This window comes from Paraburkholderia sp. GAS348, assembly GCF_050434205.1.
Classification (GTDB): domain Bacteria; phylum Pseudomonadota; class Gammaproteobacteria; order Burkholderiales; family Burkholderiaceae; genus Paraburkholderia.
Window position 1 is genome coordinate 115343 of the sequence record NZ_JBNPVT010000001.1, and the last position, 57027, is coordinate 172369.

Below are 57027 nucleotides of genomic sequence, written 5' to 3' on the forward strand. Positions count from 1 at the left end.
CGTGCCCAGACCGGAATAGTAGAAGGGATACCAGAACTGGTTGAGCATCTTTTGACGCCGTGTGTCGCGCATGTCGCGGTGTGCTTCCCACAGCCGGCAAATATTCGAATAGCGCGACGTCGACGGGTCGTCATGGTCACGATTGCGGCCAAACCCGTCGAAGAAGAAACCCATCTTGATGACTGCACCGCATGGAATACAGTCGTCCTTCTTGTACGGCTTGTGCGCTGCGAGTATTCCGTCGAGCACCTTCAAAGGTGTCCTGTCGGACGGATCGAGTTGCGTGGGATCACCCATGTTTAGCTCCGGTCGGGACGTGTTCGAATTTGTCGCTCTTTAATTCCGTGACTATTGCGGCCGGCAGTTTTTCCATCGCCGCGCCGAACGCGCCGGGTTTGTCCTTTGTTTCAGCCAATATCTTCTGAACAGCTGGATGTTCATCGAACCTGGAATTGACCACCATCGCGTAGTACACGTACCAGCGCAGATCCCGTTTATCGGTGAGGCGGTACTTCATCCATCCACCCGCTGCAATACGGGCGGTCTGTCTGAACACCACCGCGTCATCAAGCCCTTTCGGATTGATCTGTTTGCCATAGGTCCGGTCCAACCATCCCCAGATCTCGTCGTACTCAATTCGCGTACCACTCAGGTCACGCCGGAACTCGAACTCGATGTGATCGTCCGGGTAGAAGTGCAGGCCGAGGATGCGTTCACCGGCTCCACCGGCGACTTTGGTAGGAGGAAGATGAACCCGGGTGATTTTATGAATATCCTGAATGGGTTGTTGCGCGTGGATAGCCTTGATCGCAAGGTCAGCGTCGTAGACATACCAATCGACCGTGAAATCAGTTCCCTTCAGCTTGTAGCAGCAACTCAGGCGACCTTCACCCGACCCAGGCATCAAATCACCACCACCACCGGCCCTGTTACCGTACTTGTCGGTGATCACAAACCGGTCCAGGTTGTACGGCGTGTAGTTGAAGCCCTCGACGCTCAGCCCGCCATACGTCGGCTCGGACGAAAACGCATCGCACCCTCCGATGAGCGTCAACGAAAGTAATATCAGGCACAAAGCGTGTTTGTCTGTCTTCATTCTCGTTCTCATGTTCTGTAGCACGTCGACTGGGGCCGTCGGTCCTTCGCCGCCACTTCACGCCCGGCGGCGGCCATCTGACGTGGCGCCCCCCTTCCGAAAAATCAGCCATGGGTCGCTCCTGTCGGTGCGTGTTCGAATTTGTCGTTCTTTAATTCCATTACTATTGCCGCTGGCAGCGTCTCCATCGCAGCTCCGAACGCGCCAGGTCTATCCTTTGTTTCAGCCAATATTTTCTGAATGGCGGGATGTTTGTCGAAGTTCGGATTCACCAATAGCGTGTAGTAGACGTACTGTTCCAGATCCTGCGTATTCGTCAGGCGATAGCGAATCCAGCCCTCTGACGCTATTCGGGCCGTTCGGCGAAATGCAGCAGCGTCGTCCCCTGAATGCGGATCGGACGTCTTACCCTGTTTCTTGACCACCCAGTCATCAATCTCGGCGTAAAAAATGCGCGTGCCACTCAGGTCACGCCGGAACTCGAACTCGATGTGATCGTCCGGGTAGAAGTGCAGGCCGAGGATGCGTTCGCCGGCTCCGCCAGCGACTTTGGTAGGAGGAAGATGAACCTGGGTGATTTTATGAATATCCTGAATGGGTTGTTGCGCGTGGATAGCCTTGATCGCAAGGTCAGCGTCGTAGACATACCAATCGACCGTGAAATCAGTTCCCTTCAGCTTGTAGCAACAGCTCAGGCTTCCCTCACCTGATCCGGGCATCAGATCCCCCCCACCACCGGCCCTGTTGCCATATTTATCGGTGATCACAAACCGGTCCAGGTTGTACGGCGTGTAGTTGAAGCCCTCAATACTTAACCCGCCATACGTCGGCTCGGACGAAAACGCATCGCACCCTCCGATGAGCGTCAACGAAAGCAATATCAGGCACAAAGCGTGTTTGTCTGTCTTCATTCTCGTTCTCATGTTCTGTAGCACGTCGACTGGGGCCGTCTGTCCTTCGCCGTTACTTCACGCCCGGCGGCAGCCATCTGATGTGGCAAACCCGCTGCCGCATATTCATCCATGGGCCACTCCGGTCGGGACATGTTCGAATTTGTCGCTCTTTAATTCCGTGACTATTGCGGCTGGCAGTTTTTCCATCGCCGCGCCGAACGCGCCAGGGTTGTCCTTTGTTTCAGCCAATATCTTCTGAACAGCTGGATGTTCATCGAACCTGGAATTGACCACCATCGCGTAGTACACGTACCAGCGCAGATCCCGTTTATCGGTGAGGCGGTACTTCATCCATCCACCCGCTGCAATACGGGCGGTCTGTCTGAACACCACCGCGTCATCAAGCCCTTTCGGATTGATCTGTTTGCCATAGGTCCGGTCCAACCATCCCCAGATCTCGTCGTACTCAATTCGCGTACCACTCAGGTCACGCCGGAACTCGAACTCGATGTGATCGTCTGGGTAGAAGTGCAGGCCGAGGATGCGTTCGCCGGCTCCGCCTGGAACCTTCGTCGGAGGTAGATGAACTTCGGTAACCTTATGAATCATGTCGATAGGAGCGTAGGGATTTATCATCGCCTTGTCCTGGTCGTAGACATCCCATTTGACCGTAAAGTCAGTTCCCTTCAGCTTGTAGCAACAGCTCAGGCTGCCCTCACCGGACCCAGGCATCAGATCACCCCCACCACCGGCCCTGTTACCGTACTTGTCGGTGATCACAAACCGGTCCAGGTTATACGGCGTGTAGTTGAAGCCCTCGACGCTCAGGCCACCATACGTCGGCTCGGACGAAAACGCATCGCACCCAGCGATCAGCGTCAGCAACACCACGCAAAGCAATCCACGTTTCATAGTCACGTCGCCCGGCGCCCCGCATAGCCATCGCCAAGTGTCTCGTCGACCTGCGAAAGCACCTCCGCAAACGGAACCTCTCCGTACCTCGCGGACTCCAGCCCCTTCCTGATCAACGGATGTTCATCGAACCTCGGCGAGACAAAAAGCCCCTTTGCCACGTACTGAAGCATGTCCCCTTCATCGCGGACGCCGTAATGCGTTGCTCTTTCCACCTGCGTACGAACGGTCCGGTACAGGTCGTCCGGCGACAGGTGTTCGAGCAGACAGCCACAGAGTTCCGTGATCTGGATCACGACCTTATCGGCGTAGCCCAGAGAAAACAGCATCAGATGCTGCTCGTCAGTCAATGCGAATTCGGCGTTGCGCACTGGCTGTGACAGAACGTCGGCGCACCACGAACCATCCTCGCCCGAACGGTTGCGATACCAGATCTCGAACGCTACGGACGCAAAGCGCGTCCACTCCTCCGCCGTCCAGGTCAGGCGTAGGCGCTCGAGTATCCGGTTGTCGTAGAAATGCAGATAGAACGTACGCCGGTTCGCAAGCGTGTACTCGCAGTACGAGCGGAAATGTTCCGCGAGGTTGTCCAGTCCATGCGGCGACCAAATCCAGGTCAACATGAACTCGCGGTCCGAAAATTGCCAGAGGCGCTTGAGTAGTTGCTGGGGAACATCTGTGTCGGCGGCCCCGAGATCGACCTTGATCAACAGGGGCGCCACGTCCGCGAACGCCGCCAGGTCTGTCCTGTCCCAAAGGGCTTCAAACGCTATCGCATCAAGGCGTTGCAGCGCCACCCGCAAATCCGGCAGGCCGCGAGTATCGACGAGCGCATACAGGCAAGTCTGCAGATCGTTGAGTTCATGTTTGCGACGAGCGGCTTCGACACGAGACTGAAATTCGACCCACCTTGAATCCGCGTCCGGCGCGGCTGGCGGCTGTACGGTCGTGCTCATCATCAGGCCTTTTCAGTCATGGCTTCGACGCCGGTATGCGCAGTGAGCAGACACTGCCGGCAGACGCCCGCAGGCAGCGCAGGCAATGGCGGGGCCATGCTTGCGGGCCCCTGCCAATTGAAGTTGCCAGTCTTGAGCGTGATGCTGCCTGGGCACCCCAGTTCGATGTTGCCGCCGTCGAGCTTGATATAGGCACCCTGGCTGGACAGCGTCAACGCACCTGCCGAAACGGCATTGAGCTTGCCGTCGACGCTCGACAGAACCATGTCTTGCGAGGAGGCGAGTAGCATCTGGCCGGAGTGCGCTGCAGCGGAAAAGTCCGCTTTCGCAGCGACAAGCTTGATGCCCTGGTCCTGCGCGAAGATCGAGGCGCCTTGGCCTGCGGCGATCGTGACATGATTGCCGGCGCCGAGGTCCAGGTTCGAACGGGCCGTGGCTATCACATTGCCGTTTGCTGCAAGCTGGATACTTTCGGCAGTGGCAAGCGCGATGCCTGCCGGCGCGCTCAAAAGAATGACCGCCTGCTGCAATTTGAGAAGACGTTGTTCCATCAAGTCGCGCTGTCGCTCGACGTCTGCTAGCTGGACCCGCGCTGCGGCGGCGCATTCGTTCAAACGTTGCATCTGCGCCATTGCGTCGGAAAGAAGCCCTTTCGCCGGCTCCATATCCAGCTGCTGGCCGATCGCATTCGGCTGGTCGTCCGCGGAAATGAACAGCCCCTTGCCGCCCCGGATCGCACCGTACGCGGAGGTGCGCAGCTCGAAACCCTCACCGCGCTTCTTTCTCCTGCCGTCGACAATGTGCCCCAGCGTCAGCTGGCTCTTGCCTGAATGCTTGGTGGAAAGCTTGACGTGTTCCTCATTTTCCCAGTCCTCGAACTGGAGCTTGTTGTCGCCCTGCGTGTGCATCACGTTGCGCGAGAGCCAACGATCCTGACTCGTAACCAGATCCACCGCCTGGCTGTGATGGTGGAACGCCGCGATATACGGCTTGTCCGGATCACCGTCCCGGAATTCGATCACTGCCTCGGTGCCGTGCAGCGCGGGAAAGTGGAACCCCGTCTGCAGCGCGCCCGCAAAAGGTTTCGCGAGCCGCAGCGGCACACTTTCGCCGCCCGGATTCCACTCATCGAAGTCCAGGTCGAAGCGCACCGTGTAGTAGCCCTGCTGGGTCAGATACGCGTATTTGTAATGCCCGGGCGAAGTCACCCGCGCGCTCAGTGAGCCGGGAATCTTCGGCCATTGATCTTCTTCGAGCTTCAGGCGAAAGCGCCGGTCCGATGGAATCGCCTTGTATGCATTGCGATAGGCTTCGTCACGCGCCCCCCGATGCGTCACCTCGATGATCACCTGGCCATTCGGCGCGTCCTCTGCCCCAGGGGCATTTCCTTCAAGGTGCGGGACTTCCTGCGGGGCGTCCAGCGAATCCTCATCCATGCGCAGGATGCGCGCCGGCTGCAACGCCAGCACGTTGCTTTCGCCCTCATGGACGATCTGCCAGGCGATCGCCGCCTCGTGGCGCAGTTGCGCCTCCCACTGCGCGCCGTCCTGGTCCAGATGATGTGTACCGTAGACGTAAGGCTGGCCGTAGGTGGTCGTGTCTTTTCCGGCAACGTTCGCCTCGGCCCGGAATCGTTCCCACGCCCGGTCCGGGTTGTAGTCCGCTACGGCGAACGACTGCGGCACCGTCCGCGCATGGGTCTGCAGGGCGAACACCGCCTCGACGCCCGCCTCGAGCCCCGCCGTCTCCCGGCAGGGCACCGTCAGTTCCGGCTGATAGATGTAATGGTCGATGTCGTCGGCGAACACCACCACGTCGCCATGCTTGCCCTCGGTCACGTAGCTGTAGATGCCTTCTTTCTGCATCAACATCCGCACATAGGCGAGGTCTGCCGTCTGATACTGCATCCGGAACGCATGCTGCGGATACTGCCGGCGCAACCTGAAGGTGAACTGGTGCCCCTCGAAGCCATGCCGGCGCAGGATCGCTTCGATAATCTGCGGAGCGGTCTGGTGCTGGTAGATGCGGCTCGCACGCGTCATGTTCAGACGCGCGAGATGGGCCTCGACGACGATCTCATAGCGGCTGAAATCCTTTGTCTTCTTCGTTTTCGAAAAGCGCGTGATGCAACCGCAGAACTTGCGGAGCACAGCTTCATCGGGGGCAATCGAAAACACGGCGTCCTTGCCGAGATAGTCCGACCTCGAAAGACTGTCCGGATGCGTGAGGACGATCGTGATCCGGTACGGCTCGCCCATGCGCTCGGTCGCCTCAAACGACACGACCGACAAATCCTTCGCGTTCGCCGTGCCCGGCACGTCGAGGAAGTATGACTGCCTCCCTGTCATCGCCTTACGGCTATTTTCGTATTTTCCGACTCGCCTGTTCTGATCTGCCATCATCCCATCTCCAGTTTTATCACCATCGACACGTGTCGCATAGACATTGCCCATGTCGATTCGATGCTTTGCGTTTTGGGTCAGGACGGTAAACATAATTTGCACTCCTGTGAACCACTTGAAACGCTTTTTTCGACTTTTTACAAAAACCAGATTTCCCCTACATACACGCCCCTAAATCCCGTGCTATCAATTACGCATTATCTTTGTTGTACTGATGGTTACCTCAAAATTAGAAGGATTCGAAAAATGAGTAACAGCTTTCAGAATGAAGTGCCAAAGGCCCGCATCAACCTGAAGCTCGACCTGCATATCGGAAGGGCGAAAAAGAAAGTCGAACTTCCGCTCAAACTGCTGGTGATGGGCGATTACAGCAATGGTCATGACACGCGCGCACTGGCCGAGCGCAGCAAGGTCGACGTCAACAAGAACAATTTCAATTCGGTATTGGCTGACTACAACCCGAAGGCCAGAATTGCGGTCGAGAATACGCTTGCAGGTGACGGCTCCGAATTGCCAGTCGACCTCGACTTCAAATCCATGGACGATTTCAAGCCAGACGTAGTGGCGAGCAAAGTGCCCGAACTGCGCGCGCTGATGGCCGCGCGCAACCTGCTGCGCGATCTGAAATCCAACCTGCTCGATAACGCCACGTTCCGCCGCGAACTCGAAAAGATCCTCAAGGACCCGGCCTTGTCCGAGCGCCTGCGCGCCGATTTGCAGAGAATCGGTGCACCTGCTCCGGCCCACACCCAATCCGCCCAATAACAACCGTCCCGAGGAGTCTTGCACCATGGCAAAAAACGAAACGCACAGCCGTAAGCCGGCCGCATCGGACACCATCGTCCTCGAGGCCAGGAGCGTCTACGAGTCGCTTTGCGAAAAGATCAACCTGACGCCGGTCACCACCGCGCGTCCCGTCGAGTCGTTCCAGAGCGCCGACGGACTGGCGGAGTCGTCACTGGATGAGCGCGTTGCCCAGGCCATGAGCATCTTCCTGAAGATGATCAAGGATTCGTCGCAGCAGGTCGACCGTCTGGACAGAAGTCTGCTCGACTTTCATATCGAGCACCTGGACCGGCAGATCAGCCGTCAGCTCGACGCGATCATGCATGACGAGGTCTTCCAGCGGATCGAATCGGCATGGCGCGGGCTGAAGTTTCTGGTCGACCGTACCGATTTCCGCCAGAATGTGCGAATCGAGGTGCTCGACGTATCGAAGGACGCGTTGCGCCAGGACTTCGAGGACACGCCCGAAATCATCCAGAGCGGTCTGTATCTGCACACATATATTCAGGAATACGACACGCCGGGTGGTCAGCCGATCGGCTCGATCATCTCGAACTATGCGTTCGACCGCGGTCCGCAAGACATTGCCCTGCTACGCAATATCGCCAAGGTCTCGGCCGCCGCGCACATGCCGTTCATCGGCTCGGTGTCGCCGCAGTTCTTCGGCAAGGAGTCGATGGAAGAAGTCGCGAGTATCCGCGACATCGGCAACTATTTCGACCGTGCCGAATACCTGAAGTGGAAGACCTTCCGCGACTCGGACGACGCCCGCTACATCGGTCTCACGCTGCCGCGCTTCCTCGCGCGTCTGCCGTATGGCCCGGAGACGGTTCCGGTGCGCGCGTTCAATTACACGGAAGCAGTCAAGGGTCCGGACCATAGCCGTTATCTCTGGGCTAACGCGTCGTTCGCGTTCGGCGCGAACATGGTGAGGAGCTTCATCAAGAACGGCTGGTGCGTGCAGATCCGCGGCCCGCAGGCCGGCGGACTGGTGGAAGATCTGCCGATCCACCTGTACGACCTGGGCACGGGCAACCAGGCGAAGATTCCAAGCGAAGTGCTGATTCCGGAAACGCGCGAATTCGAATTCGCCAACCTCGGCTTCATCCCACTGTCGTACTACAAGAATCACGACTTCGCCTGCTTCTTCTCCGCGCATTCGGCGCAGAAGCCGGCACTGTACGACACGAAGGAAGCGACCGCGAACAGCCGCGTCAATGCGCGTCTGCCCTACATCTTCCTGCTCTCGCGCATCGCGCATTACCTCAAGCTGATCCAGCGCGAAAACATCGGTACAACCAAAGACCGCCGCCTGCTCGAGCTTGAGTTGAACACCTGGGTGAAAACGCTGGTGACCGAAATGACCGATCCGGGCGACGACCTGCAGGCCTCGCATCCGTTGCGCGAGGCGAAGGTGATCGTCGAGGACATCGAGGACAACCCCGGCTTCTTCCGCGTGAAACTGTTCATCGTGCCGCATTTCCAGATCGAAGGCATGGATATCAATCTGTCCCTCGTCTCGCAGATGCCGAAGGCAAAGAACTGACCCATCCCGATCGGGCGGAAACCTTGTAGCACTGCCTTACGGTGGCTTGAACGCTGCCGCACGGTTTGCATTCAATGCGGAGCCGATGATATTTCCTGCATCGCTCCGCGCACCAGCCAACAACAATGAAGATAACAAGACCGCTGTGGGCCCAGGGGATTTTCATGACGCCCCAGCATTTCCAGCAGCAGGCGCAGTGGGAGCGGTTTGCCGATGAACGCGTGGCGCGCATGGCTAGCCCCGAGCCTTGGGGAGTATGCCGGGTTGCCTTCGATACGCACACGCTGTCGATCAATCGCCTCCAGTTGACCGAACTCGACCTCCGGCTGCCTGACGGCACGTTCGTCGATAGCCGAACCGCCGACCGGCTGCCTGCCGCGCGCGATCTGAGCGACGTCCCGGCCCACGTGGAGGCCGTGGTCGTGCTGGCCGGCCTGCCGCTGATGGACACGCAGGGCGGTAACTGCATCGAGGCGGATCAGAAACCGGCCCGGCCGCGCCGCTTCGTGCGCGAGTATCTGCAGGTTGCCGATCTCAACGGGGAAGGCAAAGAAGAAATCAGCGTCGAACGTCACGCATTGGCGCTGCTGTTCGACTTTGAAGAATTCGCTGACTATGCAACGTGTCCAATCGGCCGGCTCGTGCGCAATACGCAGGGCCGTTTCGAGATCGATCCGGCGTTTGTACCGCCGTGTCTCTTTCTATCGGCAAGTGGTCAGTTGATCGCACGCATGAACCGGCTGGCGGAAATTCTCAGCGCGAAAAGCGCGAGCCTCGCCGTGCGCCGCCGCGAACGCTCGGATCAGATTGCGGACTATGCGGTCGCCGACGTATCGCTGTTCTGGCTGCTTCATAGCGTGAACAGCACGTGGCCGGATCTCGCCAGGTTATGCCAGGCGCCGGACCAGCACCCCGAGCGGCTGTACGGCGTACTCGCGCGGCTTGCCGGGTCGCTGCTCACATTCTCGACCACCGAAACACTGCAAGCGATCCCGCCGTACGACCATGACGCGCCGGAACCGGTTTTCGCGGAGCTGGAATCGCTAATCCGGACCCTGCTCGACGCGGTGATCCCGTCACGCGTCGTACCCATTGTGCTCGAGCGTGCAAGAGGAACGGTCTGGATCGGAAAGATCAACGACGATCGGCTCGTCGACGGCGCCGAGTACTACCTGTCGGTCCAGTCCGGCTTGCCGGCCCACGCGCTGCTCGAGCAGTTGCCGCGCCTGTGCAAGGCCGGGGCGCCGGATGAAGTCGAGCAGATCGTCAACTCCGCGTTGCATGGCATCCCGTTGCGCGCGATGTCGCGCCTGCCCGCTGCGATTCCGATCCGTATCGAAAACGAGTATTTCGCGCTCGACAGCATGCACCCCGCCTTCAGGCGGATGGTCGACGCACGCGCTTGCCAGTTCTACGTGCCGGCCTCGATTCCGGACGTGTCGCTCGAGCTCTACGCGGTGCTGCCGACATGATCGCTACCGCATCCACCTACACCACGCTCCTGCCGGTCGCATTGCGCGACACGGCGCTAACGGTCACAAGTTTGGGCAGCGACTTTGCGCCAGCAACGTCCTTTATCGATTTTCGCAAGAAATGCACGAGGCAGATCGACGAACTCCGTGCGGAACTGACAGCGGCGGGACATCCGCGTGAAGTCGTCGAAGATGCGGCCTACGCGCAATGCGCGCTGCTCGACGAAGCGGCGCTCAGCACGCTAAAGGGCAGCGATCGGGACGCGTGGGAACGCGAGCCACTGCAAGTGGTTGAATTCCAGAGCCACGATGCGGGCCACGAACTCGTCAGGCGCATCGAGCGGCGTCTCGCTGAACCGCAACCTATTTTGCTGCTTCTCGCCATCTTCGGCGCCGTACTCAGGCTGGGATTCACGGGCAAGTTCGCACTCGACGGCGAAGTCGCGCGCACCGCATTGATACGAACCATCGAGGAACGCCTGAGCCGCAGCAGCGGCCCTGTCGACACGAGAGGGTCTGTAATAGTCAGCCACACCGCCAGACGCCGCTGGTCCGGAAATCTGCCGGCCGCAGGCTGGGTCGTTATCGCCTGCGCCGCAGCGGCCATCATTTATTGCGCGCTCGACCAATGGCTGAAAACCGCGATCGCAGGGATGACGTACTGATGGGTCCAAGGCTGTCTGGGTATCCCTACCGAATACTGTTTGCCTGGGTCGCGACACTCGCTCTGATCTGGCTTGCGCTGTGTTCGCCCTGGTCGTCCGGGTGGAACTGGACCTGCGCGGCGGGCGTGATTGTCGTTCTGCTGGTCGCCATGGCGATCGCGACACGCCGTATCCGCGAGCGCCAGGCGTCAACGCGGCATGTGCTTGTCGCCATCGACGCCGCATTGGCTTCGCTGCCGGCTGACGTCAAGCGCAATATGCTGCTCGTCATTGCCGTCGGCGGCGCTTCGCTGGCTGAAACAGCGGCACGCAAAGAGCGCGCCGCCGAAAATCGCGAGGCAGGACCGGGGCACGCTGACGGCTCATTCGCCAATCTGTTCGGCGCCTACTCAGTGCGTATCACCGACACCGCCATCTGGGTGCGCACCGATGAACCGGCGCGGCTCGCGCATCTGGCGGATGCACTCACGCGATGGCGCGACGGACAGGGGCCGGACGCACTCGCGTATCTGATCGCCGCCGACAGGATGGCGACCGAATCAGGCCTTGCCGCCAGCCTGAAGCGCTGGCGCTCGGCCATTGCCGAGGCGGCCCGAGCCGTAGGCTATCGGATACCTGTCTGCGTTGCGGTCTATGCGGAGGAAGAAGCGAACCCGGCGGCTGGGGAGAGTCCCTGGTTCGGCGTCTGCGGCGCAAGCGCGCTGGAAATCGACACCTTACCGGCGCTGGTTGCCTCGCGTCTCGAACACTACGCGCGCGCGGCGATATCAGCTAACCCTGGCCCCCGCGCACGGCGTGCCGCGCGCCTCGACGCCCTCACGCGCTGGGCCTGCGACGCCGTGCTGCCTGCGCTCGTCGACGCGCAGCGCGGCAGTCAGCCGTTGCATATCACCGGATTCGGCGTCACCGCGGTCGAAGGGCGTCATGCTTCAGGCTCGGCGTACGGCCAGTTCGTTTCGTCCATCACAGGCCTCGCACTCTCAGCGGCCAACGGCACAGGACTCGCCTGTCCGCTGCCGGAGCCGCTGATTCGCGGCATCGCGCCTCAACCTGCACGACAGGCATGGCCGCGCGCATTGGCGCATGCCTTTATCTGGCTCGTAGCGTGTTTTTGCGCCGCCGCGGCGGCGTCGGCCTGGCAGAATCGCGCGCTGGTTGAACGTGTGGTGACTGACATGTCCCGCTACAAAGCGATCGCGCCTGCCCACGATGCGGCACGCGTCGACGCGCTGCAGGCGATCAAACGCGATCGCGACGAACTTGAGCGCTACGCCAGTGCCGGCGTGCCGCCCCGGCTTGGACTCGGCCTCTACAGCGGAGCGCCGCTGCTGCCGCTTGCGAACGCGCTGATTGCCACCTACCAGCCGCCGCTGCCCCCGCCCTCAACGATTGAACTGGACAGCCTGTCGCTGTTCCGCACCGGCAGCGCGGTTCTGAATCCAGGCTCCAACCGCATGCTGGTCAGTGCGCTCGAGTTGATCAAGGCGCATCCGGGCACGCGCGTCCTGGTGGCCGGGCACACCGATTCGATCGGCAACGCCGGCGCCAATCTGAGACTTTCGGCGTCACGCGCCGCCTCCGTGCGCGACTGGCTCGCGGATGCGTCCGGCATCCCACTGACGCACTTCGCGATCCAGGGTTATGGCGACACGCGCCCGAAATCCGCCAACGACACGGAGGCGGGGCGCGCAGCGAACCGCCGTGTCGAAATTACGCTCGTCCCCGATTGTCGTGACGATCGCAGCAGTGGTTTATCCCCCCAAGGCCATCCGGCCTGTTCATTCGAGTAGAAGGAGAAGCAAGCAATGGCAATTCCCGCATACATGTGGATCAAGGACGATGGCGGCGCCGACGTCAAGGGTTCCGTCACGGTACAAGGACGCGAAGGCAGCGTTGAGCTGGTCGCGCTCGATCATGGCGTGAGCATTCCGACCGATGCGAATACCGGCAAGCTGACCGGCACGCGCGTGCATAAGCCAATCACCTTCACAAAGGAAACCGACGCCTCCACGCCTTACCTCTATAAGGCCGTAACGAGCGGGCAAACGCTCAAGTCGGTCGAGATCAAGTGGTACAAGATCGACGATGCCGGCAAGGAGAAGGAGTACTTCAACACCAAGCTCGACAATGTGAAGGTCGTCGCGGTGAAGCCGAAGATGCTGGACATCAAGAATCCTTCCTTCGAGAAGCATAACCACCTCGAAGACGTCGAACTGCGCTACGAGAAAATCACGTGGGCGTACAAGGACGGCAACATCATCCACACCGATAGCTGGAACGAGCGCTCATAAGCGTCCGTGACCTTGCAGGGCCAGCGACATCCGTCACTCGGCCCCGTTGCTGTTTGTGACGTGCGGACCCTGCTCGACCGGCCCGCACGCTTTTCCGTGCTCCCCCCTGCCCCTCGCCACCATGACCGCTCGCAATCTGTCTCCGTTCCTGCGCCGCCTCAACGACCATTGCGCCCGCGCTCTCGCCGAAGCAGCGAGTCTGTGCGAAACGCGCGCCCATCGCGATATCGAAGTCGAACACTGGTTAATCAAACTGCTGGAGCTCGGGGAAGGCGACCTCGTCGCGATCGTGCGCCACTATGAGCTTGACGCGGACGCCATCTGGCAAGGCCTGCTCGGCGCGATCGATCGGTTGCCGCACGAGTTGCGTGGCAAACCCGGACTGTCTCACCGGCTCGGGGAGCTGCTGGAAGCGGCGTGGATTCATGCATCGCTCGAGGCCGGCACCCGCACGCCGGCGATACGCTCGACGCACCTGCTCGCGGCACTCGTCGACGCGCCGCAACTCCTGCGCGCCCCGCAAGCGTGGCCGCTGCTCTCCGTATCGGCCGCGCAGATCGAACGCCTGATGCCTCTGCTGAATGGGATGTCGATTGAAGCGTCGGCCCTGTCCATCCAGGACAGTGGCAACGACGATCCCGCGCATCACAGCGTGAGTAGAGCGTCAGACGGTGCCGCGGCCGGCTCGCAGAACGAAATCGCCGGCCATGTTGGCGCCAGCGGCCAACCGGCATCGCTGAACGGAACCGCCCGCCATGTTGGCGCTAGCGGCCAACTGGCATCGCCGGCCGCCGGCTCACGTGAACATCCGGCCCAGCGGCCGGGCGCTGATGCGCTGCAACGCTTCACCATCGACATCACGCAAAAAGCGCGTGACGGCAGAATCGATCCGGTTTTCGGCCGCGACATGGAAATCCGGCAGATGGTCGACATCCTCGCGCGACGCCGCAAGAACAATCCGATCCTCGTTGGCGAGCCGGGCGTCGGCAAGACCGCACTCGTCGAAGGGCTGGCGCTAAAGATCGCCGAAGGCGACGTGCCGCCGGCAATCCGCGAAGTGAGCGTGCTGACGCTCGACCTGGGATTATTGCAGGCGGGCGCGGGAGTCAAAGGCGAATTCGAGCAGCGTCTGAAGAATGTGATCGAAGCGGTACAACAATCGCCCACGCCGATCCTGTTATTCATCGACGAGGCGCACACGCTGATCGGCGCAGGCAACACAGCCGGTGGCGCCGACGCCGCCAATCTGCTCAAGCCGGCGCTCGCGCGTGGCGAACTGCGCACGATCGCCGCGACCACCTGGTCCGAGTACAAACAGTACTTCGAACGCGACGCGGCGCTGGAACGCCGCTTCCAGATGGTCAAGGTCGACGAGCCCGACGATCACAACGCGTGCCTGATGCTGCGCGGTCTGAAGGAGCGCTATGCGCAACACCACGGCGTCCATATCACGGACGCGGCGGTTGCCGCGGCCGTGCGTCTATCGCGCCGCTACCTGACCGGACGGCAACTGCCGGACAAGGCCGTCGATCTGCTGGACACCGCAGCGGCACGCGTGCGCTTGAGTGTCGAAGCGACACCGGTTCAGATTTCCGCCCTGCATGCTGAACGGGCAGCCCTCAAGGTCGAACGCGCGGCGCTGGTGCAGGATCACGTCGCCACTTCCGTGGACATCGACGAACGGCTGGTCGCAATCGACGCACGTCTCGCCATCCTCGAAACCGAGCTCGATACGCTCGAATCGTCGTTTGCCGAACAGGCACAAGCCGTCGCTGCACTGCAAACGCTACGGGCGACATGGCACGCCGCAACGGACGAAAGCGCGCGGCGCGATCTGCAGCAATCGATCCGCGCCGCCCACCAAACACGGCTCAGGCCCGGCGCCGAAGCGCTGATCCACGCGGAAGTGGACGAAGCGGCCATTGCGCGCGTTATCGCCGACTGGACCGGTGTGCCGGTCGGCAGTTTGCTGGAGGATGAACTTGCGACGCTGCTTGCGCTCGAGATGCGCCTCGGCCGCGTTGTCGTTGGCCAGGACGATGCGCTCAGCGCACTCGGCAAAAGCCTGCGTGCCGCCAAAGCCGGCCTCAAATGCGGCGAGGCGCCGCTAGGCGTATTCCTGCTGGTCGGACCTTCCGGCGTCGGCAAGACGGAAACGGCCCGCACACTCGCCGACCTGATGTTCGGCGGCGAGCGTGCCCTGATTACGATCAATTTGTCCGAGTACCAGGAGGCGCACACCGTCTCACAGCTCAAGGGATCTCCGCCGGGATATGTCGGGTACGGCCAGGGCGGCGTACTCACCGAGGCCGTGCGTCAGCGCCCGTATAGCGTGATCCTGCTCGACGAGGTGGAAAAGGCCCATCGCGACGTGCTCAATCTGTTTTACCAGGTGTTCGACCGCGGCTTCATGCGCGATGGCGAAGGCCGCGTGATCGACTTCCGCAATACCGTGATCCTGATGACGTCGAATCTCGGCAGCGAGCAGATCATGGCCACGATGGAGACAGGCGACGTGACTCAATCGATGCTGATGGAAACGATCCACCCGCTGCTGGTCGAACACTTCCAGGCGGCGCTGCTTGCGCGCTTCCAGACCATTGTGTATCGACCACTGTCGGCCGAAGCGCTGGCGTCGATCGTGCGCACGAAGCTTGACAAGGTGGCGCAGCGCATCGTGCACAAGTTCGGCGTACCGCTCCTGTGCGAAGACGCGCTGGTGTCCGAACTCGTGCGTGCGTGCCAGTTGCCTGACTCCGGCGCGCGTAATATCGACAGCCTGCTCGATCAGCAAATCCTGCCGGTGCTCGCGCGCGAGTTGCTGGTGCGTATCGCGGGGCACGCGGAGTCGCGGGCCACGTCACGCAGGAATGTCTCGCCGGCAATACGTCTGTCCTATTCCGAAGACGCGGGCATCGTCGTCGAATTCGATGCGGCGATCGAGGTGGCGACATGACTCGCGGCGGCCCCGGGCTCTTCGAGGTCGTAACCGGTCATTTCGCCAACGGCGCATCGATTGAGGACTTCGGCGCGGCCACTCAGTCTTTCTTGTCGGTACAAGACAACATCCAGCGCATTCTGAACAGCCGTCGCAACGGGCTCGCTCATCTGCCCGATTACGGACTCGATGATCTTTCGGAAATTTATCGCCACCTGCCGTCGTCAGCGCACAAGCTAAGACACATGATCGAGACCACGCTGCTCAAGTATGAGCCGCGTCTGAAATCGGTCGATATCACGATCGAAGATACCGAGCCGGGCATGCTGCTGAGCTTTACGATGAGCTGCCGCCTGCATCAGACTGGGCTGGTGCGCTTCGGTACGCACTTCACGCCAGATGGCCAGACCCGCCTCACCCTACTAAAGTCTGAGCACGATCGCGATTGAAGGCGCTTCCCGCGCGGCAGCGGTACTTCCGGGGTGCGCTTCGCTCTCTTTTTTGCTCCCGTAAGAGCTCACCGTTAGATTGTTTTCCTCTTTTTCACGCTCCCGAAAATGCTCACCTTAAACACCCACCGGTGCGTGCGGCATCGAGTGGCTGTGCGCTGAAAAACATTTCCTTCAACACATGAATCGGTAGGGCACCGCCGCGCTCTCAGGATGCCCTCACCCGCCGAACGAAGAGTCGCCGCGTGAGATCGAACGCCACCAGATTCCCCGCCACCACCAGCAGGAGCCCGACCACAGCCAACGCGGACCATTGGTAGCCTTCGAATACCGTCGACGCCGCGAGCGCCACAATCGGAAACAGCACGGTGCAGTAGGCGGCCCGCTCCGGTCCGATGCGCCCGACCAGCATGAGGTACGCGGTAAAGCCGATCACCGAGCCGAACACGGCCAGATACGCGAGCGCGCCGAGATAACGCGCGTCAGGCTCGATGGAGAAGGAAAAGCCGGCCAGCGCGCTGCCCACCGTCAGGATGCCGGCGCCGATCAGCATTGCCCAGCTATTGGTGGTGAACGGGTGCAAGCCCATCGATTGCATCCGGCTCGACAGCAGATTGCCGGCCGAAAAGCACAAGGTGCCGAGGAATGCGATAGCGAGTCCCAACCACACCGTGTGGTCGCCCAGGTGTCCTGCCATCTGCTGGACGAACAGGCACACGATGCCGACGAGCCCCAACGCCGCACCGGCAATCGCCGACGCTTGCAAAGGACGGCCCATGAAGAGCCGGCCGTTGATCGAATTCAGCAACGGCGCAGTGGAAAATACCACCGCGACGAGGCCGCTCGGCACCACCTGTTCGGCATAGTAAAAGCACAAAAAGTTGAGACAGAAGAGCGCCAACCCTTGCGCGGCGAGGAAGCGCCATGCGGCGCGCGGCGGCCAGATGGGCCGGCGCATGATGCGCAGCAGCGCGAACAGCACCAGCGCCGCGATCCAGAAACGCCACGCAATCGACACCGGCGGCGGCACCGCACCCAATTGCCATTTGATCGCGATCCAGGTGGTGCCCCAGATGAGCACGGTGACGGCGTAGAGCGAAAAGTTCATGACAGTGCCTGCAGCAGCAAAATGCGGAAACCCAACTATGCTGCAGCGCCGGCGGCCGCACTTGTCCAGGATTGCGCACATTTTCGGAGGCCTGAGCGGCCGGCAATCACTCGCCCTATACTGACGCTTACCCTGTCATCGAATGCATCCCGCTCGTTTCCGTGAACGCCAAACCGCCCGCCCCCGTGATCGAATCCACCGAAACGCCGTTCGGCCTTCAGTCGGTCTGTCACACGCTGCAGAGCGCCAACGCGAATCTCGAACGCTTCGCGTGGCTGGGCGACCGGCTCGCCATCGCCGTCTGGACTCGCGATATCGAGGAAGCCGAGACCATCTATGAGCGGCCCGGCCATCACACGCTGTCGTGCTATCTGGATGGCGGCTATCGCACCGAGCGTCAGAAGATGCCCGGGCGCTACGGCGCGCCGTCGCGGCTTTGCGCGTTGCCCGGCGAGCATGAATCGCGCTGGTGGGTGCGCGGCCACATGCACTTCATGCATCTTTACTTCCTGCCCGACCATTTCACGCAGCGCGCCGTGCAGGAACTCGATCGCGAGCCGCGCGAACTGACGCTGGCCGATCGCACCTATTTCGAAGACCCGCACATCGCGAGCCTGTGTCAAGCGCTCGCCAATGAAGACTGGCAGGACCCCGATGGCCTGCTGCGGACCAATGAAACCGCGCATCAGGTGTTGAGCCTGCTGCTGCGCGCGCAAGGCGTGCGCCGCACGGATGCGTCGCTCAAGGGTGGTCTGTCGGTCGCGACCCGGCGGCGCTTGCGCGACTACATCGAGAACCATCTCGCGCAAACGCTCACACTCGGCGAGCTTGCCGGTGTAGCGGCGCTGTCGGAATTTCATCTGGCGCGCATGTTCCGCACGTCGTTCGGACTACCGCCTGCGGCCTGGATCGCTCAGCAACGGCTCGAACGCGCACGCACGCTGCTGCGCACCACCAGACTGCCGCTCGCGCAAGTCGCCGAGCAATGCGGCTATGCGAACGCCAGCCATTTCAGCCATCGTTTCCGTGAAAGCGTCGGCGTGGCGCCAGCGGCGTATCGGCAGGTGGTCAGCGCGCAATCGTGACTGGTGCGCCGACCCTGGCTGCTCCGGCCTGGGCAGGCTGTCCGGCGCCAGCCTGAGCCCTGAGTCCTGAGCCCTGAGGCCGAGCTGCCCTGCCTTAAGCTTGACCGGCACGGGCCCAACCCGGCCGACCTCACTTCAAAGCCATCGCCAGCACGCGCGCCACATGGATCGCGTCGACGCCCGCGCCATCATGAATCTGATGCCGGCAACTTGTGCCGTCCGCGACCATCACCGTGTTGCCATCGATCTTCCGCACAGCGGGAAGCAGCGACAATTCCGCCATCGCCTGCGATGTCGCGTAATGCTCGGCTTCGTAGCCAAAGCTGCCCGCCATCCCACAGCACGACGAATCCACCGTCGACACCTCGAGATCAGGAATCCACTTCAGCACGGTCTGCACAGGCGTGAACGCGTCGAAGGCCTTTTGGTGGCAGTGGCCGTGTACGAGCGCCTGCTCCTTGGCCAACGGCTTCAACGCAAGCTGCAAGCGCCCGGCCTTTTCCTCGCGCACCAGAAACTCTTCGAACAGAAACGCCTGTTTCGAAAGCCGTTGCGCTTCCTCGCCGAAACCGTAGTGCAGAAACTCGTCGCGCAACGACAGCAAACACGAGGGCTCCAACCCGACGATCGGCACGCCACGCTCCACGAACGGTTTGAACAGATCGAGCATGCGCCGCGCTTCCTGCTTCGCTTCGTCGACCAAACCAGCCGCGAGGAAGGTGCGGCCGCAACACACCGGCCGCTCGCCCTGGCGCGTATTGAAGTGCACCGTGTAACCGGCCGCCTCCAGCACCTGTTGCGCGGCGCGCGCGTTTTCAGGCTCCATGTTGTTGTTGAACGTGTCGACGAATAACAGCACCTCTTTCAGCGCGCCGCCTTGAGGCGGTTTGGCCGCCGACGCGTTCGCCAAGAACGATTTCTTGAAACGCGGCAGCGGCCGTTCGGGCGCGAAACCCACCGAACGCTTGAACCACGCCGACAACACCGGCACGTTATCAGCCAGCGCCATCAAGCCCGGCATCCGGCTCGCCGTGGCGGCATAGCGCGGCATGAAGGCCACCAGCTTGTCACGCAGACTCAGCCCATGCTGTTTGACGCGCGCCGCCCGTGCCTCGATCTTGAACTTCGCCATGTCGACGCCCGTCGGGCAATCGCGCTTGCAGCCCTTGCACGAGACGCACAAATCGAGCGTGTCCTTGACGTCGTCGCTGGCGAGACCTGCTTCGCCGAGTTGCCCGGAGATGGCCAGACGCAACGTGTTCGCGCGTCCCCTCGTGACATGCTGCTCATCCTTCGTCACGCGATAACTCGGGCACATGGTGCCTGCATCGAACTTGCGGCAATGACCGTTGTTATTGCACATCTCAACGGCCTTCGCGAGACCGCCCGACAGATCGTTGCCGCTGCCCGGCGGTGTTTCCTGCCCCGTCAGCGGATCACGTTCGACGTTCCATGCGGACCAGTCGAGGGCGGTCTCGATCCGATGCGCTGCGTAGCCCGGCGCAAAACGGAAATTGCGCGCGTCGTCCATCTTCGGCGGCCGCACGATCTTGTCGGGATTGAAGCGGTTGTCCGGATCGAACAGCGCCTTGATCTCGGTAAAAGCCTGATTCAGACGCGGCCCGTATTGCCACGCGACCCATTCGCCACGGCACAGGCCGTCGCCGTGCTCGCCGGAATATGCGCCCTTGTATTCGCGCACCAAGGCCGCCGCCTCCTCGGCGATGGCGCGCATCTTCGCCGCGCCGTCACGCCGCATATCGAGAATCGGCCGCACGTGCAGCGTGCCGACACTTGCATGCGCATACCAGGTGCCTTCGGTGCCGTGCCGGTGGAACACCTCCGTCAGGCGGCTCGTGTAGTCCGCCAGATGTTCGAGCGGTACCGCGCAATCCTCGATGAAGGAGACCGGCTTGCCGTCGCCCTTCATGCTCATCATGATGTTCAGCCCAGCTTTGCGGACTTCCCACAGCGCCTTCTGCTCATTTGCGGCAGGCATCTCGACGACCGAATCGGGCAAGCCCAGGTCGGCCATCAACTCGGTGAGCTGTTTGAGCGACGCAAGCTGCTGGCCGCGGTCCTCGCCAGCGAATTCCACCAGCAGGATCGCTTGCGGCTCGCCGACCAGCGCCTTCTCTATCACCGGCCGGAAGGCGGGATTGCTCATCGCCAGATCGATCATGGTGCGATCGACCAGTTCCACGGCTACCGGCTTCAGCTTCACGATGTGCTGCGTGAGTTCCATCGACTGCCAGAAGGTTGGGAAATTCACCACGCCCAGCGCTTTATGTGTGGGCAGCGGCGCGAGCTTCAGCGTCAGTTGCCGGCTGAACGCAAGCGTGCCTTCCGAACCGACCAGTAGATGCGCGAGGTTGGCGATGCCGTCATCCGTATAGGCGCGCGGACTCTGGCAATCGAACAGGTCGATGTTGTAGCCCGCTACACGACGCAGCACCTTCGGTATGCGTTCGACGATTTCATCATGCTCCCGCTCGGCGATCCGCTTGACGCCTTCCACGATCTGCTGCAAGCGCACGCCCTGCGGCGGCTCACGCAACGAAGCGAAACGTGCTTCGCTGCCGTCGGCGAGAATGGCGTCGATCGCGTCGACGTTGTGCACCATATTGCCGTATTCGATCGAGCGCGAGCCGCACGAGTTGTTGCCGGCCATTCCGCCGATCGTGCATTGCGCCGCCGTCGAGACATCGACTGGAAACCACAAGCCGTAAGGCTTCAACCATGCGTTCAGGTGATCCAGCACGACGCCCGGTTCGACCGTCACCGTGCGCGCGTCTGCATCGAACGCGACGAGGTTGTTCAGCCACTTGCTGGTGTCGATCACCAGCGCCTCGCCGACGGTCTGGCCGCATTGGCTTGTGCCCGCGCCGCGCGCGAGCAACGGTACTTTCTCGCTTCGTGCAATTTCCAGTGCGATGCGCAAATCGTCCTGATCGCGCGGCACCACCACGCCGATCGGCGTGATTTGATAGATCGACGCGTCGGTTGCATAGCGGCCGCGGCTCGCCGCATCGAATAACACGTCGCCGCGCACAGACTTGCGCAGATGCTGCGCGAGCGGCGTAGTCAGGCGCGCGGCGGACGGGACCAGATGAATCGGCTTGACGAGTAAAGCGGAAGTTGGGTTCGTCATATCGTCGGCCTATAAGAAATCGGGCTAGTACAGCGTCAGGTTGATCGGCTCGAGCCCTTCAATGCGCCCGCTCGCCGTGCCTGCGCTCTGCGGAAAAAACATTCCGGTGTACGAACCGGTGGTGACGACCATTGCCGGCGTGACCGCGATGCCGCGCGACGTGGCGTGATTGACGAGCCATGTCAGCAGGCGCCGCGGATCGCCGGCCGGATTGGCGGGCGTGGTCTCGACAACGTCATGCCCTTCGAAACTGAAATTTGCCGACGGCGCCACGAATGGAAAATCCTCGCGATACGGCGTAAATTCACCGACGATCAGCGCGCCGTGATTCTGCAAATCCGCGAGTTGGGCGAGCTTGTCGACGTTGGGCCAGCCGGCGTAGCGGCTCGCCACAATCTCGATGGTCGCGCCGATCGAGCCAATGCCCGCGCGCACGTCGGCTTCGCTATAGGGGGTTGTGGAAGGCTCGAAGCGGCGGCCGAAGCGGAATGCGATCTCCAGTTCGAGTCCCAGCGGCGCAAAGACTTCGCGCGGCAACCGTGCGCCGTCGGCGTGCAGATCGCTCGCAGGTAGCGGTGCGCCCTGGATCGGGCCGCTGTCGGACTTCGCGCCGATCTTCCAGCCACCGATCGAAGCGTCCAGTACACGCAGGAGGTCATGCTGGATCGCGTAGGCGGCGGCGCCGTCTGTGGGCGTTTGCTCCGGCGGCAACGCATCGAGCGTCAGATGATTGCGGCGCGCGTCGGCGAGACGTTGACTCAGTGAGGTTGTCATTGCTTTAAAGGCGAAGAGAGGGGACGGTGCCACCTGCTTAAGCACCGGCGCCCGTGGTGGCGTGCGCCTTGTCGGCCGCGTTGAATTCGAATTTGCTTTCCGGCTGCATGCGGAACGCGAGCACCACACCGACCGCCATCAACAGCATGCTGCCGACGAACGGCAACTCCCAGCTGCCGAAGTAGTCGATCAGAAATCCGCCGACCACCGGCGAGATGATCGCGGCCAATGCCGAGCCGGTGTTCATCATGCCGCTCGCGGTGCCTGAGTATTCCGGCGCGATGTCCATCGGGATCGCCCACATCGGACCGATCGTCATTTCGGCGAAGAAGAAGCCCGACGCGAGACACGCCATCGACAGATACAGGCTGTGCGTGAACATCAGCGGAATGAGCGAGAGCAGACAGAACAACATGCACACCGACACCATCCAGCTCCGCGCGCGCTTCAGGCTGCGGGTCCGCGTGAAGATCCAGTCGGTCACGATGCCGCCGAGCGTGTCGCCGAGCACGCCGGCAAAGAATACGACCGATGCGAAGATCGCCGACTTTTGCAGTTGCAGGTGATAGCTGTGCAGGAAGTACTGCGGAATCCAGCTGAGGAACAACCACAAGGTCCAGCCGTAGCAGAAGTACACGATCGTGACGGGCCACATGCGATGAAACAGTTTTCCCCATGGCACGCCGGCCGCTTTCGGCTTCGGCGCGGGCAAGACTTCGAGTTCCTCAGTCGTGATACGCGGATGATCTTTCGGATGTTCGGTGAACGTGAACGCCCACACCGCCACCCACAGCAGGCTGAACACGCCGCAGATATAGAACGATTCGCGCCATCCCCAAGTCGCCATCACCAGCACGATCAAACCGGGTGCAACCGCATTGCCAATGCGCGATGCCGCGTGTGTAATGCCCTGCGCAAAGCCGCGTTTTTCTTTCGCGACCCAGCGCGCCATTGCGGAAGTGGCGGCGGGAAACGTGGCGCCTTCGCCAAAGCCGAGCAACACACGCGCTGCGAGCAACGAGACCAGGCCGCCGGCGAGGCCGGTCAGCAAAGTCGCCACGCCCCAGATGGCGCCGCAGAAAATCAGCGTGCGCTTCGCACCGAAGCGGTCACTGACCCAGCCACCGATGATCTGAAAAATCAGATACGGGTAAGCGAAGGCGGAGAACACTAGACCCACTTCTGTATGGGAAAGGCCGAACTCCTTGCCGAAACCTGCTGCCGCGGTGCTGACGTTGACGCGGTCCAGGTAAGTGATGAAGTACATGATGCTTAACATCACTAAAACGATACTGGTCGCACTGCTCACACGAAACCGCTTCATCGTCGCTCTCCATTGCAGTCTATCGACGGCGCGCCTGGAATGGCGCGCTGCGTCGGCGCCCGTCAGCGGCATGCGCTGTGGGTCCATCGCATGTTGTTCATGAGCCGCGTTCTATGTGCGGCTTCGTGAGTAAAGTGCTCCCCGCCTTCCCTTGCTGCGAGAGGCGCTGATGCTTGTTGCCTGTTGCTTGTTGCTTGTTGCTTGTTGCGCGGATGTGCTGGCGCACCGATGCGCGTGGCGCCGGTCTGCGCCTGCACTGATAGCGTCATAGCGCCAAGCAGAAGCGCTACGCGCCAAGGCACCCAAGCGCTTAAGCCGCTGCTTTCAGCCCCGCGGCTTGCGTCGGCTGGCTCAGCCACTCCATAGCGGCAGGCAAGCCACTTTCCTTGAGTGGCACGCCCGCAAGCCGCAGACCCATTTCGCAACCGGCCAGCGTCGCCAACAGCATCAGGTCGTTGCAGTCACCGAGGTGGCCAATGCGGAACATGCGGCCTTTCATCTTGCCGAGGCCGGTGCCGAGCGACATGTCGAAGCGTTCGTAGATGAGCTTGCGCACCGCGTCGGCATCGATACCCTCGGGCATCATCACGCCGGTCAGCACCGGGCTATACACAGTGGGATCCGCGCACTGAATCTCCAGCCCCCACGCGCGGACCGCACGGCGAGTGGCTTCGGCGAGACGCTCGTGACGGGCGAACACGTTGTCGAGCCCCTCGCCGAGGATCATCTCAAGCGCCTCATGGAGTCCGTACAGCAGGTTCGTGTTCGGCGTGTACGGCCAGTAGCCGGTCTTGTTCATCTCGACGATGTCGGTCCAGTCCCAGAAGCTGCGCGGCAATTTGGCCTGCTTGCTGGCGGCCATTGCCTTCGGCGAGATCGCGTTGAAGCTGATACCCGGCGGCAGCATCAAACCCTTTTGCGAACCCGACACGGTGACGTCGACACCCCATTCGTCATGGCGATAGTCAGCGCAGGCTAGACCCGAGATCGTGTCGACCAGCAGTAGCGCCGGGTGGCAGGCGGCGTCTATCGCACGACGCACGGCGGCGATATCCGAGGTGACGCCTGTGGAGGTTTCGTTATGCACGACGCACACCGCCTTGATCGCGTGGTGCGTGTCGGCGCGCAGGCGCTCTTCGATCATGTGCGGCTGAACCCCGCGTCGCCAGCCTTCGATACCAGGCAGGCCGAGGAACTCCGGCTTCAGCCCGAGGCTTTCCGCCATCTTTTTCCACAGCGTTGCGAAGTGACCGGTTTCGAACATCAAGACGTTGTCGCCGGGGCTCAGCGTGTTCGACAGCGCCGCTTCCCACGCGCCGGTGCCGGAGGCCGGGTAGATCACCACCGGTTGCTGCGTCTTGAAGATTTTTTTGATGCCTTCGAGCACCTTCAGACCGAGTTCGCCGAACTCCGGGCCGCGGTGATCGATGGTCGGGTAGCTCATCGCACGGAGAATGCGATCGGGCACCGGGCTCGGACCCGGGATCTGCAGGAAGTGACGGCCAGCGGGATGAAAGTCTAGCTTGAGCATTGGGCTCCTCCGATTGAATTTTGCATGCAAAAAACTATATCAGACGATCGGCGACGCCCCCAAGGCGAAGATTGCATGCGGACACCGGTGTTTACCCGTGCTATTAACTAATCTTTATGCTTCCGATAAAATCGCATCTATACGATGTTGAGGGCTTTTGTATGCAAAATTCGGATTTCGATGCGGGTGTGGGCGCTTCCCCGCTGATGCCGAAGGTCGAGCGTCAGCGCTTGCACGACACGGTGGTGGAGCACATTCGCCGGTTTATCGTCGAGGGGGTGTTGGAGCCGGGCAAGAAACTGAACGAGCGCGAGTTATGCGAGACGCTGGGGATTTCGCGCACGCCGTTGCGGGAGGCGCTGAAGGTGTTGGCCGCGGAAGGGCTGATTGAGATTTCGCCGAACCGGGGCGCGTCGGTTTCGAAGATGTCGGAAGCGGAGTTGCGCGAGACCTTCGAATTGATGAGTGGCCTTGAAGCTTTTTCCGGCGAACTGGCGGCGGAGCGGATGACGGCTGCGGAGCTTGCCGAGATCAAGGCGTTGCATTACGCGATGCTGGCTTGCCGGACGCAGAACGATCTGGCCGGGTACTACAGCCGCAACCAGGCGATTCACGACAAGATCAATGAAGCGGCGAGGAATTCAGCACTGCGGCAGACTTATGTCGCGGTTAATCGACGCCTGCAGGCGTTGCGGTTCCGGTCGAATTTTCAGATCCCCAAGTGGGATAGCGCGATTCATGATCATGATGAGATGTTGAAGGCGCTTGAAGCGAGGGACGGGAAGAAGTTGAGCGCTATTTTGCGGCAGCATTTGCTGGATAAGCGGGATGCGGTGTTGCAGGTGCAGTCGCAGGAAGAGGTGGCGGCTTCGGTGTTGAAGGCTTGAGCGGTCTTTTGCCTTCGGCGACGGCATAGGTTGCGTGCTTGCGGCGTTGGGCCCGCCGCGGGAGACGTGAACCTAAACCCCTAGTTGTCCACATAATTTGTGATCAAGGCTGTGGATAACGCCCCCACAACAGCGTCAAGTCATTGATGCAAATACATTCTGCCGGGTCGATGCATCCGACAGCCAGCTTGACAACCGGCTGAAGCCACCTTCTAACTAGCGTGAACCGTCTGGCGCGGAACCAACACCGCCACTCCCAAGGGAGTGGGGCGCTGTCCGACGCTTTAAAGTTAATTGGGCGGCAACAGTCAGGTCGTACGCCGACTGGCCACACGATCGGGGAAGTTACGAACCCGATCCGCCATAGAGATGGCGCAAGTCTGCCCCACCGACCCTCTTGTTTCCCTCGACAATCATTAACCCGTTGCCTGCCTCGGGATAGTTAACAAGTGGTTCTCCATCAAGGCGATCAATGTTGAACGAGTCCAGAACGAAACCTGCGTGAGTGTTATGGACGATTGCGTAAATAAGCACCGGGTTCTTTGCATAAATATTCCCTGTAATGCAAATACCGCGGCGGTCGGATCGAGCCGACGCGAACGCTTCATGAACCCGCGTGGCCCAACCAATAGCGGCTCAGGGAAGCTTAAAGCGCGGCGGCAGATCCGACTCCTTGTACACGTGTCGCAAATCTGCCCCACCTATGCGTTTGCCCGCTTCCATGACCATGAGGCCATCACCTGGCTCGGGATAGGCCACAAGAGGCTCTCCATCGAGACGATCGATGTCGAAAGAGTCGAGGACATAACCTGACTGCGTCTCCACCGCACAAGCATAAATCAGCACTGGCACGCCCTCGTCAACGCAAACCAACTCGCGCGCGAGCGTAATGAAGCCACCACCTGAAATTCTGATTTCATCGTGACTGATGGCCAGACAGTAGGGCACATTGACCTCATGGACCGTGCATCGTTCAACCTGATTTTTCCACCTTAGTACGTGAGCGCCATAAAAAGATTCGTTCGCTGCAAGAAGAAACTGCAGAAGCAGACGTTCGTGGCTTGCTAATGGTCGTTGCATGGTATTCATCAAACAGTGCTCCGATTACTTGCCCGGTATCCGAATCGAGCCAACTCTAAATCGGACGGTACAACGCGTGCCTGCAGCATGGCCATTGCCCGGATACACCGGGTCAGCGACGGGACAGCTCGCTTCTGGTTCTTCCGTAGTGGGTGTCGCGCACCACGCGTCGATAAGCGGCAAACTAACGCAGTTGTAGTACTGCATGCCGCCTGGCACGCCGGCGTGAGCATCCCACCGGCAGGTGGGCGAGCCCGGTTTTGCGCCGGTTGCTGTCCACACCACGTTGCAATCAGCCGCGTTTGCGCCGAACGCGAACATAAGCAACATGAATGCGGCCAGCAGGCGGGCCGCCATGCCTGCCGGACTCTCAGTAATTCTGCTGTTTTTCATTGTCGTCCTTATTAGTTGTACTTGGTTAAAGCCCAAGCACCCTATAAGGAGCATTCCACCTCGACTATCCGACAATTCCTAAAATTACGATCTCATTGCATATTCACAAATATGCTTTCACTGGAGTTCGCAACAATTCGTAGGACACCACACGAGCGCCTATCAGTCATCAACACTCACCACCGGTGATAACAGGAATAGCGGACGCGCATGGGGAATCGCGGGGGAACGCGCTCAGCGGCCTCAAGCGGACTCTCCCTCTCCAGAGAAAAGCGGGCGACGCCGTACGGACCAACCGTCCGAGCGGACGCCCTAAAGTTATCCCCAGTTTTCGTTCATAAGGCTGTGGACAACTTGCGCACAGCCAAGCCAAGTGCTTGATGCCACAGGCGTATCGCCCGTGGGCTCAGCCGCATGCACACGCCCCGCCCCGTGATACAAAGAAGCTCCCACGCTTTGCCACTCGTCGAGGCTCCCGCATGTCCTCCGTCATGGGCTTCAAACTCGTCCTGCTGTCGCTCGTCGCGATGATCGGTCTCCAACTGCTCGCCAAGCGGCTGTGACTCCCACCGGCCGCGGCACTTCCGGTCGGTGGCGCTGCGATGGCCTTCGTGCTGGGCCTGCCGACCATCAACCTCGATCCCGAGCTGGTCCTGATCGTGTTCCTGCCGCCGCTCCTCATGGACTGTGCCTACTTCTCCGTGTGGGACGAATTCAAGCGCAATCTCGGTGGCATCCTGCTGCTTGCGATCGGCGCCGTCGCCTTTACGACCCTCGCGGTCGGCCTGGTCGTGCATTGGGTCGTGCCGTCCTTACCGTGGAGCGCGTGCTTCGCGCTGGGCGCGATCGTCTCGCCGCCTGACGCCATCGCCGCGAAGGCCGTACTGGAACGCGTGAGAAAATGGCGCTCTTCTCAAGCCAACGATCACAAGGAACGACATGTCCACTTCTTCTCCAATCCGCGCGATCGTTACCGGTCACACTCGCGGCCTCGGCGCATCCCTCGCTGAACAACTGCTGGCGCGCGGCGTCGCGGTACTGGGTTTGTCCCGCTCGCGTCATGCCACGCTCAAGGAGCGTTTCCCTGCACTGCTCGAAGAAATCGAACTCGAGCTTGCCGATCCCGCGCGCGTCGCGCAGTGGGTCGCAACCGATGCACTGCGCAGCTTCGTCAGCGGCGCGCAGACCGTACTGCTGATCAACAATGCGGGCACGGTTCAGCCGATCGGTCCGATCGAAGGCCAGGACGCCGCGGACATCGCCACCGCCGTGAGCCTGAATGTGGCCACGCCGCTGATGCTGGCGAGCGCGCTCGCCGCGGCCGGCGTCGACGCGACCGATCGGCGCATCATGCATATCTCGAGTGGCGCGGCGCGCAATGCGTATCCCGGTTGGAGCATCTACTGCGCGACCAAGGCCGCACTCGATCATCACGCGCGCGCCGTTGCACTCGACGCGAATCGCGCGCTGCGCATCTGCAGCCTGGCGCCGGGCGTCATCGATACGAATATGCAGGCGGAAATTCGCGGCAGCGGCACCGAACGGTTCCCGATGCGCGAAAAATTCGAAGACCTCAAGCGCAACGGCCAGCTTTCGACACCGGAGCAATGCGCCACCCAGTTGCTCGATTACGCCTTCAGCGATGCATTCGGGAAAACGCCGGTAGCCGACATTCGCGAGGTCGCGAAGCAAGGCTGACACACGAGTACAACGCTCCCGTAAAACCTCACCTTTGGGCTGATCCGCCGATACTCGCACGCCGGGCGCAACTATCGCGCCGCGCTCGGCCGCCCCCAAGCCTGGCAAATTTTTCCCAACTCTTTCAACACGGAACGTGATTGGGGACCGCTCGCAAAGCCACGGTGCGATGCGCGGATCAGCTCCCGAAAAATCTCACCTTTGGCACGGAGCGACTGGGGTTCGACGCGAAGTGTCCATCTGACCGCCCCCGAAAAAGCTCACCTTCCGAGCGTGGGGGCAGGCCGCAAAGGCATGCTGGGCGTGGCACCGGTGGTCCAGAACAGGCTACTCCCGCAAACCCTCACCTTTGGAAGTGGCCGGGTAATCTGCATACCCAGGTAAGAGGCCGTGTGTGTCAGGCGCTTGCACTTAGTGCCTGACAGTCAGTGCGCGCTGCTTGTTCACGGCCCATGCGTCACTGATTGATCGACCCGGGCCTGGGTGGTGAGGCGCAATGAAGCGGCGCAACTCACGTGTCCGCTATCGCGTCACGCTCCCGAATATTCTCACCTTTGGATAAGCCAACGCGCCGGCACAGTCCGCCGTCATCATCGCGACGGCTGTTTTTTCACGTATTTAGCGTGTTTTTGACGGGGGCCGTGATCGCGAAGCTTGCTTTGCACAACACCGCCGCGCGGCTCCCGAAAGTTCTCACCTTCGCCAAACCCGGCCGCGCTTGCCGTGTCTAGCTCGCCAACTTGCGGAACGTTTCCAGCACTGCGTCGCCCTTGAACGGCTTGACGATCCAGCCTTTCACGCCAGCCGCCTTGCCGCGCTCTTTCATCGCCGGGCTGCTCTCGGTCGTCAGCATGATGACGTTGACGGTCGTGTTCGCTAGTTCACCGCGAATCTTCTCGACCATCGTCAGGCCGTCCATGTTCGGCATGTTGACGTCGCTGATCACCAGCTTGATGCCGGGGCTGGCCTTCAGTTTGGCGAGGCCGTCCTTGCCGTCCACCGCCGTGTCGACGTCCAGGCCGTTCTTCTTCAGAAAGCCGGCCACTTCGTCGCGCACCGTGCTCGAGTCATCCACCACCAGAATTTTCGACATGTTTTTTCCTATGACAACATTCAAAACAGATCCAGTTCGCCCGCTTCGACCATCGCGCCGACATCGTTCGTGACTTCCTTGAAGTCCTCCGGCGACCAGCTCAGGCTGAACACAAAACGTTGATGCAGCTTGACCGAACGGCCAGACTGCGGGTCAGTCAGCGAGTACATGAAACACAGCTGCGGATTGCCGCTGCCAAACGAGATGTACTTGTGCTTGTGATTCACCAGCAGCGGCACCTGTACCTGGCTGCGCAACCAGGCGTCCGCATCGCCGACATAGCGGTTCCTGAACGAACCCCAGATCAGATTCGTCACCTCACCGAGCACGCCATTCAGATCGCGGAAGTTTGCTTCGCCGTCTTCCGCGTTGTCGATCATCCGAGAGCGATCGAGCAGTTCGAGAATCGGCGCTTCTTCCGCCTGCATCATCATGTAGCCGCGGCACCACGCGCTTTCCAGCGGAATCAGGCTGAACACCTCGCCGAAGATAATCCTGTCGCGCACGATATACGGCGTGTCGCACGTGATGCTCAGGTTCTTGAACACGTCGCCGAGAATCGCCTGCGTCATGTCGGCAATGCCACGCACTAACGCGTTCGGATAATCCAGGCTGAAGATGTATTCGTCGATCACCTTCCGCAAGGGCGCCATATCGTGCGCGACGTACGTTGCGCAGACCACGCGGCGCAAGCTCTCCGGCAAACCGTCGACACTCGGATCATGATCCCGCCGCATGATGATCGGCAACTCGGGGCGCACCGCATTGATCCTGATCGCGATCTCGGCGCTCGCTTCGGCCGAGCCGCCGTAGCCTTCGGCGAACAGAACCGCGCCCAGATCGATGTTCGAGCGCAGCACCGACTGCAAGCGGTTCTTGCCGACTTTCACACCGACCAGATTGTTCTCGTCGCAGAAGCGCTTCAGCGCCTCTTTGTGCGCCGGGCAGTCGTCCAGCACCAGCACCTTGCTGACCGGTTTGTTCATGTTCATTTCGCGTTCCTGCTCACTGCAAATATCGGCGTCGTGGTCGACAGTTAAAACAACTCCAGCTCACCGCTGGAGTCTTCGATCGTGCTCGTGTCCGCCACGAAGTCGATCGGCGCATGGGCGCACACGCATATCGTCGCAGCAAGCTGCACGGAACCGCCAAGCGTGATCGAATACGACGACAGCAAACCCGGCTTCAATTCCGGCAGATGCCCCAGACAACGCGCGCTCAATACATAGGGCGTCGACATGCCGAGGTCCGGGAAGTAATGCAGCAGTTCCTGATTCATCGCGCCACAGCACAAATTGCAGATTTCCAGAAACGCTTCCTGGAACGGGCGTTCGTCGGACTCTTTCAGGTAGTAGTTGCGGGTGCTGTCGCTTTCGTCGAAGTGAAGGATCAGCAGTAGTCTGAACACAATCGACGAGATGGTCAGCACGACCACCTGGGTGTCCTTCGTTGCGCCTGTGCCGGCCCCGGCGAGCGGCGCGATCTCGCACGCATCGCCGGAATCCAGCGGCAGGCGCGCCTGTGCCGCTTTGCGGAAAATGCGCTCGAAGCTGTCCTTGGCGTTGCCCGTGATCACATCGGCACCTGGTGCAGCTTCGAGTGAAACTGGTTGGCGAGCGATTCGACGCTCGAGAGCGACGCCGCGATCATCTTGCCGCCCGCCTGGATGTCCTGGAAGGTGGAGGTGGTGGTCAGATCGTTGCGGTGCAGGCTGTCGCGATAGCTTTTCGACAATTCCTCAGAACGCGCGGCGAGCGCCCGGACCTCGCTTGCCACCACCGCGAAGCCGCGTCCGGCCGGACCTGCACGCGCGGCCTCGATCGACGCGTTCAGCGACACGATCACCACATGCCGGACGATCGACGACAGCTCCTGATTCTTCGCGTGCATGTCGTGGTTCTGCGTCATCAGCGAGATCATCTGCTCGTGCCAACGCTCGAATGTCGCGCCGAGGCTCTTCAGACGCGCGGCTTCGCCGGCGATCTGTTGTGCCTGATGCGCCCACTGGTCTTTGTCGTCAGTGGCTGCTTTCAGCGTTGCGCGCAGCTCGTCGACGCTGGCCGATTGCTGCCTCAGCTCCTCACGCAACTGCGCGGCCAACGCTTCCATCTCTTGCACGGCCTGTTCGCGTTCGCGGATCGCTTCACCATGGTCCGCCTGTTCCGCCGACAGCGCTTTGATCCGGACATCGGCTTCGGCGGAGAGCCGTGCCGTCAGCCTCGTGCTGTGCAATTTGTGCGCGACCAATGCCAGCAGCGCGGTCACCGCGCTGCCTGCCACTGCCGCCAAGACGTACTGTTGAATCACAACCTATCCTTCCAAAGTCCGTCGTGAAGCGCGTCAATCCGCGTTCGACCGACGTTCAAACCGTTATCGCGTCAAATTGCACTTCGCCGGCATCGCCGCGCGCTTCCACACCCAGCGTATCGACAACAACGCTATCCGGCAGGCAGACAATCGTCTGGAACTGGCGGAACGATGCGCCCTTGTGATCGTCGGTGAAGCGCAGTTCGATGCGGCCGTTCTCGCGCTTGAGGAAATCGCGCACGGCGTCCATGCCCACGCCACGGCCCGACACTTCCGTGACTGTTGCTGCGGTTGAGAAGCCCGGCCGGAAAATGAATTCGGCAATGGCTTCGTCGCTCAGTTGTTCGTCGCTGCCGATCCAGCCGCGCTCGACGGCAATCCCGCGAATCCGTTCGAGCGCGAGGCCGCGGCCGTCGTCGCTGAGCGTGATCTGCAGCGCGCGGTTGTCGACGCCCACTTCGATATCGATCGTGCCAGCCGGCGTCTTGCCGTGTGCGCTGCGCGCCTCGACGGTTTCGATACCGTGGTCCATCGAATTGCGCAACAGATGCATGAACACGTTGTTCAGCGTGCCGGCCGCCTGGCCGCGCAGACGGTAGCCGTTGTCGTCGATACGCACGGTCGGCGCCGGCTTGCCCAGCTCTTGTGCGAGCGAAGGCAGCGAGTCCAGCACGCCGGACAGCGCGTCGCGCACGCTTTCGCTGCCGAGCGCGCGCAAGGTTCGGCGCATCGCATCGCGCATCGACTGCAATTCGTGGAGTTCGCCGGCGTTCGTCTTGTCCAGCATGCTCAGGGTCTGCTGAATCTGGTCCTTCTCGACCATCACGTAACGGCCCGCATTGCCGGCGTTGTTTGCGCCGGCTTTGGCCTTGCGGCCGAGGCTCTGTTCGTTGATCCTGGCGTAGCTCTCGATCGCCTCGCGCACGCGTGTCAGTTCCTGCATCAGGTGTTCCTGATCCCACGAGCGGTCCGCGTCCGGTTGGCGCAGTTCGTGATAGCTCTGCTCGGTTTCATGAACGACATTGGTCAGATGCGCCAGGTTATAGGTCCGTGCATTGCCCTTGATGGTGTGCATGTTGCGGAACAGTTCGGCGATCGCCGCATGGTCCGCTTCCGAATGCTTGCGGATGATGCGCTCGTTCTCGCTGACAAAACCCGCGGAGCTTTCGATGAAGTGATGGAACTTCTCTTCGCTCACCGCGAGAATCTCGCCGATCATGTCGAGACGGCGGCGCTGTTCGCTGGCTTCGGCAGCGAGCTTGCGCAGTTCGGTGACGTCGCGCACGCACAGCATCAAACGCACGATGACGTCGTTTTCGTCTGTGATCGCCGACCAGCTAAGGTCGAGAATCTTCACCCGGCCATCGGCCATGCGCTTTGAAATTTCGCCGACCAGCAAATGCTGATTGAACGCGAAGTTGATGCAGTCTTCGCCGAGGCACGCATGTGCGGCTGCATCCACTTGCGAGAGCACGTCCGAACCGAGATCGGTATCCGAGAACACCAGATCCATCAGGCCACGCCCGGCGATGTCTTTCGTTTCGAAGATGTCTTCCAGATACGCCGAGTACTCCGAGTGAATCACGGCGCCGTCGATCACCGTCAAAATACCTTGCTGCATGTTCTGCAACATCGCCTGGATATCGGCGGTCTTCTGCTTGAGTTGCGCCGAGCTTTCCTGGATCTTTTCGATCATGCCGTTGAAGGCGACGATCGAATGGCCGATTTCATCCAGCCGGCCCACCGGCACGCGCCGCGTGAAATCCTGGCTCGACGCGATCTCGCTCATCATGGCTTGCATGCGGCTAAGCGGACGAGTGATCTGACGGTAGAGCAGCGAGCCGATCGAGGTCAGCAGAATGATCGCGATGCCGGTGACGATGGCGATGGCCGTCGTGGTGGTGGAAAGCGTGGCGTTCAGTGCGGTGATCGCCTCGTCTTTCTGGCGGTTCTTCTCGACGCGCAGGGTTTCAACGATGCCTTCGAGTTCGTCGCGATACTGCGCGACGTTGGCGAACAGATAGGCTTGCGCCAGCTCGTTCTTGCCGTCGGCCTTCATTTTCGCCGTCTCGGCGATAGCGGAAAAGTAGTTCTCGAGGCTGTCGTTGGCCTGGGAGACGAGGCCTTGCTGGGCGTGGCTCGCGGCGTCTTTGGCCTGCAGCGCGAGGGCCTGTTGCAACGAGGCCTTTTTCTTCTTCAGTTCGTCTTGTGCCTGGGCGACCATGTTGGCGTCCGGCGCGTAGACCAACGTCATGGTCGCGAGCTGTACGTCTTTGACTTGCGAGACGAGGTCAGCGGAAGCCAGCGCGCTGGGCACAACGCCTTCCGTCACCTTGCGCACTTCGGCTGCGCTGCCGCGCGTCTGATACACGGCGTAGCCGCCGATCGCCGACAAGGCGACAAACATCAAGACAACCAATAGCGTGATGCGATGACGGATAGTCATGTGAACCCCCCGGGTGTGGCCTTTTGCGTCGGCCCTCGATCGGGGCAGCGCGTTCTTTGCGAAATCTGGTCGTGTCTACAGCACAGGCCATTATTCCGGTCGCATGTTACTGAGCGATGACTACGGTGTTTTTGAGCACGCCCGAGGGGTTAAATATTCTTCTAAAGTTTTTGGTTTTGATGCCGTTATTTAAAGCCCATTTATTTGCGCATTGCGGTGCGTAGCGCTTTTGCAAAAGCTTTTGCAAAAGCGCGCGTTGAGCGTCGGCGTGCGGCATGAGTGCCGCCTTGATTTCTTCGCCAAAAGCGCCGGGCGTCATGGGAGAAGTTCTCCATGTGACTGGGAAAAAAACTCGCAGGTGGCTGCGTTCGGGGAGGCATCCCGAATCTTCTCACCTTCGAATCGAAAGTGCATCGACAGGTAGCAACATTGTCACCGCACGCGCTCCCGAATGTTCTCACCTATGGGTTTTCAGCTTCCCTGCTGACCGCCCCGTGCCGGCTGGCACTCGCGGCGTGCGAGTACCGCAACGGCCATTGCGCGCCGGTTGTGGAGGCGAGCGTCCACAAGGAGGACTCCCTGGAAATTCTCACCTTTGGCTGTGTTGACGATATTTCCTGGCGTTCCTCACCTTTGACAACGACGATGCCATCTCCTGGAATTCCTCACCATCCTGAAATCGCTCACCTTTGACTGGATGGCCGCGCAGGATGCGCTGACGTCAGTCACGCCTCCCGGCTCGGGTCCGTTTTGTTTGCCGTCGTTATCCCGCGCGACCTCAGTTTGTCTTTAGCTCCCACCGAAGAAGATATTGCATTGTGGGTCGATGTTGCAGGGCTTCGTGTGTTTTGCGCCGCTCTGCATTTTCGTGTCGGGCATGCCACCGTATCCCTGCGTCGCCGTATCGGAAGGGGCAGGCTGAGTCGCTGCGTTTTCCTGCTGGGCTGGTTGTTGAGTCTCCGGCATGCTTTGCGAATGCGCAAACCCGGCCATGACAAGCAATCCGGCGGCAGAAGCCGCCATCAGGTGTAATTTCATTTTTAGCTCCTAAATTAAGGGTGCGTTTTTCACCGATGTGATTCGTTATCCTCGTGCCCGGACGTCGACATAGATCGGAAATTTTCGGACGCGCGAACGCTCTTCGGGTCCGCGGGCGAATTGCCCGAGGCCAAAGTTTTAGGTGGTTATGAAAATACGGAGAGCAGTGCGCCGAGCCGAAGTCCCGGGGCGCAAGGTGGCGTGCGAACTGGCAGTGCCAACGGATTTTGTGGACCCCTCGACACGTAATAATCGCCCTGCAAATACCTGTTATAGCGTGTGAGATGCCGAAGTGATAGCGAATATTTTCGCCGGGGTCCGTCCGCGCGCCCGCAAGCGGCTTTTTACGCCAGGCACGGGACTTATTACGCCAGATTTAGAACTTCACCTTCAACTGGAACCCGATCGTGAATGGAAGATCGTCCGAGGGGATAGGCGGAATCACAATAAAGTTAGCCCCGACGCGCTTATAGTCCACCATCACGATCGGCGCAACCACCGGCCCGATCGTGTGGTTGCGACCCAGGCCCCAATTGCCGTAGTTATAGCCGGAGATGATCCCGCCAATCGCCGCGATCCGCACGATGCCCCAGTGCGCGAACTCGGGCGCCCAGACGCCGCCGCCATAGTATGAAGGCCGCCGCAGCGAGTTGCGAAAGCCGCCAGCAGTCAGCGCCCATTGATTGTTGAGCCAGCATTCGACGCCAAGGCCAGGATTGAATTGCTCGAAATGAGTATTTGGGTCGGGGTTGATGTGATAGGAACCGAGCATTGCATCGACCCATACGCCGCCCTCGCACCAGTTGCCCGCATAGGCCGCGGAGGCCGCAGCCAAGCTCGCGACGAGCGCCACGGCGGTACGCCGAATATCCTTCCTGATCTGCCGAAAATGCATGTGCTCTCCGTCACCGGTCGAGTGCCGGTGTCATCCATGTTCCAGGTATTCCTGCTTGCCGCCCGTCGCGCACTGTACCTCAACCCGCGCTGGCGATGTGGAGGACACGCTCGGGCGCGCGGGCACAGGACATGCCCCGCGGCGCAGATGCAGCCATAACGGAGAACCGATGGCAGAGCGGTGAGCACCCGGCAGGTGGCCACCTTCGATGTCGGAGAAATATCTAGAGGCCGAGGTCGGACAGGCCGGGATGATCGTCGGGACGTCGGCCGAGCGGCCAATGATAAAGACGCTCGGCCGCGCGGATCGGCAGATCGTTGATGCTGGCATGACGGCGCGCCATCAGTCCGTGTTCATCGAACTCCCAATTCTCGTTGCCGTATGAACGGAACCAGTTGTTCGAGTCGTCGTGCCATTCGTAGGCAAAGCGCACGGCGATGCGGTTGTCCGTGAATGCCCAGAGTTCCTTGATCAGGCGGTAGTCGAGTTCCTTTGCCCATTTGCGGCGCAACAGTCCGACGATCTCCGCGCGTCCTTGCGTGAACTCGGCGCGGTTGCGCCAGACGCTATCCAGCGTATACGCGAGCGACACGCGCTCGGGGTCGCGGGTATTCCAGCCGTCTTCCGCGGCGCGCACCTTCTGGATCGCGGTTTCGCGTGTGAACGGCGGGAGTGGCGGGCGGGTTTCGATCGAGTCAGCCATGGTGGTTTCTCAGTCAGGTGGCGGTGCGCCGGGACGGCGGCCGTTTGCTTGGGGCTGTGCCTCGCGACTTGCCCGCTGATCGACCTGCGAGTGGGTCCGATTCGCTTGCGGACTCGGTATCGAGCAAGGCTTCTGCGGCAGCTTGCGCGTCGAGCGCGGCGTCGGCCTCGCCGCTCACCAGCGCCACGGCGATGGCGCCGTCGAGCAGGATCAGCCATTGGCGCGACAAGCGCGCGGCGCGACGCGCGCCCATGCCCGATTCGGCCGCGTATTCATTGCACTGGGTTAGCACGAACGCGAGCAGGCGTTCCTTGTGTTCGCGTGCGACGATCCGGATCGGATCCTCCGCGGAGGCGATTTCGCCGGCGGCGTTCAGGAACGCGCAACCATGAAAATCCTCCGACGCAAACCATTCGCACAGCACATCGAACATGCCGAGCAGGCGCGTGCGCGCAGTCTTGCCATGTTGCCGCGTGCCCGCGATAAACCAGTTCATCCAGCGTTCGTCGCGCCGCTCCAGCGCGGCGGCGACAAGCGCGTCTTTCGATTCGAAATGCGTGTAAAAGCTTTTGCGCGCAGTGCCGGACTGCTTGACGATCGCGTCGACGCCGGTTGCATGGATGCCGCCGGCGTAGATCAACGCTTCCGCAGCGTCGAGCAGCCTTTCACGCGCGCTGCCGGACGCAGCCCATTCAGTCGGGTTTTGAGTAGCCATGCGCGAAGGGTAGAATGATCATTCTCCTTCGTCAAATTTTTGTGTGCTTCGGCGTGTCGGTTACGCTTACTGTTATCGTGGTGACGATCGATCAACTGGAACGAACCTCATGAGTCGCTCTACTATCCGCACAACGTTTTTAGGTGCGCTGCTCAGCGCAACGCTGCTGACGGCAATGGCCTGTACGCCGGTGCGAGTGCTCACCCATACGGTTAGCCAGAACGAGGCGCGCGTGCCGGCCGGACGCTACGACCTCGACCCGGACCATTGCAGCATTACCTTCGATATCGATCACTTCAAGTATTCGCGCTTCACCATGCGCTTCGACCGCAAGCAGGGACAGCTCGACTGGAACGAAGGAGGGCTGGACAGGAGTAGCGCAACGATCACGATCGACGCCGCGAGCATCGATACGAATGTGCCGCTACTCGACAAGATGGTAAAAAGCGCGAGCATGCTCGACGTGTCGCGCTATCCGGAGGTGCGCTTCGCCAGCACGCGCTTTGAGCGCACCGGCGAATCGCGCGGCACGTTGACCGGCGATCTGACGATTCACGGCATGACGCAACCCGTGACGCTCGATGTGACCTTCAACGGCTTCGCGCCCGATCCACTCACGAAGAAAGACACGCTCGGCTTTTCCGCAGACGGTCATTTCAGCCGCGCGAAATTCGGTTTGTCGACGTGGTACCCGGCTGTTGGCGACGATATTCATGTGCGCGTTCAGGCTGAGTTCGTTAAAACGCCCGCAGGCGCATGAGCGCGGTGCGGGCGTTTGGTTTCAGACTCTGCGTTTCAGGCTTTGCATTTCAGCGGATGCGCCTGCGTGTGCCGTTTTTTTAGCTCACGCGGCGGTCCAGTCGAGAATCACCTTGCCGCTCTCGCCTGATAGCATCGTGGCGAACGCCTCCTGATAATCGTCGACCTTGAAACGATGTGTGAGGATCGGCGACAGGTCCAACCCGCTTTGCAGCATCGCGACCATCTTGTACCAGGTCTCGAACATCTCGCGGCCGTAAATGCCCTTGATTTCGAGGCCCTTGAAAATGACCTGGGTCCAGTCGATCGCGGTCTGCGCGGGCGGAATGCCGAGCAGCGCAATCTTGCCGCCGTGGTTCATCGCTTCGAGCATGCTCGTGAAAGCGCTCGGTACACCTGACATTTCCAGCCCGACGTCGAAACCTTCGGCCATGTGCAGATCCGTCATCACGTCGCGCAACGATTCACGCGAGACGTTCACCGCACGCGTCGCGCCCATCTTGCGCGCGAGTTCGAGGCGATAGTCGTTGACGTCCGTAATCACCACGTTGCGTGCGCCGACGTGTTTCGCAATCGCCACCGCCATGATGCCGATCGGCCCCGCGCCGGTGATCAGCACGTCTTCGCCGACCAGGTTGAACGACAGCGCCGTATGCGTGGCGTTGCCGAACGGATCGAAGATCGCGGCGAGATCGTCGGAGATTTCGGGCGGAATCTTGAACGCGTTGAACGCGGGAATCACGAGATATTCGGCGAATGCGCCTTCACGATTTACGCCGACGCCTACCGTATTTCGGCACAGATGCCGGCGTCCTGCACGACAGTTGCGACAGAAGCCGCAGGTGATATGTCCTTCGCCCGACACGCGATCGCCGATCGCAAAGCCACGTACTTCCTGACCCATTTCGACGATTTCACCGACGTATTCGTGGCCGACATGCATCGGTACCGGAATCGTCTTTTGTGCCCAGTCGTCCCATTTCCAGATGTGGATATCGGTACCGCAGATTGCGGTGCGCGTGATGCGGATCATCACGTCGTTGTGACCGACTTCGGGCTTCTTCACATCCGTCAGCGTGAGGCCCGGTGCGCGTTCGAGTTTTGCCAATGCTTTCATGTGCGCCTCCGCTTCAGATAATGCCGAGTTGACGGCCGACTCGCGCGAATGCGTCGACGGCTCGATCGATTTGTTCCGGCGTGTGCGCGGCGCTCATTTGCGTGCGGATGCGCGCGCGGCCTTTGGGCACCACGGGGAACGAGAAGCCGATCACGTACACGCCTTCCTTCAACAACGCGTCGGCCATGTTCGATGCGAGTTGCGCGTCGCCCAGCATGATCGGAATGATCGGGTGTTCGCCGGGCACGAGCGTGAAGCCGAGCGCACTCATCGCGCGGCGGAAGTGCGCGCCGTTGTCACGCACGCGCGCGCGCAGTTGCGCACCTTCGTCGCTGGCGAGCAATTCGAGCACTTTCAGCGAGGCGGCAGCGATGCTCGGCGTCAGCGTGTTCGAGAACAGATAGGGGCGCGAACGCTGACGCAGCAGATCGACCACTTCCTGGCGCGCGGCGACGTAGCCGCCCGACGCCCCGCCCAGCGCTTTGCCGAGCGTGCCGGTAATGATGTCGACGCGCGACAGCACACCGCAATGTTCCGGCGTGCCGCGCCCATGTTCGCCGACAAAACCGACCGCGTGCGAATCGTCGACCATCACCAGTGCGCCGTAGCGGTCGGCCAGATCGCAAATGCCGACGAGGTTGGCGATGATGCCGTCCATCGAAAACACGCCGTCGGTCGCGATCAGCTTGAAGCGCGCGCCGGCGGCATCGGCTTCTTTCAGCCTGGCTTCGAGATCGGCGAGGTCATTGTTCTTGTAGCGAAAGCGCTTCGCCTTCGAAAGCCGCACACCGTCGATAATGCTCGCGTGGTTCAGCTCGTCGCTGATGATGGCGTCGCTTTCGTCGAGCAGGGTTTCGAATAAACCACCGTTTGCATCGAAACAGCTGGAGTAGAGAATGCAGTCGTCGGTTTGCAGGAATGCGGCGAGCGCTTTTTCGAGGTCTTTGTGCACGGTTTGCGTGCCGCAGATGAAACGCACCGACGCCATGCCGAATCCGTCGCTATCCAGGCCAAGCTTCGCGGCCTCGATCAGCCGTTCGTCGTTGGCCAGACCGAGATAGTTGTTGGCGCAGAAATTCAGCACTTCCGTGCCGTTCGCGAGACGCACGTCAGCCGACTGCGGGCTGGCGATCACGCGCTCGTTCTTGTAAAACCCGTCAGCGCGGATCTGCTCGAGAGTGCCGCGCAGATGGGCGAGGTAAAGGTCACGCATGAACCAGACTCCTGAAAGGGTGATGCGCCTGTGGACGACATGCTCGGCGCGTGGAGCATGTTCGGCGTCGAGGCGGGCTGTTATAGTCGGTTGTCAGTTTTATCGGATATTTTCGTTTTTTCGAACTAAAATCCGGTATGTCGAACAACTCTAAACGATAGGTCAGTAAATGGCAAGTTCGGGAATCCGCCGCGCAGCAGCCAACGCGGCACCCACTTCGGGCGCGAGTTCGGTCCCGGCGATCGCGGCGCCGCCTCGCGTCGGCGAGCAGATTCAGCGTCTGCGCGCCGAACGGCGCATGACGCTCGACGACCTGTCGCGCGCGGCCGGCGTATCGAAATCGATGCTCTCGGAGATCGAACGCGACAAGGCCAATCCGACGATCGCGGTCGCCTGGCGTCTGACGAACGCGCTCGGCGTCAGCCTCGATTCGCTGTTCGCGCCGCAGAAGGCGCCGAAGGCGATCGCCGTCTCCGGCCCTCACGACATCCCGACTTTGAGCGGGCACGAGGCCAAGTACCAGTTGCGTGTCTGGGGGCCGATCGAATTGGCCGGCAAGTTCGAGTGGTATGAACTGACGCTGCAGCCGGGCGGGGCGCTGGTGTCGAACGCGCACGAACCCGGAACGCGCGAGCATCTGACCGTGCTGCAGGGATCGATCGAGATCGAGGCGGCCGGCACGACGAAGCGGCTCAAGGCCGCGGACACGGCGCGCTACGTCGCCGACGAGCCGCACGCAATTCGTAACGCCGGAAAAGGCGAGGCGAAAGCGCTGCTAGTGGTGATTCACGGCTGAGGGGCGGGCGCACCGCTGCTGGTTGATGTCGGAGTTGGACTGAATTGTCGTTTGGGCGAGGTTGCACCGGACACTGTATATTTGTACAGTATGGGGTATCGACTGGAGCCGATAATGAACGACCTGACCACCGACCAAGCCGAGCATGCTCTGGCCGCGCTGCGCTATCAAACCGCGGCGCGCGATCTTGAACACATCGTGCGCAATATCGCTGCGCGCTACATCGTCCAGCAGGTCCCACTCTCGTGGCGCCTGCTACACGCAATCGAAGCCGAAGCATTGGCGGATCTCGGGTTTGCCAGCCGACACGACGCAATCATGCTTGGCCTGTTCCAGCGGCCGTCCGAGCTGCCTTATCCGGAAACGGACGAGGCGGTCGACTTCGGCACCTCCACCGCGTTGCCCGCGGTATTCGCGTTTGCCGTCTCGGCCTATGAAGAGGCGGCACGCCGCGCCGCGCAACCTGCCTCTAAGGGCGCTCCGCTAAGGCACGCGCGGGCGTGGGGCGACTGACTCAAGCGCTGTACTTTCGTCGGCTGCCACCTACAATACGCGCAACTAACGGAAAAATAGCGTATGTCACCTCCTCATCTGTCCGACCCGGTCCCGCGCCCTGCACCGTCAACCGATCTCTTCGATCGGGAACGCGACGACTGGCGCCGCGATCCGCAAATCGCGTTCGACGCATGGCTTGCCAAGCAGCATTTCAGGCGCTCTTCCGCTGAAGTCTATCAAGCGCAGTGGGGGCTTTTCCTCGACTGGCTTGCCGTTCGTCAAAAGAGTCTGGTCACGGTCGATATGCAAACCATCGCTGAATTCGTGGGCGGCCTTGCGATCCGAAAACCGCAACGCGTCAGGTATTTGCGACTCATTGAACGGGTGCTTGATCATGTCCGCGAAATCGAATCCGCGTCGACCAATCCTGCACGCTTCATTGCTCAGGATGGCGAAGCAGCATGGCGAAATGCACGCGACAACGAACCGACCGGTTTTCTTAACCATGCCGAGCGAGCCGCGCTCATCGCGCATCTGTTTTCGCCCTTGCCGGCCTTGTCCGCAGCGCAACGCTGGAGAGAGCGACGCGATCGTGCCTTGATTGCGGTGTTTCTCGGCGGCGGACTCAAGACGGGCGAGGCCGCGGTGCTTACGGTTAGTTGCGTGAATGCCGGCTCACCCTGGGTCACGATCGAGTCCGCAAATCCGATGCTGACGCGGCGGACCCGGCTCGCGCCTTTCGCAGCCGCCATTCTCGACGCATGGCTCGCCGAACGGCGCCTCTCCGAATTGGCCGGCAATCTGGTCTTTCCCGCTTCGCCTTCAGGACGCCCGATGCACAAGGCAACAATGCTGCGCGCAGTCGACGCGTTGATCGACGCGGCTGGAATTGCCGCGTCGCGAACCTCACGCGCCAGTCCACAAACTTTGCGCAATACCTTCGCGGCGGACCTGTTCGAGAGCGGGGTTGAGGCAGAACTGGTCGGGCAATGGCTGGGATTTGTGCAGGCAGTGTCCGCCAACCGTTTGTATCGGGCGTGGCAAAGGTGGATGGATCAGCAGGATTCGCCGGTCGTCAATGAGCCGGATCCAGCCGCGCCACCATTGCCAACACCCAGGCTCGACGGGCGTTTGACGAGAAAAGGGGGATCGGCCGAACCCTGAAAAACCTCACCCTTGGGGTCCCGAATTTCCTCACCTTTGACGATTTGGCCGTTAGAACGTCCAGAACGTCCGCGCCGCGCGTCATGCCGACGCTGCAATCGAAGCTCGCGATAGAAACCGGCTAACCGCCTCCAGCCTTGATTCACCGAGCCCTGACGAGTGATCGCACTCAGGACACTGCAATTCGAAGCGGTGATCCACCTGCGAGAGTTCGGGCTCACCTTCCTCGCATTTCGGGCAGCGCAGCGGCAGCGTGATATGGCCGTCCGCCGCGGTGCCGATCACTGCAAGCTCGTCGGTCGTGAGCCTGCCTGCTTCGACCAGCGCACACAGCAGGCCCCCGATTGTCGGGTCGATGCCCTGTTGCCCGCGCAGCATGGCAACTTCTTTCGTCAAAGCATCTACTTCGTCCGATTGCTCGCGCAGTTGCGCGTCGAGCCGGTCTCCGCGCGACTTGGCTGTGGCGATCTGCTGGATAAACTCGAATTCCTTGCGGCTTGCATCACGCACCCCCGACTGATAGGTGGCGGCCATGCTGCGTAATGAATCGAGCTCGACCAGCATCGGCTTCACACGCCGCTCGGCTTCGGCGACGGCGTCTTTGATCTGTTGCGCATAGTGTTCGGTACTTTGGCGCAGTTCGACATGGAGCGCATCGATACGGTCGCGGAGCGCCGCGTTGGTCGCCTGCTCGGTATCGAGGCGTTGACGCAGCGTTTCGTTTTCGCCGTCGAGCCGGCGCACCGCTGCTTGCAAGCCTTCCTGGTGAGCGGTCCCATGTGTCGTGGTGCTGGATAGCTCAGTCTCGAGTGCGCGGACGCGTTCCCACGCGGCTTCAGCTCTCAGCTCGCTGCGCTTGATCGCCTCTTCCGACACGTCGCGGCGAATTTCCGCCTCTCGTGCGCGTTGGTCGGCTGCAGCGACTTGGGTCCGAATTTCCTCGCGCTCGCTGTCAAGGGTCGAGCGGGCATGGACGACGGCTTCCTCAAAGAGTGCGCCCAACAGTTCTCCGGCGCGGTCTTCCAGTGCTTTCGGGATCGCGCCGGCACCGACTTTTACGCGCGACACCGTTCTGATGCGTTCCCAGAAGTGGTCGATGTCTTTCGGAATGTCGCTTGCGCTGCCTGTTTGGGTCAGGTCGCGAACGGCCGCCATGGACGGACGAATCCCCAAGTCGAAAAAGAGCCGCTTGCAAGCATGCAGTGACAAGTCCTGCCGCCGTGCCCCACTCGCCCTCAACGATTCAAGCTCGTTACGGATGGCTTGTCGTTCCTGGTCCAGATTCATATCTACCTCGACGTCGCTCGAATTGGATTGATCATAACAATTTACGTATTGTTTGCTACGTATTTGTTTGTGATGAGTGTTTTTTGGCTAGATGGCGTGTTTCAGGGGTGCGGGTAGGTCGAGAGATTGGGGCAAGCAGAGTTTTCCCGTGAAACAAAACGAAGATTAGCCAATAAGCCTTTGTAAATAAAGAGTTTTCATCGGTTTCTTTCTGGTCGCGCACTGTTTCACGAACATGTCATGGGAGCTGGGTTGGGGGAAAGGTCTTGTCCGAAGGACACGCGGGGGAAATTCTAGAGAGTAATAAAAGTAAACACCTTTGAACCCATGTTAAAAACGTTAACGCCACGGCAAACCCTTACCAGGCAGGGGTTTCAGCCCGGTAAGGTGAAGCTTTGCGGGAGGGGTGGTGAGGTCTTGCGGGAGTGTCGAGTGATGAGGTTCGGGGGCCTCGGTGAGCGGGTCCGGGACAGAACGTGAGCGGGTTCAGGAGCCGACCCAAAAGTGCGGTTTGGCTAAAGGTGAGATTTTGCGGGACCGAGGCATCCCAGATCGCCCGGCAGCACTCAAAAGTCGGTTCAGAGCCCGGCTGCCGGCAAGGTGAGCGCTTTCGGGACCGCCGTGGACCCCAGTTTTTGACCTTATTCTGGCCTCGTAAACCCCATTGGTGAGTCAAGACAGGAGAAAACGCGAACCGAAGGTGAGACTTTCCGGGGACGAGGCGCTGTTTTTGCCTCAATTTTGTGCATTCGGGAGCTTAAGGTGAGCGTTTGCGGGAGCTGAACTCGATTTCGCCTGAAATTCTGTCCGCAGCATCAATGGGGTCGTTGCTAACCCGTGGGGAAAGGTGAGCGAATTCGGGAGAAGTGGATCGAGGCGATCGCCGGCTCGTGAAATTGCCTGTTTGGGGCCAGAGGTGAGGTTTTTCGGGAGTCTTTTGGGGCGCTCGCGATCGCTAAGGTGAGGAAATACAGGACCAAAATCCCTACGACGGGCCGGAGAAGCCCTACAGACGCTGTCGGCGCCGTTCCGATTTTGTGGCTGCTGAATTCTTAAGGTGAGGTTTTTCGGGGCCATTCGGGTTGTGACCCAAGATGCCAGATTTCACCGAAAAGCCGTTAAGGGTGAGGATATGCGGGACCATGTATTCATGGCTCCGCTAGCCGCTACTCTGTAACTCCATGAAATTATTGAATAATTTTTTGCGCGCCGCGCAAAGGTGAGGTTTTTCGGGGGGCTTTTTCGTGACCTGCGCAAGCCTCTTTTCAACTCATTGGTGAGGCTTTTCGGGAGTATTTATCGGTGTTTTTTCAGGCCACCACGTCTGGAGGCCGCGTCGTTCCGAGCGTTCAGCAGAGGTTAAGGTGAGCTTTTTCGGGAGCATTTGTCCCGACTCGAATCTCGTGCCGGCGTGAACGGGGCGTCTGTCTGCCGGGGCTGGCAGCCATTAACTCAAATGGACAAGTAGCGATTGTCGTGCGTAGCTGCGTGGTGAACGCCAGATGGCCGCGATCGACGGGGGTGCATTCCGGCGAGCTTAGTTGCCGTACCTGCTTGGGTAGGCGATTCGGCGCGCTTGCCGGTCCTGCCCCTCCCCTCTCGGCTGAAAAGGGCCGAAGCGCGTTTGCGCGACCGACTCAATGTGAGGCGCCCAACTCGCAAGGTGCGCATGGCCCAAATTCACGAGAATTTTTTGAGGTGAGAAGATTCGGGATCGAATCGCTGCCGTTCGCGGCAGTCGGAAAATCGGTCGGTATTTCGGGAGGCCGTGACCTGTAAGGATGCCCTGAACCTGGCGAGAAGCGGGTGAGGTGAGGTTTTTCGGGAGCTGCTCGAGGTGAGTTGCGCCTCGTAAACTCACTTCACCGCGAACGGTGAGACGCATGCTATAGACGTGTATCACCACAGCCGGTATGCTCTCGCCAAATCCCTCCTCGACCAGACGCATGGCCACGAAGCGCGCGAAGAAGACAGATGTAGTCAGCCCGAGCTCGGCCGAATTGCGCAAGGCCGTCGAGGCGATCGCCATCCAGCCCAAGAGCGGCAAGATCACGCTCCTCACCCGCAAGCTGTTCAACGTTCTCCTTGCCGTCGCTCAGCAAGCTGACGAATCTGGCGACACGTATCGGGCCTTGCTGTCCGACATCGTCGCCAATTCGGCATTCGATTCGAACGATACGGCGCTCGTGAAAGAGCACCTGCGGCGTATGGTGTCGGTGCAGGTCGAATGGAGCACGGGCACGTCCAGCCAGAAGCCGGGTCGGAAATGGGGTATCTCCACGCTGATTGCCGACGCGGAAATTCTCGAAGATCCCACCACCCGCCGCGTCTGGGTGGAGTTCTCATTCGCGCCGAAGATCAAGAAGAAGCTGCTCGATCCGGTTCAGTATGCGCGGCTGAGTCTGCAGTTCCAGAGCCAGCTGCGCAGTAGCGCGGGCCTCGCACTTTACGAGATTTGCGTTCGCTACCTGACCAACCCGAGCCATCTGACGATGCGCGAATCGTGGGAATGGTGGCGCCCTATCCTCTCCGGTACCCCGGACACCGAAGCGGGCGACGAGGCGAAGCGGGAGTACAAGTACTTCAAGCGCGATTACCTGCGCCCGGCCATTGCCGAGGTGAATGCGGTCACCAACATCTTTGTCGAATTGATCGAGCACCGGGAAGGGCGGCGTGTCGCCGAAATCCAGTTTCGCGTGACCGAGCGCAAGCAGCCCATGCTTGCACTCGACGAACACCCGAATGTGTTCGACAGCACCTTGGTCGACCGGATGGTGAAGATCGGCATTCCGTTGAAAGAAGCGCAAACACTGTACGCCGATAGCGAAGAAAATCGGATTCGCGCGGCGCTGCAGATGACGGAGCAACGCATGCGCAGCACGTCCTTGCCCGCTGTGCGTAGCGCGCCGGCTCTGTTCAAGGATGCATTGAAGAAGGGCTATGCGCCGCCGGTCGAGGCGCTGCAGTCGGGTAGCGGTGGCAAAGCCGCGGTGGCCGCGCCGGCGGACGATCTGAAAGCGCGTCTGCTTGGCGAGTACTCGGCGGTTCGCCGCAAGGAAGCACGCGAGCTTTACGACGAGCAAGGCGAGTCCGAGCGGGAGGTCGCGCGGAAGTCGTTCGAGGAAGACGAGTTGCCGGATCTCGGCACGCACATGCGGGACGACTGGCGCCGTCGTGGACTGGACTCGAAGATCGTCGAAACGGCGTTCTTCGATTGGCTGGCGCGCAAAACGTGGGGCGAACCCACCGATGGCGACCTGCTCGCCTTCACGCTGAGCCAATCGCGCGCGGCGTAATCATCAAAAGCGCATCAAGAAAAACGGCGGCCACTCTCGTGCGCCGCCGTGTCTTTTCCTGCTGACTCTTCCCCTCTGTTACTTCAGCATCTTTTCAATCTGACGAAGGATGTCGTCACGCTTTTCACGTGTGAGCCCCTTCAGACGCAGTTCGATTCGATCGTCCCCATACGATTTCAGGTCGCCGACTGAGACACCGCCGAGCTTGATTTCCAGACGCTGCGCATAGCGCTGCCGACCCGCCGGCTTGGTACTTTCCTGTGCGCTTGCCCTGCCCTTCACGATGTCCGCGACCTGCCGCGTGCTCAGGTCGTCCGAGAGGATTTTGTTGATCAGGCGTAGCGTAGCGTCGGCGCCTCGGGCAGTGTGGTACCGGCCCACCTGATACGCCATGTTTGAACCAAAGCGGTCGGTCCTTGCGACCATCTCATGCATCACCTCCTCGGGCAGCTTTGCGATCGACAGCGCGACTGCGACGGTCGACTCGTCCAATCCAAGATGTTCGGCGAGCTCCTTCTGGCTCTGGAAATGCCGATCGTCGAGAAAGCGTTTCCAGACGACGGCGTTGTCGAATACTGTCTGCGAATCGCGCTGGACGTTGAGGTCGTAGCCGAGCTTGTAGCTCTGAATGCCGATCGGCAGGTCGATAACGATCGCCTTCACCGATTCCTTGTTCGCTTCTTTGAGCGCCCGTACACGCCGGCCGCCGTCGCTGACAAAGTAGGTGCCGGGATTGTCGTAATCGGGGATGACGTGAATCGCCTGCTGCTGCCCCTGCTTCGCCAGATTGACGGCAAGCTCGGCAATCGACGACTTCAGATAGAAATGGCGCGGATTGAACGGGCTCGGCTTGATCGTTTTGAGCGCGAGCTCGATGACCTGGCCCGGACGGTAAGCGTGTTCGATCCGCCACGCGCGGTAGGCCGCCGACTCATTGGCGATATCGGCTGCTTCGACTTCCGCGACGTCCTGCGGCATGACCGGGTGGATCGTGCGGCTCGGTACATCGCCAGTCTTGACCATACCGTCGATCGCATTCAGGCGGTCGAGGGCGGTTCGCTTTTCGCTGCTGGTCGTATCAGGACGTGCTTGAAAGCCTTTGGCGAATTGGGAGGGTTTCATTCAGGGTCCTTTATGCGCATAAATTCAGGGGAGCAAGGCTGCGATCTCGTTGGCGCACGCCCGTACTTCGATGGCGGCGAGCTTGGCGCCGCGATCGTTCATCTGAAGCACTGTCTGCCCTAACGCCATTGCCTGCTTGTAGGCTTCGCGCGTCGGGATCTGGGTCTTAAGCAGTGGGAAGCCGAGTTCTTCCAACGCGCGCTTCAGTTCGCGCGTCAGCATTCGCTTCTCTTCGGTCTTATTCAGCAGAAAGACTGCTCGCAGGTCCTCGTTCATGACCTGGGCTTGCTGCACGAGCTTGACCAGTCCGACGCTCGACCAATAGTCGGCGGGCGAAGACGACGTTGGCATAATCGCGACGCTCGCCGCGAGCAACACGACGCCGGACACTTTCTCGGTGATGGAGGGCGGGCAGTCGACGACGATGATGTCGTAGTCCGCCACGAACTTCTTGATCTCGCGATGGATCTGGCTGCCGGCTTCGGAGAGGTTGACGACTGGAAAGGGGATGCCGGTGTCGCCGTCTGATGATGCACTGGCCCAATGGATCAGTGTGTTTTGACCATCTGCGTCTACGACGAGGACGCGTTTGCCTTTCTCATGGAACGCAGCGCCGAGGTGCATCGCGATTGTGCTCTTCCCGACCCCGCCCTTCTGCTGAGTTACCGCGATGATTTCTGCTGCCAATCTTCACCTCCTCTTTTTAGACGCAGATGGATTTTACCTGGATGAATTCGCATTTCAATCGTTTTTGTGTAAACGCGAGAAGAATTAGCCGTTTGGGATAGGTTTATGCGCATAAAGGATGGGGGCATGGCAAGCGACAGCGTAGCGGCTGTGAAGCGCGATCAACGGTGACACGTTGGCGGCGTCTGGGAGATATCAGATATGAGGTGGCGAAAGGAGGAGAAGTGGCCGCGCGATCCTGTGTGATGTGGGGTGACACCCCTGGATATAGCTGGGCGCATCGGCCATATGGATTCGACGCGACCCCGCCTGGCCAGATCTGGCCTCGCCACATCGTTTTTGCGTGGCCCGGCTGTTGGCGGCAAGTGGCATATGCGGGTCACTATCGAGCCCCGCGAGCCATTTCGTGTAGACATCTTTATGCGCATAAACCCCTCTGGCGTTACTCGACCATCGAGTCGTCGCTACGGTGGGATGTGGCAGCGCGGATCGATGCATGATCCTGGCGGCACGGCGGCACGGCGGCACGGCGGCACGGCGGCACGGCGGCACGGCGGCACGGCGGCACGGCGGCACGGCGGCACGGCACTTGGACGCTCGAACTGGCTGCCGCGCGTTCATGAATACAGAAGCAGGCCCACACAATACGAGCCGAAGCGTTCCGCGGAACGATGCGCATCGCCCCACGTTACGTGAAGACAACCTCACCCCCCGCTTTATGCGCATAAACCAAACGACGCCATCACCAACAGGCAAAGCCCCTTGCACAACCAAACGGCACCCGATCACACTCGCCCACTCGCCCACTCGCCCACTCGCCCACTCGCCCACTCGATCGCCGGCACCCGCTAAAATCCCCACCCAAAGCGTCCTGCAACCCAATACAAACACCGCCTAGCAAATCACCATGATCACCATCTACCACAACCCCCGTTGTTCAAAATCGCGAGCCACGTGCGACCTGATTGCTAGCACCTACAACAGCGCAAACGAACCGACGGAAATTGTCGAATACCTGAAACAGCCGCCCACGGTCGCCCAGTTAAAGCAACTCAACGCACAACTAGGCTGCACAGTCCGAGAGATGATCCGCGACACCGAAGCCGAATACAAAGCACTCGATCTCGCCGACGTCACGTTGAGCGACGCTCAGTTATACGAAGCATTGGCAAAGCACCCCATCCTCCTGCAACGACCGATCGTCGTGCGAAACGGGCGAGCCGTGATTGGTCGCCCGCCGGAAAATGTCGAAGCGCTATTCGCCTAGGCGTCGAAACATCAAGGCCTACGTGACTTAGGCCTTGGCGGGTAATGCAGCGTCCTTCGTCACAATCTTTGTCGGGATGATGTGCAATTCGCTGAATGTGTTGGCAATACGTTGTTGTTCTGCAAGTATGTTCGCGTCGACGGGTTTGTAGATGTGCGCGTAGTGCCGCAAACCCGCTTCGATCACGCCTGCGTCGAGCCCCTGAATCGGCGCGAGTTGTGCGGCTGCTTCGCCGTAGTGGCCGCGTATCCATGCTCCCTCTTTACCCACCTCGTCCATCGTGATCGCGAGTACGTCACCGTTTCGCTGCGCAAACGGCCGCGCGCTCAGGAAGAACTGATGGTGACTCACGATACCTCCGGCGTCGGCAAGCAAGCGGGCGTTCGACTGGCGTTTTGCCGACTCGAGGAACGGGTCCCAGATCGCCCATGCATCGATCGCACCGCGTTCGAAGGCCGCACGTGCATCGGCGGGCGCCAGAAAAACGGGGTGGATATCGCTGTACTTCACGCCGTTCTTCTGCAATGCGGCGACCACAAACCAGTGAACGTCCGAGCCTTTATTGAACGCGATCTTTTTGCCCTTCAGGTCGGCCAGTGTTTTGATCGGCGCGTCCTGATGCACGAGGATGCCTTCGGCATGCGGCGTCGGGATCTCGTAAGCGGTGTAGACAAAGTTCGCGCCGGCCGCCTGCGCGAACACCGGTGGCGCTTCGCCGACATAGCCGAAGTCGATCGCGCCGACATTCAGTCCTTCGAGCAACTGCGGTCCGGCGGGGAACTCGGTCCACTTAACCGTGAGGCCAAGCGGAGCAAGCCGCTTTTCGAGCGTGCCGTGCGCCTTCAGTAATACGAGCGTATTGGCCGCCTTCTGATAACCGATGCGAAATTCCTTCACCTGCGCGTCCGCGGCGAAGACTGACGTGGAGACAACGGGCAACGCCGCGGCGGCCAGCGAGGCGCCCACGCCGGCGATAAACGCACGGCGGTTGAGCAACGGATGACGGGACATAAAAGTGCTCGTTAAAAAGACGGACGCAAAACGGACCGATTGGCTTCGACGATAATTCGTCTGCAGGCTTGGACGAACCGATAAATTCGCATAAGCAAATCACGGCAGAGGGCACAGGCACACCGAAGATGCCTGGCTGCGTCTAGTCGCCGTGCCCCGCTACAATCCGTCATCCGCGCGCAGTCGCGGCTGCGTCAATCGGAAAAGGGACATCGTGCATCTGACGACAACACTCACGCCGTGGTCATCCCACGATACTCAACTGATCTTGTCGTGCGTGCTCGGACTCGCACTGATCATCGTCTTTATCAGCGTGCTGAAGCTCGCGCCGTTTCTGTCGATTCTGGTCGGCACGTTCGCGGCGGGTTTTTCGGCCGGTCTGCCGCTGGAAGCGGTGGCCAGCGCATTCAGCAAAGGCGCCGGTGCATTGCTCGGCGACGTCGGCATTATCATCGCGCTAGGGGCGATGCTCGGTGCGCTGATGGCGGAATCAGGCGCTGCCGACCGGCTCGTCTCGACCATCCTCAAACATTCCACGCCGCGCACGCTGCCTTGGATGATGGCACTGGTGGCGATCATCGTCGGCTTGCCGCTTTTCTTTGAAGTCGGTCTGGTGATGATGGTGCCGATCATCTTCGTGATGGCGCGCCGCTCGCAGCAGCCAATTCTGCGTATTGCGATTCCCGCGCTCGCCGGCATGACCACGCTGCACGCATTGTTGCCGCCGCATCCGGGTCCGCTGATTGCGGTGAGTGCGTTGCATGCGGATCTCGGCCTGACGCTCGGTCTCGGCATGATCGTCGCGATTCCCGCGGTCATTCTCGCGGGTCCGGTCTACGGCATCTGGTTGTCGAAACGGATGCACGTGGTTGAGCCGGAAGAAATGGGCAAGCTTTTCACTGCGCCGCAAAACGCCGGCGAACCGCCGAGTTTCGCGATCTCGCTCATCACGATCCTGTTGCCGGTCGTGCTGATGCTGGGCCGCACGGTCGCGAAACTTCTGCTTCAACCCGAGACTTTCCTGTTCAACGCACTCAATTTTCTGGGTGAGCCATTGGTCGCCCTCGGCCTCACCGTGCTGTTCGCGGTGGTGGCGCTGGGCTGGTCGCGCGGCATGGCGCGCGACCGGGTCGGCGGTATTCTGCGCAAGAGCTTGCCGCCGATCGCTGCCCTGCTGCTGACCATCGGCGCAGGCGGTGGCCTCAAGCAGGCGCTTGTGGTGGCCGGCATCAGCACGACGATCGGCAAGATCGCCGTCGGCGCGCACATGCCGCTGATTTTGCTGGCGTGGCTGATCGCCGTCGCGCTGCGGCAGGCCACCGGTTCCGCGACCGTTGCGACCACCACGACCGCCGGCATCGTTGCGCCGGTCGTCGCGGGCCTCAGCACGACCCACAATTCGCTGATGGCGCTCGCGATCGGTGCCGGTTCCGTGTTCTTCTGCCACGTGAACGATGCGGGCTTCTGGATGGTGCGCGAATACTTCGGGCTGCAATTGAAGCAGACGGTTATGGTCTGGTCGGTGCTGCAGACGATCGTATCCGTAGTCGGTCTCATATTGACGTTCGCGTTGTGGACCGTGTTGACCTGAGCCCGGCAGGGGGATCGCAAGAGGCGCCCCTTCAGTCGTCGTTGCCGCCCGCCCCCGGCGTCGCAATCCCGCTCACCGTATGCGCAGCCACGCGCAGCAGGCGAATCTGCTTGCGGTAATTGCGGCAGCCGCTGCAAGTCGGCAGATGCAGCCGGATCGCGACCCATTCGCCGGTCGTCAAAGGGCGGTCGAGCGCGTCTGACAACAGGCGCGTGATGTTCTTACACTTCCCCATTCGCATCCTCTCTGGATAGGCCCTTTTCGCTCAGGCAAGTGCGCAAGCGCAGCCGCGCGCGGTAGATCAGCACGCTGCAGTGATTGGCGGTCATCTGCAGTTCGGCGCAGATCGCTTCGGTTTCGAGATCGAGGAATTCGCGCATCATGAACACGCGCCCGATGTGCTCGGGCAGGTGTTCCAGACACATCTCGAACAAGGTCCAGAATTGCTGCTGCCGCAGCGCGGTTTCCGGCGTCGGCCACGGCTGCGGCTTGGACTCGCGCGACCAGTGGCCGTTGTCCTTGAAGAGTTCGCGATCGAGGAGCGCTTCGCCGTCGATTTCGGATTCGAGCGCCGACAGGTTCACGGTGCGCTGCCGGGCGCGCAAGGTGTCGACAAGCTTGTGCCGCAGGATGCCGAACACCCACGTCTTGTGTTCCGATTGCGCGGCAAACCGGTCGGCTTGCGTCCAGGCGGCGGCCAGCGCTTCCTGGACGGCGTCTTCGGCGGCAGCGGCATCGCGTAGTTGCAAACGGGCGAAGCGCAACAGGTCGCGCCGCAGTTGCGTCAGATAGACGGGATCGTCGAGCGCCGGCCCGCTTACTTGCGCCATGGCATGCTCCGTCGCCGCGCTCGCGGTTGCCGCACGTTGTCTCGTGAATCGTTGTGGTTCATAGGCGGGTGGGTCTCCTCGCGCAGTTCCCGAACGTGTGCGCCATTCTCCCGCACGTTCCTGCGCAAGCGAATCGGTATTGAACATGTGCCCGCCAGCAAGCGATGACCTGATCCCCTTAGTCGTGCTGCGACGGGCTTTATGACAGCGAAAAACATTATTGCGCAAAATGAAATCAACGCTGCGATGGTGAACCGTGACCTTGAGCGCATAGGCGAAACGTGCAGTCAGCTACGTCTCGAACCGGCCCTAAATACACACCTGGATTATTTCACTATTTGAAAAAATGTCTTCTTGCCTTCGGTATTTTTATGCGGACATTGAATCGTTATTCTTCAGTCCATCGATCGCATCAGATCGCAAACCAGATGCTGAAGAGGAGCCGCACCATGAAACGCATTCTTACCGCCCTGATCGCTTCCGTTGCGCTGTTTGCTGCTGCTTCGGGCGCAGCTGAGGCTGCAGCACCGGCCCAATGCAACGGCCCGGCATCGTACTGCAATGTGTTCTTCGGCAACTAATCGTCCGGAGGACGCGGCCGGACGCATGTCCAGTGCGAGTCTGCTGACGAGACGGGTTCTCGAAGTCAAAAAAGGGCGCTGACAAAGGCGCCCTTTTTTGCGTTTCATTCAACACGTTTGACGCGCGTGGATGGCATCTGCAGAACAAGGTCAGGAGCCCACGCCATCAGCGTGCGAGCGTCACAAAACAGAAAGCGGTACACAATACGCGGCACTCCAAAGCAACACCCGCGCCCGGCGCGCAAATGCGTCAAATGCTCGCTCTTCTAACGTGTTACAGTGAGCCAACGGCTTGCAGTTCTCCTGCGCGTCTTACGCAGTCCCTCAGGCATCCGCCTATCTTCACAGCGCCCTGCATCGAACGGGGTCCTTTCCTTCTACTTCGCCTTGCGTGCCGTCGGCGTGGCCTGACAGAAGCGGCCGCTCTTCACGCGCATCGTCGATCAACATCGTGTTTTTGCTAAAACGCCGCGACTCGCCCGGCGTCACGCCACACATACAGCAACACGCCTCAAGCGAGATCCTTCACAGGAGACGACCACCATGAGCAATACGATCAGAAGCTACCGGGGCCTCGAGATTTATCCACTGGTTTATCCGCACCAGCCACGCTCTCCCGATGGCGCCCGCCACTACGATGCGGGTTTCGACGCCGCCGTGCGAATCTGCCGGCGCGGCACCGACGACACCTTGACCAGCAGCCGCGTATTTCGCGTGCCGAGCCGCTCTCCGTTTGGCGCAGCCGGCGACGCGCGCATTGCGTCAGCGAATTACGCGGAGCGAGTGATCGACGGCATGGTTGCCGGCCAGTCGATCGCCGGTCTTTGATGCGCGCACCGACGGCAAGTCATCTTTCCAGGCGCTCGCAGGGCGCCAATTCCACGCCGCTAACCGGCCGCGCGAACTATCAGGTCGCCGTGTCGTCGCGCCGAACCTCCAGTGGGACGGTGCCGACGCTGAAAGTGATCCGGTTGAGCGACGAGCGCGTGATCTATCCCTTTCAGGGCCACGCGGACATGCCATTCTTTGAAAATGCCGATGCCGCCCAACTGTTTGCCGAGACCTACGGCTGGCAGCTTGTGGATGGCGACATCGCCGTCCCGGAGTGACAGTGGCGAAGGTGCATTTGCCTCAAATTGTCCTGGACCGAAAGCATGCTTGATTGAGAAGGCAAAAA

General features: G+C 60.7%; 51 protein-coding genes and 3 pseudogenes (1 of these 54 running past the window's edge). 22 read left to right on the plus strand and 32 right to left on the minus strand.

The window, feature by feature from the left end:
* From P3T22_RS00470 to P3T22_RS00495, 6 genes are all read right to left on the minus strand, one after another.
* A protein-coding gene (locus P3T22_RS00470; RefSeq protein WP_429323914.1) for a hypothetical protein crosses the window boundary here: on the minus strand, positions 1 to 297 show its 5' portion. 1962 nt of this gene lie to the left of the window's left edge; only the first 297 of its 2259 coding nucleotides appear in the window; it begins with the start codon at positions 295 to 297; its stop codon lies beyond the left edge, outside the window.
* A complete protein-coding gene (locus P3T22_RS00475) occupies positions 290 to 1096 on the minus strand; it encodes a DUF3304 domain-containing protein (protein WP_063498176.1) in 807 nt (268 codons plus the stop codon). Before P3T22_RS00475 ends, P3T22_RS00470 begins: the two co-directional genes overlap by 8 nt.
* A 104-nt stretch (positions 1097 to 1200) precedes the next feature.
* Positions 1201 to 2007 (minus strand): hypothetical protein, encoded by an 807-nt coding sequence (locus P3T22_RS00480; protein WP_429323915.1) that lies wholly within the window; start codon positions 2005 to 2007, stop codon positions 1201 to 1203.
* A gap of 105 nt (positions 2008 to 2112) precedes the next feature.
* Positions 2113 to 2901, minus strand: coding sequence for a hypothetical protein (locus tag P3T22_RS00485; protein ID WP_429323916.1), 789 nt, complete (start codon positions 2899 to 2901; stop codon positions 2113 to 2115).
* A 2-nt stretch (positions 2902 to 2903) separates the two neighbouring features.
* The gene (locus P3T22_RS00490; protein WP_429323917.1) at positions 2904 to 3860 is read right to left on the minus strand and encodes a DUF4123 domain-containing protein; all 957 of its coding nucleotides are present in this window, start codon (positions 3858 to 3860) and stop codon (positions 2904 to 2906) included.
* Complete coding sequence (locus P3T22_RS00495; protein WP_429323918.1) at positions 3860 to 6256, minus strand: type VI secretion system Vgr family protein; 2397 nt, start codon at positions 6254 to 6256, stop codon at positions 3860 to 3862. The genes P3T22_RS00490 and P3T22_RS00495 overlap by 1 nt, the downstream gene beginning before the upstream one ends.
* Positions 6257 to 6505: 249 nt before the next feature.
* Here P3T22_RS00495 and tssB point away from each other — a divergent pair, with 249 nt between their 5' ends.
* From tssB to tssE, 8 genes are all read left to right on the plus strand, one after another.
* Positions 6506 to 7024 carry a type VI secretion system contractile sheath small subunit gene (tssB, locus tag P3T22_RS00500; protein ID WP_063498172.1) on the plus strand — a complete coding sequence of 173 codons (519 nt, stop codon included), beginning with the start codon at positions 6506 to 6508 and terminating at the stop codon, positions 7022 to 7024.
* 25 nt (positions 7025 to 7049) lie between these two features.
* Positions 7050 to 8591 carry a type VI secretion system contractile sheath large subunit gene (gene tssC / locus P3T22_RS00505; protein WP_429323919.1) on the plus strand — a complete coding sequence of 514 codons (1542 nt, stop codon included), beginning with the start codon at positions 7050 to 7052 and terminating at the stop codon, positions 8589 to 8591.
* Positions 8592 to 8716: 125 nt separating this feature from the next.
* Positions 8717 to 10063, plus strand: coding sequence for a type VI secretion system baseplate subunit TssK (gene tssK, locus P3T22_RS00510; RefSeq protein WP_429323920.1), 1347 nt, complete (start codon positions 8717 to 8719; stop codon positions 10061 to 10063).
* The gene (locus P3T22_RS00515; protein WP_429323921.1) at positions 10060 to 10728 is read left to right on the plus strand and encodes a DotU/TssL family secretion system protein; all 669 of its coding nucleotides are present in this window, start codon (positions 10060 to 10062) and stop codon (positions 10726 to 10728) included. Before tssK ends, P3T22_RS00515 begins: the two co-directional genes overlap by 4 nt.
* Positions 10728 to 12518 carry an OmpA family protein gene (locus P3T22_RS00520; RefSeq protein WP_429323922.1) on the plus strand — a complete coding sequence of 597 codons (1791 nt, stop codon included), beginning with the start codon at positions 10728 to 10730 and terminating at the stop codon, positions 12516 to 12518. Before P3T22_RS00515 ends, P3T22_RS00520 begins: the two co-directional genes overlap by 1 nt.
* Positions 12519 to 12533: 15 nt before the next feature.
* Entirely contained in the window at positions 12534 to 13019 is a 486-nt protein-coding gene (locus P3T22_RS00525; RefSeq protein WP_063498168.1) for an Hcp family type VI secretion system effector, read from the plus strand.
* A gap of 121 nt (positions 13020 to 13140) precedes the next feature.
* Positions 13141 to 15975, plus strand: coding sequence for a type VI secretion system ATPase TssH (tssH, locus tag P3T22_RS00530; RefSeq protein WP_429323923.1), 2835 nt, complete (start codon positions 13141 to 13143; stop codon positions 15973 to 15975).
* A complete protein-coding gene (tssE, locus tag P3T22_RS00535) occupies positions 15972 to 16406 on the plus strand; it encodes a type VI secretion system baseplate subunit TssE (RefSeq protein WP_063498166.1) in 435 nt (144 codons plus the stop codon). Before tssH ends, tssE begins: the two co-directional genes overlap by 4 nt.
* A 208-nt stretch (positions 16407 to 16614) precedes the next feature.
* On the opposite strand, the gene P3T22_RS00540 is transcribed toward tssE, so the two are convergent.
* Positions 16615 to 17514 (minus strand): DMT family transporter, encoded by a 900-nt coding sequence (locus tag P3T22_RS00540; protein ID WP_063498165.1) that lies wholly within the window; start codon positions 17512 to 17514, stop codon positions 16615 to 16617.
* Positions 17515 to 17675: 161 nt separating this feature from the next.
* On the opposite strand from P3T22_RS00540, the gene P3T22_RS00545 reads away from it, so the two are divergent.
* Positions 17676 to 18599 (plus strand): AraC family transcriptional regulator, encoded by a 924-nt coding sequence (locus P3T22_RS00545; RefSeq protein WP_063498164.1) that lies wholly within the window; start codon positions 17676 to 17678, stop codon positions 18597 to 18599.
* 130 nt (positions 18600 to 18729) lie between these two features.
* On the opposite strand, the gene P3T22_RS00550 is transcribed toward P3T22_RS00545, so the two are convergent.
* The 4 genes from P3T22_RS00550 to P3T22_RS00565 form a co-directional block, all read right to left on the minus strand.
* Entirely contained in the window at positions 18730 to 21750 is a 3021-nt protein-coding gene (locus tag P3T22_RS00550; protein WP_429323924.1) for an FAD-binding and (Fe-S)-binding domain-containing protein, read from the minus strand.
* A gap of 24 nt (positions 21751 to 21774) precedes the next feature.
* Positions 21775 to 22524 carry a 2-keto-4-pentenoate hydratase gene (locus P3T22_RS00555; protein ID WP_063498162.1) on the minus strand — a complete coding sequence of 250 codons (750 nt, stop codon included), beginning with the start codon at positions 22522 to 22524 and terminating at the stop codon, positions 21775 to 21777.
* 37 nt (positions 22525 to 22561) lie between these two features.
* The gene (locus P3T22_RS00560) at positions 22562 to 23848 is read right to left on the minus strand and encodes an MFS transporter (protein ID WP_429323925.1); all 1287 of its coding nucleotides are present in this window, start codon (positions 23846 to 23848) and stop codon (positions 22562 to 22564) included.
* Positions 23849 to 24158: 310 nt separating this feature from the next.
* Complete coding sequence (locus P3T22_RS00565) at positions 24159 to 25379, minus strand: pyridoxal-phosphate-dependent aminotransferase family protein (protein WP_063498161.1); 1221 nt, start codon at positions 25377 to 25379, stop codon at positions 24159 to 24161.
* Positions 25380 to 25540: 161 nt separating this feature from the next.
* Between P3T22_RS00565 and P3T22_RS00570 the strand changes: the two genes are divergently transcribed.
* Positions 25541 to 26266, plus strand: a complete 726-nt coding sequence (locus P3T22_RS00570) for a GntR family transcriptional regulator (RefSeq protein ID WP_063498160.1) — start codon at positions 25541 to 25543, stop codon at positions 26264 to 26266.
* A gap of 636 nt (positions 26267 to 26902) precedes the next feature.
* Here the strand turns inward: P3T22_RS00570 and P3T22_RS00575 are convergent.
* Both P3T22_RS00575 and P3T22_RS00580 read right to left on the minus strand, forming a co-directional pair.
* The gene (locus tag P3T22_RS00575; protein ID WP_063498159.1) at positions 26903 to 27355 is read right to left on the minus strand and encodes a hypothetical protein; all 453 of its coding nucleotides are present in this window, start codon (positions 27353 to 27355) and stop codon (positions 26903 to 26905) included.
* Between the two features lie 15 nt (positions 27356 to 27370).
* Positions 27371 to 27739 (minus strand): hypothetical protein, encoded by a 369-nt coding sequence (locus P3T22_RS00580; RefSeq protein ID WP_429323926.1) that lies wholly within the window; start codon positions 27737 to 27739, stop codon positions 27371 to 27373.
* 479 nt (positions 27740 to 28218) lie between these two features.
* On the opposite strand from P3T22_RS00580, the pseudogene P3T22_RS00585 reads away from it, so the two are divergent.
* Positions 28219 to 28635, plus strand: a pseudogene (locus P3T22_RS00585) (cation:proton antiporter); the annotation flags it as partial.
* Between the two features lie 43 nt (positions 28636 to 28678).
* Positions 28679 to 29437 carry an SDR family oxidoreductase gene (locus P3T22_RS00590; protein WP_429323927.1) on the plus strand — a complete coding sequence of 253 codons (759 nt, stop codon included), beginning with the start codon at positions 28679 to 28681 and terminating at the stop codon, positions 29435 to 29437.
* A gap of 727 nt (positions 29438 to 30164) precedes the next feature.
* Here P3T22_RS00590 and P3T22_RS00595 read toward each other — a convergent pair.
* The 10 genes from P3T22_RS00595 to P3T22_RS00640 form a co-directional block, all read right to left on the minus strand.
* Positions 30165 to 30530, minus strand: coding sequence for a response regulator (locus P3T22_RS00595; protein ID WP_028196001.1), 366 nt, complete (start codon positions 30528 to 30530; stop codon positions 30165 to 30167).
* A 20-nt stretch (positions 30531 to 30550) separates the two neighbouring features.
* Positions 30551 to 31522, minus strand: a complete 972-nt coding sequence (locus tag P3T22_RS00600; RefSeq protein WP_063498155.1) for a chemotaxis protein CheX — start codon at positions 31520 to 31522, stop codon at positions 30551 to 30553.
* A gap of 44 nt (positions 31523 to 31566) precedes the next feature.
* Positions 31567 to 32106 carry a hypothetical protein gene (locus tag P3T22_RS00605; RefSeq protein WP_063498154.1) on the minus strand — a complete coding sequence of 180 codons (540 nt, stop codon included), beginning with the start codon at positions 32104 to 32106 and terminating at the stop codon, positions 31567 to 31569.
* Positions 32103 to 32837: a methyl-accepting chemotaxis protein gene (locus P3T22_RS00610; protein ID WP_063498153.1), complete on the minus strand. Its 735-nt coding sequence runs from the start codon at positions 32835 to 32837 to the stop codon at positions 32103 to 32105. The genes P3T22_RS00605 and P3T22_RS00610 overlap by 4 nt, the downstream gene beginning before the upstream one ends.
* 55 nt (positions 32838 to 32892) lie before the next feature.
* Complete coding sequence (locus tag P3T22_RS00615) at positions 32893 to 35283, minus strand: HAMP domain-containing protein (RefSeq protein ID WP_429323928.1); 2391 nt, start codon at positions 35281 to 35283, stop codon at positions 32893 to 32895.
* Positions 35284 to 35389: 106 nt separating this feature from the next.
* The gene (locus tag P3T22_RS00620) at positions 35390 to 35602 is read right to left on the minus strand and encodes a hypothetical protein (protein ID WP_429323929.1); all 213 of its coding nucleotides are present in this window, start codon (positions 35600 to 35602) and stop codon (positions 35390 to 35392) included.
* A 470-nt stretch (positions 35603 to 36072) separates the two neighbouring features.
* Positions 36073 to 36321 (minus strand): hypothetical protein, encoded by a 249-nt coding sequence (locus tag P3T22_RS00625; RefSeq protein WP_063498150.1) that lies wholly within the window; start codon positions 36319 to 36321, stop codon positions 36073 to 36075.
* A gap of 376 nt (positions 36322 to 36697) precedes the next feature.
* Positions 36698 to 37216 carry a hypothetical protein gene (locus tag P3T22_RS00630; RefSeq protein ID WP_063498149.1) on the minus strand — a complete coding sequence of 173 codons (519 nt, stop codon included), beginning with the start codon at positions 37214 to 37216 and terminating at the stop codon, positions 36698 to 36700.
* A 223-nt stretch (positions 37217 to 37439) separates the two neighbouring features.
* Positions 37440 to 37919: a DUF1348 family protein gene (locus P3T22_RS00635; protein WP_063498148.1), complete on the minus strand. Its 480-nt coding sequence runs from the start codon at positions 37917 to 37919 to the stop codon at positions 37440 to 37442.
* A gap of 13 nt (positions 37920 to 37932) precedes the next feature.
* The gene (locus P3T22_RS00640; RefSeq protein ID WP_063498147.1) at positions 37933 to 38634 is read right to left on the minus strand and encodes a TetR/AcrR family transcriptional regulator; all 702 of its coding nucleotides are present in this window, start codon (positions 38632 to 38634) and stop codon (positions 37933 to 37935) included.
* A gap of 109 nt (positions 38635 to 38743) precedes the next feature.
* Between P3T22_RS00640 and P3T22_RS00645 the strand changes: the two genes are divergently transcribed.
* Entirely contained in the window at positions 38744 to 39394 is a 651-nt protein-coding gene (locus P3T22_RS00645; RefSeq protein WP_429323930.1) for a YceI family protein, read from the plus strand.
* Between the two features lie 84 nt (positions 39395 to 39478).
* On the opposite strand, the gene tdh is transcribed toward P3T22_RS00645, so the two are convergent.
* Together tdh and P3T22_RS00655 are read right to left on the minus strand one after the other, a co-directional pair.
* Positions 39479 to 40510: an L-threonine 3-dehydrogenase gene (gene tdh / locus P3T22_RS00650; RefSeq protein WP_063498145.1), complete on the minus strand. Its 1032-nt coding sequence runs from the start codon at positions 40508 to 40510 to the stop codon at positions 39479 to 39481.
* Between the two features lie 13 nt (positions 40511 to 40523).
* Complete coding sequence (locus tag P3T22_RS00655; RefSeq protein WP_429323931.1) at positions 40524 to 41723, minus strand: glycine C-acetyltransferase; 1200 nt, start codon at positions 41721 to 41723, stop codon at positions 40524 to 40526.
* 169 nt (positions 41724 to 41892) lie between these two features.
* On the opposite strand from P3T22_RS00655, the gene P3T22_RS00660 reads away from it, so the two are divergent.
* From P3T22_RS00660 to P3T22_RS00670, 3 genes are all read left to right on the plus strand, one after another.
* The gene (locus P3T22_RS00660) at positions 41893 to 42519 is read left to right on the plus strand and encodes a helix-turn-helix domain-containing protein (RefSeq protein ID WP_429323932.1); all 627 of its coding nucleotides are present in this window, start codon (positions 41893 to 41895) and stop codon (positions 42517 to 42519) included.
* A 114-nt stretch (positions 42520 to 42633) separates the two neighbouring features.
* Positions 42634 to 43032 (plus strand): DUF2471 family protein, encoded by a 399-nt coding sequence (locus tag P3T22_RS00665; RefSeq protein WP_063498142.1) that lies wholly within the window; start codon positions 42634 to 42636, stop codon positions 43030 to 43032.
* Positions 43033 to 43095: 63 nt separating this feature from the next.
* Positions 43096 to 44178, plus strand: a complete 1083-nt coding sequence (locus tag P3T22_RS00670) for a tyrosine-type recombinase/integrase (RefSeq protein WP_063498141.1) — start codon at positions 43096 to 43098, stop codon at positions 44176 to 44178.
* 81 nt (positions 44179 to 44259) lie between these two features.
* Here P3T22_RS00670 and P3T22_RS00675 read toward each other — a convergent pair whose 3' ends face one another.
* Positions 44260 to 45465: a DNA-binding protein gene (locus P3T22_RS00675; RefSeq protein WP_063498140.1), complete on the minus strand. Its 1206-nt coding sequence runs from the start codon at positions 45463 to 45465 to the stop codon at positions 44260 to 44262.
* 1946 nt (positions 45466 to 47411) lie between these two features.
* Between P3T22_RS00675 and P3T22_RS00680 the strand changes: the two genes are divergently transcribed.
* Positions 47412 to 48761 carry a replication initiation protein gene (locus P3T22_RS00680; RefSeq protein ID WP_063498138.1) on the plus strand — a complete coding sequence of 450 codons (1350 nt, stop codon included), beginning with the start codon at positions 47412 to 47414 and terminating at the stop codon, positions 48759 to 48761.
* 78 nt (positions 48762 to 48839) lie between these two features.
* Here the strand turns inward: P3T22_RS00680 and P3T22_RS00685 are convergent.
* The 3 genes and pseudogenes from P3T22_RS00685 to parA all read right to left on the minus strand — a co-directional run.
* A pseudogene (locus P3T22_RS00685) lies at positions 48840 to 49709 on the minus strand (ParB/RepB/Spo0J family partition protein); the annotation flags it as partial.
* A 65-nt stretch (positions 49710 to 49774) separates the two neighbouring features.
* Positions 49775 to 49883 (minus strand): annotated as a pseudogene (locus tag P3T22_RS00690) (ParB/RepB/Spo0J family partition protein); the annotation flags it as partial.
* Positions 49884 to 49907: 24 nt separating this feature from the next.
* Positions 49908 to 50570 (minus strand): ParA family partition ATPase, encoded by a 663-nt coding sequence (gene parA, locus P3T22_RS00695; RefSeq protein ID WP_063498136.1) that lies wholly within the window; start codon positions 50568 to 50570, stop codon positions 49908 to 49910.
* 907 nt (positions 50571 to 51477) lie between these two features.
* Here parA and arsC point away from each other — a divergent pair.
* The gene (gene arsC, locus P3T22_RS00700; protein ID WP_429323933.1) at positions 51478 to 51837 is read left to right on the plus strand and encodes an arsenate reductase (glutaredoxin); all 360 of its coding nucleotides are present in this window, start codon (positions 51478 to 51480) and stop codon (positions 51835 to 51837) included.
* Between the two features lie 27 nt (positions 51838 to 51864).
* On the opposite strand, the gene P3T22_RS00705 is transcribed toward arsC, so the two are convergent.
* Positions 51865 to 52848 (minus strand): sulfonate ABC transporter substrate-binding protein, encoded by a 984-nt coding sequence (locus P3T22_RS00705; RefSeq protein ID WP_429323934.1) that lies wholly within the window; start codon positions 52846 to 52848, stop codon positions 51865 to 51867.
* A 214-nt stretch (positions 52849 to 53062) separates the two neighbouring features.
* Between P3T22_RS00705 and P3T22_RS00710 the strand changes: the two genes are divergently transcribed.
* Entirely contained in the window at positions 53063 to 54439 is a 1377-nt protein-coding gene (locus P3T22_RS00710) for a gluconate:H+ symporter (protein ID WP_429323935.1), read from the plus strand.
* Positions 54440 to 54470: 31 nt separating this feature from the next.
* Here P3T22_RS00710 and P3T22_RS00715 read toward each other — a convergent pair whose 3' ends face one another.
* Positions 54471 to 54674 carry a zf-HC2 domain-containing protein gene (locus P3T22_RS00715; protein ID WP_063500579.1) on the minus strand — a complete coding sequence of 68 codons (204 nt, stop codon included), beginning with the start codon at positions 54672 to 54674 and terminating at the stop codon, positions 54471 to 54473.
* Entirely contained in the window at positions 54661 to 55269 is a 609-nt protein-coding gene (locus tag P3T22_RS00720; RefSeq protein ID WP_063500578.1) for an RNA polymerase factor sigma-70, read from the minus strand. The genes P3T22_RS00715 and P3T22_RS00720 overlap by 14 nt, the downstream gene beginning before the upstream one ends.
* Positions 55270 to 55718: 449 nt before the next feature.
* Between P3T22_RS00720 and P3T22_RS00725 the strand changes: the two genes are divergently transcribed.
* The 3 genes from P3T22_RS00725 to P3T22_RS00735 all read left to right on the plus strand — a co-directional run bounded on the left by P3T22_RS00725 (position 55719) and on the right by P3T22_RS00735 (position 56959).
* Positions 55719 to 55850: a hypothetical protein gene (locus P3T22_RS00725; protein WP_256390494.1), complete on the plus strand. Its 132-nt coding sequence runs from the start codon at positions 55719 to 55721 to the stop codon at positions 55848 to 55850.
* A gap of 543 nt (positions 55851 to 56393) precedes the next feature.
* On the plus strand, positions 56394 to 56678 hold the full coding sequence (locus tag P3T22_RS00730) for a hypothetical protein (protein WP_063500577.1): 285 nt from the start codon (positions 56394 to 56396) through the stop codon (positions 56676 to 56678).
* Complete coding sequence (locus P3T22_RS00735; protein ID WP_063500576.1) at positions 56678 to 56959, plus strand: DUF6723 family protein; 282 nt, start codon at positions 56678 to 56680, stop codon at positions 56957 to 56959. The genes P3T22_RS00730 and P3T22_RS00735 overlap by 1 nt, the downstream gene beginning before the upstream one ends.
* Positions 56960 to 57027: the final 68 nt, after the last annotated feature.

What these genes read in the sequence shown, in the direction of transcription:
- P3T22_RS00625 (WP_063498150.1), bottom strand. Translation starts at nt 36,321, where the DNA reads ATGAAATTACACCTGATGGCGGCTTCTGCCGCCGGATTGCTTGTCATG.
- P3T22_RS00620 (WP_429323929.1), bottom strand. Translation starts at nt 35,602, where the DNA reads ATGACGCCCGGCGCTTTTGGCGAAGAAATCAAGGCGGCACTCATGCCG.
- P3T22_RS00665 (WP_063498142.1), top strand. Translation starts at nt 42,634, where the DNA reads ATGAACGACCTGACCACCGACCAAGCCGAGCATGCTCTGGCCGCGCTG.
- P3T22_RS00715 (WP_063500579.1), bottom strand. Translation starts at nt 54,674, where the DNA reads ATGGGGAAGTGTAAGAACATCACGCGCCTGTTGTCAGACGCGCTCGAC.
- P3T22_RS00595 (WP_028196001.1), bottom strand. Translation starts at nt 30,530, where the DNA reads ATGTCGAAAATTCTGGTGGTGGATGACTCGAGCACGGTGCGCGACGAA.
- arsC (WP_429323933.1), top strand. Translation starts at nt 51,478, where the DNA reads ATGATCACCATCTACCACAACCCCCGTTGTTCAAAATCGCGAGCCACG.
- P3T22_RS00680 (WP_063498138.1), top strand. Translation starts at nt 47,412, where the DNA reads ATGGCCACGAAGCGCGCGAAGAAGACAGATGTAGTCAGCCCGAGCTCG.
- tssK (WP_429323920.1), top strand. Translation starts at nt 8,717, where the DNA reads ATGAAGATAACAAGACCGCTGTGGGCCCAGGGGATTTTCATGACGCCC.
- P3T22_RS00600 (WP_063498155.1), bottom strand. Translation starts at nt 31,522, where the DNA reads ATGAACATGAACAAACCGGTCAGCAAGGTGCTGGTGCTGGACGACTGC.
- P3T22_RS00520 (WP_429323922.1), top strand. Translation starts at nt 10,728, where the DNA reads ATGGGTCCAAGGCTGTCTGGGTATCCCTACCGAATACTGTTTGCCTGG.
- P3T22_RS00560 (WP_429323925.1), bottom strand. Translation starts at nt 23,848, where the DNA reads ATGAAGCGGTTTCGTGTGAGCAGTGCGACCAGTATCGTTTTAGTGATG.
- P3T22_RS00705 (WP_429323934.1), bottom strand. Translation starts at nt 52,848, where the DNA reads ATGTCCCGTCATCCGTTGCTCAACCGCCGTGCGTTTATCGCCGGCGTG.
- P3T22_RS00630 (WP_063498149.1), bottom strand. Translation starts at nt 37,216, where the DNA reads ATGCATTTTCGGCAGATCAGGAAGGATATTCGGCGTACCGCCGTGGCG.
- P3T22_RS00565 (WP_063498161.1), bottom strand. Translation starts at nt 25,379, where the DNA reads ATGCTCAAGCTAGACTTTCATCCCGCTGGCCGTCACTTCCTGCAGATC.
- P3T22_RS00495 (WP_429323918.1), bottom strand. Translation starts at nt 6,256, where the DNA reads ATGGCAGATCAGAACAGGCGAGTCGGAAAATACGAAAATAGCCGTAAG.
- P3T22_RS00540 (WP_063498165.1), bottom strand. Translation starts at nt 17,514, where the DNA reads ATGAACTTTTCGCTCTACGCCGTCACCGTGCTCATCTGGGGCACCACC.
- P3T22_RS00615 (WP_429323928.1), bottom strand. Translation starts at nt 35,283, where the DNA reads ATGACTATCCGTCATCGCATCACGCTATTGGTTGTCTTGATGTTTGTC.
- P3T22_RS00660 (WP_429323932.1), top strand. Translation starts at nt 41,893, where the DNA reads ATGGCAAGTTCGGGAATCCGCCGCGCAGCAGCCAACGCGGCACCCACT.
- tssH (WP_429323923.1), top strand. Translation starts at nt 13,141, where the DNA reads ATGACCGCTCGCAATCTGTCTCCGTTCCTGCGCCGCCTCAACGACCAT.
- P3T22_RS00490 (WP_429323917.1), bottom strand. Translation starts at nt 3,860, where the DNA reads ATGATGAGCACGACCGTACAGCCGCCAGCCGCGCCGGACGCGGATTCA.
- tssE (WP_063498166.1), top strand. Translation starts at nt 15,972, where the DNA reads ATGACTCGCGGCGGCCCCGGGCTCTTCGAGGTCGTAACCGGTCATTTC.
- P3T22_RS00735 (WP_063500576.1), top strand. Translation starts at nt 56,678, where the DNA reads ATGCGCGCACCGACGGCAAGTCATCTTTCCAGGCGCTCGCAGGGCGCC.
- tdh (WP_063498145.1), bottom strand. Translation starts at nt 40,510, where the DNA reads ATGAAAGCATTGGCAAAACTCGAACGCGCACCGGGCCTCACGCTGACG.
- P3T22_RS00730 (WP_063500577.1), top strand. Translation starts at nt 56,394, where the DNA reads ATGAGCAATACGATCAGAAGCTACCGGGGCCTCGAGATTTATCCACTG.
- P3T22_RS00635 (WP_063498148.1), bottom strand. Translation starts at nt 37,919, where the DNA reads ATGGCTGACTCGATCGAAACCCGCCCGCCACTCCCGCCGTTCACACGC.
- P3T22_RS00480 (WP_429323915.1), bottom strand. Translation starts at nt 2,007, where the DNA reads ATGAAGACAGACAAACACGCTTTGTGCCTGATATTGCTTTCGTTGACG.
- P3T22_RS00570 (WP_063498160.1), top strand. Translation starts at nt 25,541, where the DNA reads ATGCAAAATTCGGATTTCGATGCGGGTGTGGGCGCTTCCCCGCTGATG.
- P3T22_RS00485 (WP_429323916.1), bottom strand. Translation starts at nt 2,901, where the DNA reads ATGAAACGTGGATTGCTTTGCGTGGTGTTGCTGACGCTGATCGCTGGG.
- P3T22_RS00640 (WP_063498147.1), bottom strand. Translation starts at nt 38,634, where the DNA reads ATGGCTACTCAAAACCCGACTGAATGGGCTGCGTCCGGCAGCGCGCGT.
- P3T22_RS00550 (WP_429323924.1), bottom strand. Translation starts at nt 21,750, where the DNA reads ATGACGAACCCAACTTCCGCTTTACTCGTCAAGCCGATTCATCTGGTC.
- tssB (WP_063498172.1), top strand. Translation starts at nt 6,506, where the DNA reads ATGAGTAACAGCTTTCAGAATGAAGTGCCAAAGGCCCGCATCAACCTG.
- P3T22_RS00645 (WP_429323930.1), top strand. Translation starts at nt 38,744, where the DNA reads ATGAGTCGCTCTACTATCCGCACAACGTTTTTAGGTGCGCTGCTCAGC.
- P3T22_RS00655 (WP_429323931.1), bottom strand. Translation starts at nt 41,723, where the DNA reads ATGCGTGACCTTTACCTCGCCCATCTGCGCGGCACTCTCGAGCAGATC.
- P3T22_RS00515 (WP_429323921.1), top strand. Translation starts at nt 10,060, where the DNA reads ATGATCGCTACCGCATCCACCTACACCACGCTCCTGCCGGTCGCATTG.
- P3T22_RS00525 (WP_063498168.1), top strand. Translation starts at nt 12,534, where the DNA reads ATGGCAATTCCCGCATACATGTGGATCAAGGACGATGGCGGCGCCGAC.
- P3T22_RS00670 (WP_063498141.1), top strand. Translation starts at nt 43,096, where the DNA reads ATGTCACCTCCTCATCTGTCCGACCCGGTCCCGCGCCCTGCACCGTCA.
- P3T22_RS00475 (WP_063498176.1), bottom strand. Translation starts at nt 1,096, where the DNA reads ATGAAGACAGACAAACACGCTTTGTGCCTGATATTACTTTCGTTGACG.
- P3T22_RS00590 (WP_429323927.1), top strand. Translation starts at nt 28,679, where the DNA reads ATGTCCACTTCTTCTCCAATCCGCGCGATCGTTACCGGTCACACTCGC.
- P3T22_RS00720 (WP_063500578.1), bottom strand. Translation starts at nt 55,269, where the DNA reads ATGGCGCAAGTAAGCGGGCCGGCGCTCGACGATCCCGTCTATCTGACG.
- P3T22_RS00725 (WP_256390494.1), top strand. Translation starts at nt 55,719, where the DNA reads ATGAAACGCATTCTTACCGCCCTGATCGCTTCCGTTGCGCTGTTTGCT.
- tssC (WP_429323919.1), top strand. Translation starts at nt 7,050, where the DNA reads ATGGCAAAAAACGAAACGCACAGCCGTAAGCCGGCCGCATCGGACACC.
- P3T22_RS00575 (WP_063498159.1), bottom strand. Translation starts at nt 27,355, where the DNA reads ATGAATACCATGCAACGACCATTAGCAAGCCACGAACGTCTGCTTCTG.
- P3T22_RS00580 (WP_429323926.1), bottom strand. Translation starts at nt 27,739, where the DNA reads ATGAAAAACAGCAGAATTACTGAGAGTCCGGCAGGCATGGCGGCCCGC.
- P3T22_RS00675 (WP_063498140.1), bottom strand. Translation starts at nt 45,465, where the DNA reads ATGAATCTGGACCAGGAACGACAAGCCATCCGTAACGAGCTTGAATCG.
- P3T22_RS00555 (WP_063498162.1), bottom strand. Translation starts at nt 22,524, where the DNA reads ATGACAACCTCACTGAGTCAACGTCTCGCCGACGCGCGCCGCAATCAT.